The sequence below is a fragment of the Draconibacterium sp. IB214405 genome (assembly GCF_033963885.1).
In the GTDB taxonomy this organism is placed as follows: Bacteria; Bacteroidota; Bacteroidia; order Bacteroidales; family Prolixibacteraceae; genus Draconibacterium.
This window is the reverse complement of record NZ_JAXBMA010000005.1, coordinates 230,687-288,357: the sequence shown is the minus strand read 5'-3', so window position 1 is coordinate 288,357 and position 57,671 is coordinate 230,687. Positions and strand designations below refer to the sequence as shown.

Here is a 57,671-nt window from a genome sequence, read left to right as displayed (position 1 = left end):
TAAAAACAATGGTGATTCGGAATGTATTTATCTGCGCGAAAAAAATGTGATCCACAAAATTCCTGTTATCGAGATTTTGTATGTTGAAAGTTTCGGCGATTACATGAAATTGCATACCACCGATCGGGAAATTAACAGCCGTTGCACCATGGCGGCGCTGGAAAAAGCATTGCCTGAAAAGGCTTTTGTTCGGGTGCATCGTTCGTTTCTGATTGCGATAAATAAGGTGACCAGCTTTAGCCCTGTAATGGTGGCAATTGGCGATAAAGAGTTTCCGATAGGTACACGATACCGCGAGAAAACCTTTGATAAACTGGATTTTAATTCATTCTTGAACAAATAAAACAATGCAAAAACCATGAAGACTTCATTAACGCTATTAATTATTGCATTTGCATTTTCACTAAGTGCCCAGGTTACACAGTGGCGGGGGCCAAACCGCGATGGTCAGTTCACCGAAACGGGTTTATTAAAAGAATGGCCCGCTGACGGCCCGGAATTGGTGATGCAGATTGAAAAAATTGGAAAAGGATATTCCTCGGCAATTCCTGAAGGGGATATGATTTATACAACAGGAATGATCGATACGCTGGATTATTTGACTGCGATTAATCCTGACGGTTCGTTTAAATATCAGGTGCCTTACGGCCGCTCGTGGAACAATTCGTTTCCCGATACGCGAAGCACGCCTGTAATCGATAACGACCGTATTTATGTAGAAAGCGGAACCGGACGTGTGGCCTGTTTAAACAAAGAAACGGGTGAAGAAATCTGGGCCGTTGAAGTGGATAAGGATTTTGAAACCGAATACCATGTTTGGGGAAACTCCGAAACTCCGTTGGTGGTCGACAACCTGGTAATTTGTACGCCTGCCGGAAGTAAAACAAGTGTTGTTGCTTTTGATAAAATGACCGGTGATCTGGTGTGGCAAAGCCAATCGGTTGGAGGCGCAAGAGCCTATGCATCGGCAACTGTTTACGAGTTTAACGGACATCGTTATATTTTGGCCATTACCGGAATGGAAATTCTGGCTTTGGTACCCGAAACGGGGGAAATTGCCTGGCACTATAAATATTTCGATCCGGCAAAGTGGAGCTGGCAACCAAACGGACTGATCTGGACAAATACTCCTGTTTTTAAAGACAACAATATTTTTATAACAATGGGATATGATTACCCGGCTGTTATGTTGGAAATGGATTCAACAGGAACATCGGTTAGCGAAAAATTTGTCGATCATACCTTTGATAATCACCACCATGGCGTAATTCTTACCGATGGATACTTGTATGGTTCCAACTGGTTCGACAATAAACGTGGACGCTGGGTGTGTATGAATTGGGAAACCGGAGAGATTAAATATGTGGCCGACTGGGACACAAAAGGCTCTATGGTAATGGCCGATGGTCTGTTGTATTGCTACAACGAACGTGGTAATGTAGGCCTGGTAAAACCTGATCCTGATGGTTTCGAAGTGATTAGCCAGTTTAAGATTACCGAGGGAGCCGGACCGCATTGGGCGCATCCGTACATCGCCAACGGCAAGTTGTATATCCGTCATGGCGAGGTGTTAATGGTGTATGCTATTAAAGCTTAACCCGGCGTTAACTCAAGTTTGCAGCAAAACCGTTATCTTTCTACTTTTTACCTGAATTAATGACGAAAAGAACCATAAATATCATCCTAATCTCGATCGGAACCATTGGATTTGTTTCCATTTTTTGGTGGTTAAATGCCGATCCTACCAAAGATTTTACTGTTAATCTTGAAGGCGCTGATAATCGCGGAAAAGGTGTGCCACCGCAGGAAGTGACCATTGGAGAGTATTTCGAGGAACTGGCTTCCGAGTACGAGGTGCTGGAAGAGACATGGACCAACTTTCGTGGGGCCGATCACGATAACATTTCGAAGTCGCCGGTAAAGCTGGTAGAAAGTTTTGGTGCGGATGGACCGAAAATTCTTTGGTCGAAAAAATTAGGTGAAGGACACTCAGGAGCTGCTATTTACAAAGGTTTGGCTTATGTGCTCGATTACGATGAAGAGGAGCGCGCCGATATTTTGCGCTGTTTTTCGGTGGTTTCCGGTGAAGAGCAGTGGCGTCGTGGTTACGATGTGGCTATTAAACGAAATCACGGAATGTCGCGAACTATTCCGGCAGTTACCGATAAATACATTGTAACGATTGGTCCCAAATGCCATGTTATGTGTCTCGATCGCGAAACCGGAGATTTTCGTTGGGGACTCGATGTGGTGAAAGAGTATCAGAATGAAATTCCGTTTTGGTATACCGGTCAGTGTCCGTTAATCGACAATGGAGTGGCTGTAATTGCGACCGGAGGAAGTAAAATGATGGTTGCTGTTGATTGCGAAACCGGCGAAAAATTATGGGAAACGCCAAATCCGAATGGCTGGAAAATGTCGCACTCATCAATAATGCCTTATACTTTTGGCGGACGAAAAATGTATGTATACAGTGCCATTGGTGGTTTGGTAGGAGTGGCTGCCGACGGACCAGATGCCGGGCAGATTTTGTGGGAAACATCGAAGTGGAACCACTCGGTTGTTGCTCCGTCGCCGGTTTGTATGCCCGACGGGAAGATTTTTATGACCGCAGGTTACGGAGCAGGAAGTATGATGTTGCAATTAACTGAAACGAATGGTACTTTCTCTGTTGAGCCACTTTATGAATATGCTCCGAAAGATGGATTGGCTTGCGAGCAGCAAACGCCACTTTTCTGGAATGGTTATTTGTTTGGTATTGTTCCGAAAGATGGTGGTGCTAACCGAAATCAGCTGATTTGTGTACGTCCTGATGACTCACGAAAAGTGGTGTGGACGAGTGGTAAAGAAACCCGTTTTGGACTCGGACCCTATTTTATTGCCGACAATAAAATGTTCATCCTGAGTGACGACGGAACACTGACTATTGCACGCCCAAACACCGAAAAATACATTCAGTTGGAACAGGTTAACGTAATTGAAGAAGGGCACGATGCCTGGGCACCTTTTGCGCTGGCCGATGGTTATTTGTTGCTACGCGACGCAGAAACGATGATCTGCATCGACTTGAATGTGAACGGATAGATAAGCATTAATGCAAATATATTGTCATGAAACGAGCATGTAAAATTATTATACCCAAGAGTATAGTTAAAATACAGCGAGTTCCATACTATACCTTTGAAAACAAACAATTTTAATAGTATGAAGAACAAAGGAATCGTAATATTTCTGATTGTACTGGCGGTGGTAATCGTTGGCATAATGGTGGTTGACTGGTACTCGAAGCGTCCGGATAACATGGACGCCAATAAATTTGAGTTCAGTGTGGATGAGTTTCGGAATGTCCCGGAAGAGCTGGTGAAGTACAAAGAGACCCGCAATTTTAACCTGGGCTTTGTATTGGCAGAGGCGCTTGAAGTGGCCAACGACAAAATATATGCGGTTGGCGATCAGGAATTGAAGATCGTTGATTTTTCAGGAACGCTGCTGGGCGAGGTTGGTTTTCTTGACGAACCTCATGGAATTGATGTGGTTGGCGATAACATTTATGTGGTGTTCGAGAAATTTGTGTGGATCGTTGATGAAACCGGTACAACCATTCATAAGTGGGAAATTGAGGGCGCTGATACCTATTTAACCGCAATTGCAGTTGATGGCGAGGATATTATGGTTGCTGATGCCGGTAACCGACGCGTGATACGTTTTAATCATCAAGGCGAAATTGTGAACGAGTTTGAAGGAAAAACTGATGATGATTTAGCGCACGGATTTATTATTCCGAGCCCGTATTTCGATCTGGATATAACTACTTACGGCGATTTGTGGGTGGCCAATCCGGGCATGCACACCATGGAAAATTACACGAAGGAAGGACGCTTGCGAGAGTACTGGAAAGCTTCAGGAAATCAAACTGAGAATTTTAGCGGATGTTGCAATCCTGCTCACTTCTGCTTTTTGCCCGATGGCAGTTTTGTTACCAGCGAAAAAGGTTTGGTTCGCGTGAAAATCTACAAAGCTTCTGGTGAATTCTCGGGAGTTGTAGCTCCTCCGGCAAAATTCGATGAAAAAATTGAAGGACAGGCTCCCGATGTTGCTGTCGATGAGCAAGGAAATATTTATGCGCTTGATTTCGACCGAAATGTTTTGCGTGTGTTTGAGCCAAAAGTTTCTGAATAGAGAATATTAAAGAGATGAAACGAAAAGAATTTATAAGAACAACAGGCCGGCTTTTGCTTCTCGGAGGAATTACCGCTTCTGCAGGCTATTTGTTCGTGAATAAAAAGGTGTCTGCCGCTTGTTCGGTTTCCCCAACTTGTGATAATTGTGGCAAATTTCAGAAATGTGATTTACCACAGGCGAAGGAGGTAAAATATGGAAAATAACAGCAAATCACAAAGCCGCCGGAAGTTTATCCGGAATGGAGTGCGTGCCTCATTGTTATTATCGTTGGGCGCGGTAAGTGTTTCGGCGCTTCGTAAGGTAAGTGGCGATGATTATGTGTGGCAAATCGATCCGTTTAAATGTACGCAGTGCGGGCGCTGTGCAACCGAGTGTGTGTTGAACCCTTCGGCCGTAAAATGTCTCCATGCTTTTGATTTGTGTGGTTACTGCGACTTGTGCGGCGGATACTTGAAACCCGATGCCAATGCGCAAAGTACAGCTGCCGAAAATCAGTTGTGCCCAACGGCGGCTATCGAACGTCGATTTATCGAGGAACCCTATTTCGAATATCATATTGATGAGGATTTGTGCATTGGTTGTGGAAAATGTGTTGCCGGATGTACCTCGTTTGGAAACGGTTCGATGCATCTGCAGATCATGCACCACATTTGTGTGAATTGTAACGAATGTTCCATCGCCAGGGTTTGCCCGTCGGACGCCATAAGCTGGGTAAAAGCCAGTGAAGCCTACAACGTAAAAGGCGATTTTACAAACAATTCTGAAGCCTGATATTTATAATGAGAAATCAACTTAACCAAAATAAAAACCAAAATAGCTACGGACTTCTGACTCCGGGCTTCCGACATAATTTTAAGTACCTACTTTTTACTTTTGCCTTTTTCCTTTTCACTTTTAACTTGTCGGCCCAGAAACAACGTTTTCCAAAGCCGGAATTCGAAACAGGTTACACGCAACCAACGCCGGTAACACCAGAACCACGGGCGCTTGCAATGGAATATTTCGATGTATTTGTATTGTTGTTGGTGTTATCTGCCGCAACTTATTTTGCATTAAAAAGCCGTTCGCGGCAAGGAATTTTGTGGCTGTCGATTTTCACGCTCGTTTATTTCGGATTTTACCGAAACGGCTGTATTTGCAGCATTGGAGCCATACAAAATGTTACGCTCACCTTTTTCGATTCGGCCTATGCCATTTCGCTAACAGCCTTGCTGTTTTTTATACTGCCGCTGTTGTTTACCTTGTTTTTTGGGCGAACGTTCTGCGCCGGTGCCTGTCCTTTAGGTGCCATTCAGGATTTGGTGGTTGTAAAACCGATAAGTCTGCCAAAATGGTTGAATAAAACGCTCGGATTGATTCCATATTTATACCTGTCGCTGGCAGTGCTTTTTGCTGCTACAGGTACCGATTTTATCATTTGCCGATACGATCCTTTCGTCGGTATTTTCCGGATGGATGCCAAATTCCTTATGATAGTTTTGGGTATCGCTTTCCTGTTGATGGGAATGTTTGTTGCCCGTCCGTATTGCCGCTTTTTGTGCCCTTATGGAGTGCTGTTGAGTTGGATGTCGCGTTTTTCAAAATGGCATTTAACCATTACACCGTCAAAATGTATTCAATGTAAATTGTGTACACATTCGTGTCCTTTTGATGCGATTGATTTCCCAACCAACGAAAAGGAAGTGGTAAAATCCGGGTTGGGGCCAAATCGTTTTATAACCTATGCCTTGATAATTCCGTTGTGGATTGCACTGGGTGTATTTGTTGGCGCAAAATCGCATACTTTCTTATCAAAAGCAAACCAGGATGTTTATCTGGCAGAATTGCTGATTTCACATCCAGAATTAAGAAATGATCCCGATAATATTGATGTGCAGACTTTCCTTGCATCAGGAAAATCGATGGAGCAACTCGTAAGCGACGCCACCGTAATCCGTGAGAAATTTTATATCGGAAGTATGATTGCCGGAGGATTTATGGGATTGGTAATTGGAATGACCTTGCTGAATACAGTGGTGTTCCGTAAACGCCAGGATTATGAACCGCACAAAGGAAATTGCTACAGTTGCGCAAGGTGTGTGGACTATTGCCCGGTAGAAAAGTAATATTGAATAAAAAAGAAGAACCAAAATAATGAACAACCAGGATAAACTAAAACTATCGCAGAACATCGCTTTAATTGCAGGTATTTTTTGCGCGGCTGTTGCGCTGCTGCTTTTATTGAATTTTTGGCAGATCACAAAAACCGACCCCATTGAAAGTAAAGCTTTGGAAGCTTTGGTTCAACGGTTAAAAGACGATCGGAATAATGAGGAACTGAAAGAAGAGATCCGAAACTTCGATTTGCTGGCCCGAAAGGCGTATTTTAACAGTCAGTGGCAGGTTGAAACCGGTGCTTATATGTTGCTGTTCGGTGCTATTGTTTTAGCATTCGCATTGCGGGTTTACTATTCTTCAAAAAGTAAAATTGAAGAACCGGAGAAGGTATTGGAAAACGAAATTGCCAGTCGGATAATTGCCCAAAAGGGGATTATTATTGTTGGGGCGGCAGTCATGGTTTTGGCGCTTCTGGCTTCCTTCCTGTCGGTGAACCAGCTAAAATCATACGACGTTACCGCTTTGGTAGCCGAAAATGAATCTTCAGCAGAAGATGCTGTTGAAGTAATAAATGTTGCTCCGGCACCAACCGCTGCTATCCAGGCTTCAGAAGAACCAGCTGTCGAAGAGACTACTACATCGGCAAATGAGGTGAAAGAAACCGCAACGGAAACGCAAGCCAATGATGCTGTTGAAAAAGAATCAGCATCGGAAGATGTTGCTAAAACACCGGCTGTAGAACCAAAACCGGTCGCTGCACCAACAGGATTGACGCTTGCTGAAATTCAGAAAAACTTTAATGCGCTCCGTGGACCTTTGTCGCAGGGAGTGATCATGCATAAAAATATTCCTACCGAGTGGGACGGCGCTGCCGGAACAAATGTGCTCTGGAAAGTTGAAGTGCCAAAACATGGATTCAACTCTCCGATAATCTGGGGCGATAAATTGTTTGTAGCAGGTGCTAATCCGACCAGCCGCGAAGTGTATTGTTACAATCGCAACGATGGTAAATTGCTGTGGACAGGAGTCGCCGATAATATTCAGGGGGCGCCTGCAACACCACCGCGTGTTACCGACGATACAGGTTTGTCGGCATCAACACTTACAACTGATGGAAACGCTGTTTTTGCCATTTTTGCCACTGGCGATGTAATTGCTTTCGATATGAGCGGCAAACGTTTGTGGGCACGAAACCTGGGTGTTCCAGATAACCATTATGGCCATTCATCGTCGCTGGTAACCTGGAACGGAAAGCTTATTATTCAATACGATACAAACCGAAGCGGGAAAATTATGGCATTGGACAATAAATCAGGTGAAACGGTTTGGGAAACTCAACGTCAGGCTAAAATCTCATGGGCAAGCCCGGTTTTGGCAGAAGTGGATGGTAAATATCAGGCCATTTTAATTGCTGATCCGATAGTAGCCGGATACGATGTGGAAACAGGGGAAGAGCTTTGGGCGGTTGAATGTATGATGGGTGAAGTTGGGGCATCGGTTGGTTACGCCGACGGAATTGTTGTGGCAGCCAACGAATATGCACGAATGGTAGCCATCGATATCCGTACGCATGAAATTCTTTGGGAAGATGATTATTATTTGCCGGAAGCCTCCAGTCTTTTGGCTCACGACGGCCTGTTATTTGCTGCAACCAGCTATGGCGTTTTTGTCTGCTACGACCTTAAAGAGGGTGAATTGCTTTGGGAAGATGATTTTGGTTCGCCGGTTTACTCATCGCCGGTTTATGCTGATGGGAAAGTTTATCTGATGGACAACGACGGAGTAATGCGCATATACGAATTTTCGAGAGAGTTGAAAAAGGTTGGTGAAAACGCGTTGGGAGAACTTTCTGGTCAAACGCCGGCTTTTGCCGATGGAAGGATTTACATACGTGGGGAGAACGATTTGTATTGTATTGGCAAGTAGATTTTTGAGGACGAATAAATGACAGAAGAAAATAAATATATCGATCAGCTCATTCAGGAAAAGGGTGTAACGAAAAAGAGCCTGATTCCGATTCTTCAGGCCATTCAGAAAGAATACAATTATTTGCCTGAGGAAGTACTGAGGTTGGTGGCTGAAAAAACAGAGATCAGTCTGGCTGAGATTATTGGCGTGGCCAGTTTTTACTCGCAGTTTCGTTTGCAGCCGGTTGGCGAGCACATGATAAAAGTGTGTGTGGGAACTGCTTGCCACGTAAAAGGTGCCGGTCAGGTTTACGATGCTTTTCGTCGTGAACTGAAGCTGGCAGAAGGAAAGGATACCGAAGAATCAGGCAAATATACCCTGGAACAGGTGGCCTGTTTAGGATGTTGTACACTGGCGCCTGTTGTTCAGATCGACGAAACTACTTATGGTCATGTAGCTTCTGATCAGGTTGGTCAGTTGATCGCCGATTTTGAAAGTCTTAAAGGAACAAGAAATTCGAAAAAGGCACGAAAAGCTGATGGTTCAGAGATTCAGGGCGAGATTCGTATTGGACTTGGATCGTGCTGTGTGGCCAGTGGAAGTAAGGAGATTCAGGAGGAAGTGGAGCACGTTGTAAACGAAAGTGGGCTGCGAGTGAACCTGAAACATGTGGGCTGTGTGGGCATGTGTCACCAGGTGCCTTTGGTGGAGGTAGTTCCAAACGAAGGCGAGCCAACACTTTATGCCAAAGTAAAACCCGAGGACGTTAAAAATATTGTAGAAAGTCATTTTGAGGCGCCGGGCTTGTTTGCCCGTCTGAAAAATAAATTGATACATACCGTTGAGGAGATTCAAACCGACCGTAACTGGGACGGTATTGAGCGTTACGAAATTAGTATGCGCGAGAAGCCCGTTGCTTCATTTTTAGGGAAACAGGTTCCGATTGCCACTGAATATCGGGGAATTATCAATCCGCTGGATATCGATGAATACCTGAGTCGCGGTGGTTTTTCTGCCCTGAATAAAGTGCTCACAAAAATGGAGCCCAAAGAAGTGATCCGCGAAGTGAAAGATAGCGGCGTCAGAGGTCGTGGTGGAGCCGGATTTCCAACAGGTATAAAATGGGAGTTGGTAGAAAAACAGGACAATCCTGAAAAATATATTATTTGTAACGGCGATGAGGGCGATCCGGGAGCTTTTATGGACCGGATGTTGCTCGAGTCGTATCCGTATCGGGTAATTGAGGGGATGATCATTGCGGCCTATGCAACCGGCATTCATCAGGGGTATTTTTATATCCGTGCCGAATATCCGCTGGCGGTAAAACGAATTCGCGAGGCTCTAACAATTTGTAAGGCTAAAAACTACCTCGGCGAAAATATTTTGGGAAGTGGCTTTAATCTCGATTTGCAGATTTACGAAGGTGCCGGAGCTTTTGTTTGTGGTGAAGAAAGTGCGCTTATTGCGTCGATTGAAGGCAACCGGGGTTTCCCGAGAATGCGTCCGCCATTTCCGGCAGAGAGTGGTTTGTGGGGAAAACCAACACTGGTAAACAATACAGAAACACTAGCACAGATTTCCTATATCCTGCGAGAGGGAGCTGAAGGATTTTCAAAAATCGGATTGGGCAAAAGTACCGGAACAAAAGTATTTGCCCTGGCAGGGAAAGTGGCGCGTGGTGGGCTGATTGAAGTGCCAATGGGAACAACCATAAAACAAGTAATTGAAGAAATCGGTGGTGGAATTGCCAATGGCCGAAAATTTAAAGCGGTGCAGATTGGTGGTCCTTCAGGTGGTTGTATTCCGGCTGAACATTCTGACACACCAATTGATTTTGAATCGCTGGGAGAAATGGGGGCGATGATGGGATCGGGTGGCCTTGTGGTTCTCGACGACACCGATTGTATGGTTGATATTGCCCGTTATTTCCTTTCGTTCACGCAGGAAGAATCGTGTGGAAAATGTACCTTCTGTCGCGTTGGTACAAAACGAATGCTCGACATTCTCGATGGTATTGTTAGCGGGAAAGGCAAAAAAGGAGATATCGAAGAGTTGGAGCATCTGGCTGAATGGACAAAAAAAGGAAGCCTTTGCGGACTTGGAAGGTCGGCACCAAATCCGGTGTTAAGTACCTTGAGGCATTTCAGGGAAGAATACGAGGCGCACATCAGCGGAACTTGCCCGACCGGCAAATGTGCTGAACTGATTACTTACTCGGTAAACGACGAGTGTATCGGTTGTACCAAGTGTGTACAAAAGTGTCCGGTTGATGCTATTCCTTTTACACCGCATGAAAAACATACTATTGATACAGAATTGTGTATAAAATGTGATGCTTGCAGGGCGGCTTGTCCGGTTGATGCCATTGATGTAAAATAATCCAGTATCCAGAAAATGATTAAACTAAAAATAAATAACAAAGTAGTTGAGGTTGAACAAGGGACTTCGGTGATGAAAGCTGCACAACAACAGGGGATTGATATTCCGAACATGTGTTGGCACGACGAGCTGGAGCACTTTACGTCCTGCATGCTTTGTATGGTAAAAGACCACAAAAACGGTAGACTCTATCCGTCGTGTTCGGTAAAGGCAGTGGAAGGAATGGAGGTGATTACTGATGATGAAGAAGTTGCAGAATCACGAAAAACTGCACTGGAGTTGCTTTTAAGCGAGCATGTTGGCGATTGCGAGGGGCCATGTCAGGTGGCATGTCCGGCGCACATGGATATTCCGCACATGAACAGGTTGATAGCTGCCGGAAAATTTGATGAGGCGTTGAAGGTTGTAAAAAAGGACATTGCTCTGCCTGCAGTTTTGGGGCGCATTTGTCCGGCTCCTTGCGAAGGTGCCTGTCATCGGAAAACGGTTGACGAGCCGATTTCGATTTGTTTATTGAAACGGATTGTGGGTGATAACGGTCTTGAGCCAACAGTTCAGGAGGTTACGAAAACAGGAAAAAAAGTAGCTGTAATTGGTGCCGGTCCGGCTGGTTTGGCGGCTGCATATTACATGCAACTAAAAGGAATCGATGTAACACTCTTTGATAAAAATGAAAAAGCCGGCGGTCTGCTTCGCACCGAACTAATTGAAGAAGTTTTGCCATTGGATGTTTTGGATAAGGAAATTGAAGCAATAATAAAAACCGGTGTCGAATTTTGCGGAGGTCAGTCGATTGGAGCAGCAGAATTTGATCAATTGAAAAAGGAAAGCGATGCTATCGTTCTGGCGTCGGGTGTAATTTCTGATGATTCTGAAAAGTATGGTTTGAAAGCCAATCCAAAAGGAATCGACGCAGATAAAACAACTTATCAAACTTCCGACGAGAAAGTTTTTGCCATTGGAAATGTTTTGCGTTCATCCAGACTGGCAGTTCGCTCGGTTGGTCAGGGAAAAGAAGTCGCATTTTCTGTGATGCAATTTCTGTCCGGTCAGGAGATTAAAGGTGAGCCACGTTTATTTAATTCGCGCTTTGGAAAGATGGTAGCCGACGAGTTTGCCGAATACCTGAAAGAATCGGTAGAAGGTAAACGCAAAATTCCAGAACTTGGAAAGAATGCCGGTTTTACTAACGAAGAAGCCATTGCCGAAGCAAAAAGGTGTTTGCATTGCGACTGCCGTGCCATTGATAATTGTAAACTGCGTGAATATTCCGATCAGTATCAGGTGGATCAGAAACGCTTTAAAACCAGTGAACGCAGGAAGATAACGAAACAGATCAATCATGATCTGGTCGTGTACGAATCACAAAAATGTATCAAGTGCGGAATTTGTGTGCGCCTGACGGGAAAATACCAGGAGAAGTTTGGTTTTACATTTATTGGCAGAGGTTTTGATGTGGAGATAGGCGTTCCGTTTAACGAAGACCTGAAGTTGGGATTGACAGAAACAGCACATAAAGTTGCTGAAAGTTGTCCAACCGGAGCTATCTCGTTGAAAGGCTGAACACCCCCGATGATTAAAAATATTTACTATGATAAAGAAACTGGTTTCACTATCTATTATTTTCATTTTGGCAGTGCAGCTTCATGCTCAGCCATCCGATTCATGGCCTGTATTTCGTGGAGAACAACATCTTACAGGTGTTTCAAAAACAACACTGCCTGATTCGCCAAAGCTTTTATGGACTTTCGAAACAGGCGATAATATCAAGTCGGCACCGGTAGTAGCTAATAATAAAGTAGTGATCGGTTCTACTGATGGTTTTGTGTACTGTGTGGATACTTCTGGAAAGTTATTGTGGAAATTCGATACAGAAAATTCAATTGAAGCGCCTGCTCTTATTCTTGACAATACGGTTTACGTTGGAAATTTGGATGGGATGCTGTTTGCGCTAAATCTTGATAACGGCAAAAAACTATGGGATTACGAATGTGAAAATCAGATAATCGGCTCGGCAAACTGGTGGACAGAAGGTGGGACAACTTATATTTTTATGGGCAGTTATGATTATTACCTTCATTGTGTTGATGCAAAAACCGGAGAGCTGAAATGGAAATACGAGTCGGATAATTTTATCAACGGAGCTGCGGCCTGTGCTAATGGTAATGCCATATTTGGTGGCTGCGACGGATATCTTCACGTGGTTGATGTTACAACCGGGAAGCTGGTAGAAAAGATTGATGTGGCGACATATGTAGCCGGATCGGTTACTATTGAAAACGACAAAGCTTATGTAGGCGATTACGATGGCCGCTTCTTTCAGGTTGATATTAAAAACGACAAAACAACCTGGGTTTGGGAAGATGATAAAACGCACTTGCAGTTTATCGCTTCTCCGGCATTGTTGGGCGAAAAAGTGTTAACGGCCAACCACAACAAGTTTTTGTATTGTTTCAATAAAAATACAGGTGAGAAATTGTGGGAATATAACACCGGAAGGCAGGTAGAAGCTTCTCCGGTAATTGTTAAAAATAAGGTAGTTGTGGCGAATATGCGTGGCGATTTAGCCATTGTGAACCTTTCGGATGGGAAGCCTGTTTGGACTTATGAAATAGGAAGCCAGATCATCAGTAATCCTGCGGTGGCCAATGGTCAGCTCTTTGTGGGAGCTTACGATGGAAACATTTATTGTTTTGGCGAGTAATTGCCTTTTTATTCTTCCGGCTTCTAATTAATTTAGAGCATGAATATAATTCAAATCATACCCGGATCAGGTGGCAGCTTTTATTGCGGTAATTGCCTGCGCGACAGTAAATATGTGGATGCTTTGCGAAAACTGGATCACCAGGTGGTAAAAATCCCCATGTATTTGCCGCTTTTTTCCGATGAACACGACATTTCTGATATCCCGATTTTTTATGGGGCAATCAGTACTTATCTCAAGCAGGTTTATCCGATTTTTAGGAAAGCACCGGCTTGGTTCGATAAGCTGCTGAATTCAAAGCCAATGATGAAAATGGCAGCCTCAATGGCTGGATCTACCCGCGCAAAAGGGCTGGAAGACATGACCATCTCGATGTTGCTGGGCGAACAGGGCGAGCAAAAAGAAGAGCTGGAAAAAATGGTGGATTGGATTGCTGAACACTGCAAGCCCGATGTTATTCATATTTCTAATGCGCTTCTACTTGGTCTGGCCAAACGACTGAAAGAAAAAGTTGGCGTTCCGGTGGTTTGTTCGCTTCAGGATGAGGATGTTTGGGTTGATGCAATGCAACCACAGTTTCAGCAGCCAATTTGGAATTTAATGCATGAACGTGCCGAAGATGTGGATGCGCTGGTTGCTGTCAGCAATTATTTTGCAGATGAGATGAAAAAGCGCATGCGCCTGGAAGACAAAAAGGTGCACACATTTTACCTGGGGGTTGATGTAGAAGATTATCCATACATTCCTGTTAAAGAGAAACCTAAAAATGTTGGTTATATTTCGAGAATGTGCCACAAAGATGGTTTCGATATCGTTGTGGATGCTTTTATCGAATTGAAAAATAAAGCTGGTTTCGAGGAGGTGAAACTGATAGCTACCGGAGGTTTGACCGGTGATGATAAAAAGTTTTTTAAAGAACAAAAACATAAGCTGAAAGAGGCTGGCTTATTGCATCAGTTTGAAGTGGTGGAAGAGTTTGAAGGAGCTGCCCGCCATGAATTCTTTAAACAGGTTGCCATGATTTCTGTGCCGGTTCGTATCGGCGAGGCATTTGGCATGTATTTGTTGGAAGCCATGGCGTCCGGAGTTCCTGTGGTGCAACCTGCTTTGGGAGCTTTCCCCGAGATTGTTGATGTGTCAGGAGGCGGTATGATTTATTCGCCAAATACACCTGAAAAATTAAGTGAAAGTTGGGCGGAACTATTGAATGATTCTGAAAAGTTAGAAAAACTGAGCCTGGCCGGTTATGAAGGAACAAGCAAGAAATTTAATATACATAATCATGCAGCGGAGATTGTTGAGCTGTATGAGAATTTGAAGAAATAAACTTAGCGTCTTTGCGCCTTAGCGGTAAAACGAAATATAATGCTATTACAACTAAAACAAATTTCAAAAGGTTACGGAGAAGCCGGAACACACAGTTTTCGTCCGGTACTAAAAGAGCTTAATCTTGAACTGGAGAAAGGTCAAAAAGTGGCAATCATCGGACCAAGTGGATCAGGAAAAACGACTTTGCTGAATTTAGTAGGAGCGTTGGATACTCCTGATTCCGGTGAGGTGATGTTTAATGGTAACAATATTACCGGATACAACGCAACACAATTGGCAGATTTTCGAAATAAAAATCTTGGTTTTGTTTTTCAAATGCATCATTTAATGCCACAGTTGAGTATGTGGGAGAATGTGTTGCTGCCACTTTTACCGCAAGGAAAGGTTACAAAGGAACAAAAAGACTGGGCAGAATACCTGATCAAAAAAGTGGATATTTCAGAGCAACGTAATCAAAAGCCTTCAGAAATGTCGGGTGGTGAGTGCCAGCGTACTGCTGTGGTTCGTGCACTAATCAATAAACCGGAACTGATTCTTGCTGATGAGCCAACCGGGGCGCTTGACGAGGCGAATGCCAATGCACTTTCTGAGCTGCTTGTTCAACTCAGCGAAGAGGGAGGTGTGACCTTGGTAACTGTAACGCACTCAGCAGAGTTAGCCCAAAAAATGGATTCAAAATTCGTACTGCGAAACGGTAAACTGGAAAAAGAATAATCTCCCTTTTTTGAGGGGAGTACGGCAAAGCCGGGAGGGGTGATTATGACCAAATTTCAATACATAATAAAATCTTTTCTTCATTATTTTAAAGCCAACTTGTTGGTTGCAATTGGTGTGGCTATCAGCACGATGGTTTTAACCGGCTCACTGGTTATTGGCGATTCGGTGAGGCACAGTTTAACCCAGGCAACCTTTTATCGTTTGGGCGAGACAACACATTTGGTAGCTGTGAAAGAGCGTTATTTTCGTCAGGAAATGGCTTCGGAAATGGAAGCTGCAAATCCTGATCTAAAAGCTACTTCGGTGCTTTTGTTGGAGGGAATGGCTGTAGTAGACGGAGGTCAGGAACGTGCAAATAAAGTTCAGGTGGTTGGCGTTGATGCTGATTTTGAGGAGATAGCAAATACATCGTTTTTTGCCGAATTACAAAATAATGAGATCGCCATAAGCGAAAATCTGGCAGAGCGTTTGCAAAAAGGCGCCGGTGATAATATCCTGGTTCGTATAAAAAAAGCCAGTTTAATTCCGATGAACGCACCGTTTGTATCGGCAGAAGAAACAAGTGTTGCCTTGCGTGCAACCATAAAAAAAGTGGTTAGCAAGGAAGAGCTGGGACGCTTTAGTTTGAAAAACTCGCAGACAGCACCCTACAATATTTTTATGTCGATTGAACGACTCAATCGGTTAATGGAATTTGAGGGAAAAGCGAACCAGATTCTGGTAGTAACAGAGCAAGAAACGGCAGTGGTTTCAGACGTGGTGAATACCTGTTTAACACCTGCCGATGCCGGATTAACATTGAAAAAGCTGGATGATAAGCGTGAAGTGGAAATTTCTACCGAGCGTGTTTTTATGGAGCCAAAAATTTCTGATCTGCTCGGAAGTTTGCCCGGAGCTGATATGATCCTGACCTACTTTGTTAATGCGATCGACCATAACCAATCTTCGGTTCACTATTCATTTGTGTCGTCGGTAAATGACCCAAAACTGGCTCAAAACGAAATAATCATAAATCGTTGGGCGGCCGATGATTTTAATGCGAATTTAGGAGACACCATTCGTTTACAATATTTTGAGATTGGCCCTTTACGCCAATTGGTAAATAAAGAGGCGGAGTTTGTTTTAAAGGAAATTGTATCGATGGATTCGCCATTGGCAGATCCAACGCGAGTGCCGCATTTGCCTGGATTATCCGATGCTGGTCATTGTCGGGAGTGGGAAGCCGGTGTACCCATAAATTTGGATGCCATCCGCGAAAAAGACGAAAAATACTGGGACGATTATAAAGGCACACCGAAAGCATTTATTTCAACAGAAAGTGCTTTGCAGTTGTGGTCAAACCGTTTTGGTGACTACACTGCTGTGCGCTATCCGGCCGGATCGTTTGATGAGAATGAATATAAAAAGGAATATGCTGCCGCTATTTCACCTGCCGATTTGGGAATGATCGTTGAACCAATTCGTGAACAGGGAGTACATGCAGCTCAAAACGGTACAGATTTTAGCGGACTTTTCATCGGATTGAGCTTTTTTATTCTGGTTGCTTCAATAATTTTAACCGCTTTACTTTTCCGCCTGAATCTTGAAAGTCGTTCAACCCAAATCGGACTGCTGGTTGCTCTTGGATTTCAGCAAAAACATATCCGAAGTTTCTACCTGTCCGAAGGTTTTGTGGTCTCGTTGTTTGGAGGAATTGTCGGGCTGGTCATTTCTTACTTTTATACCACGCTGGTTTTCCGCATATTAAATTCGTTGTGGTTCGATATTGTTCGTACCAATGTGCTCGAAATTAAGTTGTTGCCATCAACACTGGTCTTCGGATTGGTTATCAGCTTGATCGTTTCATTGGCTGCCATTGCCATTTCATTGCGTCGCTTTCAAAAACAAAAAGCTGTAGAATTACAGAAGCAGATCGCAGTTAAAGAAAGCCACTTGAAAACACGTTTGCTGAATGGCGTTTTGTGGGGAGCATTAGCATTGTCGGTAGTAGTTTTTGTTATGCAATTGTTTGCGAAACAGGCCGATGCTTCTATGTTTTTTATGTCGGGTGGATTAATGTTGCTTGGATTGTTACTGCTTTTCAGAAAGTTGCTCACGAAACGCGAAGCAAAAGAGTCACGTGAATTTCAGTTTAGTCAGTTGTCAGCAATAAATCTTACCCGAAATATCAGCCGATCGACTACCATAGTTACGCATTTTGCGTTGGGAACATTTATCGTTATCTCAACCGGTTCGTATAAAATGGATCTGATTGCCGGAGCCAATAAAAAAACAAGTGGCACCGGAGGCTTCTTGTATTTCGCCGAAACCACCATGCCCGTTCTATTCGATATTAATAACGAGGACAAGAAGGCGGAAGAAGGAATTTACGAAGATTTTAATGTGGTGCAGTTCCGCAAAGTGGATGGCGACGATGCCAGTTGTCTGAACCTGAACCGCATTGCGCAGCCTGCAATTTTGGGTGTTGATGCAGAGAACCTGGCGGGGCGTTTTGATTTTGCCGCAAAAATGAAAGGTTTGGATACTGATCCGTGGTTGAGTCTGGAAACGGATTTTGATGACGGAACAATTCCTGCCATTGCCGACCAGACTGTTATTCAGTGGGGGCTCGGCATGAAAGTGGGTGACGTGATAATGTATCAGAACGAATTGGGCGATACATTAAAGTTAAAACTGATCGCCGGAACAAAACCATCTGTTTTTCAAGGTTATGTAATAATATCGAATAAACATTTTCTGAAAAATTACCCCAGCAGTTCAGGCTCGAATATATTTCTGGTTGGCGGTGATGCTGCAAACGAAGCTGCTATTGGTGATGAGTTGCAATCGGTATTTCGCGATTATGGCTGGGAAATGGAAAGTGCGGCAAAACGCCTGGTAGAATTTTATTCTGTTACAAACACTTATTTATCTATATTTCTGGCGCTTGGAGCTTTAGGATTGATTCTTGGAACAATAGGACTTGCTGTAATTCTGGCCCGGACTATCTTGGAACGCCGACGTGAAATAGCTTTGATGCAAGCCATTGGATTCACCAAAAGCTCCGTTTTTAAATTGTTGAGAAACGAATATCTGCTGCTGTTGGTGTCAGGAGTTTTGCTTGGTTTTATTACTGCAGTTCTCGCAACGTTGCCGGCATTTTTATCTACAAATACCGATGCATCATTTTCTACTGTAGCAATTGTTGTAGCGCTGATTCTTGTAAACGGAGTGGTTTGGATCGTTGGTCTAAGCTGGTCTTCGTTGAAAAGGAAGGTGGTGGTATCCGGGTTGCAGGTTGAATAATATTCTCACTTCTTCAAATGAAATACAAAATGTCAAGAATAATCTTACTAAACCTACTTATTTTCTGTTTTACATTTCAGCTCGTGGCGCAGTCTCCAACTAAGTTCAGGATGGTTGCTTTTTATAGTGGAAAGAATGATCCTGCTCACATAAGTTTTGTGCATGAAGCTGACCGGTGGCTGACCGAATTGGCGAAAGATTCATGTTTTGAATATTCATCTACAAACGATTGGACGGAGTTGAATACGGACAATCTTTCTGACGTTGATGTGGTTATTTTTCTAGATACGCGTCCTGATTCTTTGCCGAATCGAATGGCATTTCAGAACTATATGGAAAATGGGGGAGCCTGGTTGGGATTTCATTTTTGTGCTTTTGCACTTGATGGTTCTACGTATCCACAAAACTGGGACTGGTACCATGAAACCTTTTTAGGATCGGGGCAATACAAAGGAAATACCTGGCGGCCAACCACGGCAATGCTGAAGGTGGAGAATCATTCTCATTCGGTTACAAATGGTCTTCCGAATAACTTTGAAGCTTCGCCCAACGAATGGTATAGCTGGGAAAATGATCTGCGAGATAATCCGGACATTGATATTCTTGTTTCCATCGATTCGTCTAGTTTTCCTCTTGGGACAGGTCCTAAAAAACATGAAATATGGCACGACGGCGATTATCCTGTTGTTTGGAGCAACCGGCGTTTCAAAATGCTATATATTAATATGGGGCACAACGATATTGATTATGAAAGTGGGACAAATAAGGAGTTGTCTTTCACCTTTAACAATGCGATACAAAACAAACTGGTAATCGACGCCTTGTTTTGGTTGATGTCGCATGATTCATCTTCGATGCGGTGACGAGATAGTTGCATCTGCTTTTATTTTAACAATATCTGTTTTAACTTTACCAGTTCGTCATAAAGTTCAGAAAACAATGGAAGAGCAGAAGCAAAAGTTTATGGAGGCGGCGATTGCGCTTGCAAAAAAGGGGATGGATGGTAATCACGGTGGCCCGTTTGGTGCCGTGGTGGTAAAAGACAATCAAATTATCGCAAAAGGATACAATCAGGTAACTTCATCGAACGACCCAACCGCACATGCAGAAGTGGTGGCGATACGGGAAGCGTGTAAGGTTTTGAATACATTTCAGCTGGAAGGGTGTACGATTTATACTTCTTGTGAACCCTGCCCGATGTGTTTGGGTGCCATTTACTGGGCTCGTCCTGATAAAGTTGTTTTTGGAGCTACTAAGCAGGATGCGGCAAACGCACAGTTTGATGATCAGTTTATTTACGATGAATTGGAGAAGGAACTGGATCGGCGCCACATCCAGTTTGAAAACATGATGCGCAAAGAAGCCCGCGAAGTTTTTGAAGCGTGGAATAAAAAGGAGGATAAGAAAGAGTATTAGTGAAGTCCCAATTCCGCTGACTTATTAAAAGCTACTCAGCGATAATTTTCTTATTTTTATTCCATGACCGGCGAAAAAAATCAGGATCAGAACAAACGAATAGAAGAGCTTGAACAGGAGCTTTCGAAACTAAAACTTGAACTGGAGAATTCTAAATTCCAGGAAAAGCAGGAGCGGGATAAACGTTTGTTTTATCAACTGATTGCTGAGTTTGCTTTTGCCTGGGAATTGTGGTTCGAACCCAATGGAGATATAAAATACTGCTCGCCCTCGTGTTCCGATCTTACAGGTTTTACTGCCAATCAGATCATCGCATCGTCCGGAATTGCAGATTTATTAGTTTACGATACTGACAAAGAGAAATACGACAACTTTTTAACCGGAGCTTTAAATCAGACGCTCGTTAACCAAACCCTCGAATTTCGTGTGCTTACGCGTACCAAACAACTTCGTTGGTTTATGATGAACGTGCGCGGAGTGTATGATAAATTTGGGAAGTATCTTGGAATTCGGGCGTCGGTACTGGATATTAGTCGATTGAAACAGGCCATGGGACATATTTCAGAACTGGAGCGATCAAAAGAATTCGATAGCCGAAATAAACAGCGGCTGCAAACGGAGCTGGAAATGAAAGACCGTGAACTCGTTTCATTTTTATTGCAGTTGTCGCAGAAAAACGAATTACTGACAAAGGCCGTGCATCTGCTTCAATCGGAGGAGAGTCTGCAGGCTAAAAAAGCTTCATCGCTCATAAAAAAATTAAAAGATCTGTTGCAAGCCAATGCCGTTCAGCCGGTTGACTGGTCGATGGTGGAGAACCAGGTGGAGAAAATACATCCCGGTTTTCTTGATCGTCTGCAAAAGCGACATCCTAAAGTTTCGGTCAACGATAAAAAATTGTGTTCTTACATTCGTTTGGGCTTGTCGAGCAAAGAAATTGCAGGCCTTCTGAACATTACTTCTAAAAGCGTGGAAATCTCGCGCGTGCGTTTGAGAAAGAAACTCGGGATAAACGCAAAAATCCGCCTTGTAAACTATCTTGAACAATTGTAGTATTAGGTATTTGTATATTTAGTGCTTGTTTTGTGTAGGGTAATTACTGTATTAGAGTATCTATTAATATTAGCTTTTATAAAGTAGTGTTAGGTTGTTTGTTATTATTGCTGTGTAATTGTTAGGTTGTTTTTGTCGATATGTTATTGTTTTTGCAATACCTTTGGTTTCAAAATAGTCCGCAATGACACAAAACACAGAAAACAGTTACCGAAATCTATATGATGAAGAAATTGGACAACTGGTTCATCAGGGATGTTCTTCTTCCGACTGGAGTTTAATAAAAGTATCACACGATTTTATTCCCGATTGTATTGAGAACTGCAAGTTTACAGGGCGTGTGCGGTTAAACACTTTTGCCGGATCGGTAAAACTGGTTGGAGGCATTACTTTTAAAACCGGTATTTACAATGCCTGGTTGCACAATTGTGAAATTGGGAAGAATGCTCTGATTCACAATGTTCGCAGTTACATCGCAAACTATCGGATTGAAGAAAATGTGGTTATTCATAACATCACAACGCTCGCTGTTGATGGTGAGACGTCGTTTGGTAACGGAGTGGTTGTTGAGGCCATAAACGAAGGCGGGGGCCGCGAGATTCCTATTTACGATTATCTCTCGACGCATGTTGCTTACATGATGTCATTGTACCGGCATCGGCCGGAAGTCGTTCGCTCGTTAAAAAATATGGTTGCTGATTACAGTAAATATGTAAGCAGCGAAATGGGTGTTATTGGAGCCGACTCGAAAATCCTGAATTGTAACACCATTTTGAATGTTAAAACCGGACCTGCAACTATAATTGATGGGGCTAAGAAATTACATAACGGAAGTATTAACAGCAACTACGAAGCACCGGTTACAATTGGCGAAGGAGTGATCATGGATGACTTTATTGTTAGTTCAGGATCGAAAATCACTGACGCCACCTTGGTTTCGAAATGTTTTATTGGTCAGGGCTGTGTTCTAGATAAACATTATTCGGCAGAAAACTCTTTATTCTTTGCCAATTTTCAGGGATTCCACGGTGAAGCTTGTTCTATTTTTGCCGGACCTTACACGGTTACCCATCATAAGTCTACCTTGCTGATTGCCGGCATGTTTTCCTTTTTAAATGCCGGAAGCGGATCGAATCAAAGTAATCATCTGTATAAACTGGGGCCAATTCACCAGGGAATTATGGAGCGTGGAGCAAAAACTACCAGCGACTCTTATGTACTGTGGCCTTCGCGTATTGGTGCATTTTCGCTGGTAATGGGACGCCACTACAAACATTGCGATACTACCGATTTTCCGTTTTCGTACCTGATCGAAAGTAAAGACGAAAGTATTCTTGTGCCGGCTATCAACCTGAAAAGTATTGGAACGATTCGTGATACACAAAAGTGGCCGAAGCGCGATAAACGCACTGATTCAAACCTGCTCGATCTTATTAATTTTAATTTGCTGAGTCCTTATACCATTGACAAGATGGTAAAAGGTCGGGAGAAATTGCTGAATCTTCGAGAGTCTTCCGATCAAAATAACGAGACTTATACTTACGATCGGATGAAAATCGAGAAGCATGCACTCGACAGGGGAATTCAGCTGTACGAAATGGCTATCTGGAAGTTCTTGGGAAACTCGTTAATTACACGCTTGAACGGAAATGAATATAAAACTGCTGCGGATATTCAAACAGCTCTTCAACCTGATATGAAATTTGGGAAAGGTTATTGGGTCGATCTGGCCGGAATGATTTGTCCATATGAGGCGCTCGATCAGTTGCTATTGTCAGTCGAAAATGGTTCGGTGCAATCGCTTGAGGAGGTTAACTCTGCATTGGCGACGATGCACAAAAATTACTACAACTTTGAATGGACCTGGGCGGTCGACGTATTGGAAAGTTTTTATGAAAAAAGTATTTCGGAATTTGATGCATCGGATGTGATAACCATTGTGAAGAAATGGAAAGAAAGTGTGCTCGGTATTGATCGCTTTTTGTACGAAGATGCCCGGAAAGAATTTTCGATGAGTAAAATGACCGGTTTTGGTGTTGACGGGCAAGATGGGGCACGCGAACTTGACTTTGCTGAAGTGCGTGGCGAGTTTGAAGATAATGATACGGTGAAAGAAATTAAAGAGCACATGGAGAAAAAGGAACGACTCGGCAGCCGGGTTATAGAACAGATGATGCAAGTGCGGGGAACCAGACAAGCAATTAAAAACAATATTTAAAACCCAGGCAAAAAATTATGTGTGGAATTGTAGGATATATTGGGGATAAAAAAGCTTACCCAATACTGATAAGCGGATTGAAACGACTGGAATACCGGGGGTATGATTCGGCCGGAGTCGCGTTATTAAACGGCTCACTCGAAAACTACAAGAAAAAAGGAAAAGTTTCAGATCTTGAAAATTTTGTAAAGGGAAAGAGCGATGATGGTTGCATTGGAATAGGGCACACCCGTTGGGCAACTCATGGCGAGCCAAGCGATAAAAATGCGCATCCGCATGTTTCCATGAATGGTCATTTTTCTATTGTGCACAATGGCATTATCGAAAATTATACAAAACTAAAAAGTGACCTCGAAAATCACGGTTATAGTTTTGCAAGTGATACCGATACAGAGGTGCTGGCCAACCTGATCGAGTTTTTTTATTTGCAGGATGATGAAATGACTTCGGAGGCTTCTGTGCAACTGGCTTTGTCGAAGGTGGTTGGAGCCTACGGAATCGCGGTTTTGTGCAAAGAAGAAAGTGAGAAGATTGTAGTGGCAAGAAAGGGTAGTCCGCTTGTTGTTGGACTTGGAAATGGTGAGTATTTTATTGCCAGCGATGCATCGCCAATCGCAGAATACACTAACCAGGTGATCTATCTGAACGACGAAGACATTGCCATTCTGCAAAAGGATGGGTTTACCTTGAAGAACGTACAGAATAATCCGGTTTCGTTGAAGATTAGCAGTCTGGACCTGGAAATTGGTGAGCTCGATAAAGGTGATTATGAGTACTTCATGTTGAAAGAAATTCATGAGCAGCCAAAAACCATTGAAGAAACTTTTCGCGGACGTTTGCAAAATGATTATTCAGAGATTGTATTGGGTGGACTGATGAATGTTTTTCCAAAACTGGAAGCTGCCCGCCGTATTGTAATTATTGGTTGCGGAACATCGTGGCATGCCGGATTGATTGCCGAATACTTGTTCGAAGAGTACGCGCAGGTTTCGGTGGAAGTGGAATATGCATCAGAGTTTCGTTACCGAAAACCGGTTTTGTCGCCGGATGATGTGGTTATTCTCATCAGTCAGAGCGGTGAGACTGCCGACACTTTGGCAGCTTTGGAACTGGCAAAATCAAAAGGTGCAACGGTGCTTGGGATATGTAATGTGGTAGGATCAACCTTGTCGCGCGAAACCGAAGCCGGTGTTTATACCCATGCCGGTGTTGAAATTGGCGTGGCCTCAACAAAAGCATTTACAGCGCAGGTTACTGTATTAACGATGATTGCCCTGAAATTGGCAAAACGCAAAGGAACCATCAGCGATGAGGAATACAAAATGCTGGTAAAAGAGCTTGCTGAAATTCCCGAAAAAGGCCGTGCAATTCTTGAAGTCGGAGAGAAAATTAAAAACATAGCAGAGAAATACCAGGAGGCTGTAAACGCATTGTACCTGGGGCGCGGTTATTTGTTCCCGGTAGCACTCGAAGGTGCTTTAAAGCTAAAAGAGATCTCGTACATTCATGCTGAAGGATATGCTGCCGGCGAAATGAAACACGGGCCAATTGCGCTGGTGGATAATAATTTGCCGGTGGTTGTTGTGGCGCCTCAGGATGATTATTACGAAAAAGTGGTGAGCAATATTCAGGAGGTAAAAGCCCGCAAAGGGAATGTGATTGCCGTTGTAACTGAAGGAGACAAAGGATTAAAACAGATGGTAAACGACATCATCGAAATACCAAAATCGCACCCCGCAGTGGCGCCTTTACTGGCAGTAATTCCACTGCAATTGCTTGCCTATCATATTGCTTTGCTGAAAGGTTGTAATGTCGATCAGCCTCGTAATTTAGCCAAATCGGTTACAGTAGAGTAGGGTTGTGGGATGATAACACTTACCCCAAACAATGGGTTGTAAGATTTTCTGTATCAATAATTACAACGAAACTTTGGGAGTCTAAATATACTGAATATCAACAGTATTTATTTGATAGAATTAGGACTTTAAAAGAAGATATTCTTACCCCTATGGGATATCGTAGTATATCAAAGTTATTGAATAGTGAAGGTTACAAAACACCTTTCGGAACACCTTTTACGAATTCAAAAGTATTCAGTATTTATCAAAAAGGTTTAGTACGATTGGAAAGAATCAACAGGGAAGATATTGTTGAAGTTGGTGATGTATTTATTGAACCAGTTTGATTTTTGATTATTTGTAAACTTACATATCGAGACTTCTTATTTTCTGATTTTACTACATTTTTTCATCAATTCCTTTACGTTTTTTTTATTCTTCACTATTTATAAGTAGATGTTGGAAATTCCACCAACACGTTCCTATGAGAGTAGGTAAAAGGTAAATAATACCATACATCAGATTCTAAAAGTAGAGATTCAATCTCTACTTATTATCTATCGTATGTTTAATCACTAACATCAACTGACTTAATATGAATAGAATAGGAGTACTTATAAGAAAATGGAATTATGGTTTCAATGGGAAGAAACATAATCCTTCACGTAAAAATCTGAATAAACAGATATTGACTTTACACAGAAAGTTAAAAAAGAAGGATAACATATATACTGAATATTCTATTGAGAAAGACCCAGATACCAGTAGATACCATGTACACCTTATCATTCACTACAACTATGAGAACAACCTGAATAATAGATTATCCAACTTCATCGGTGGTACAGAATGGAGAATACGTACAAATACCAAAGGGTCATTCAATGAATGTAACGGTAAATATGGATTTGTACATACTGACAATCTAAGAGATGAATTGAAGTATAGAGAATACATAAACAAATATGAATTGTCAACAACACTTGTATAAATGAAAATAGGAGAAATTATAAATGAATACACTAAAAGAACGAATCAGTAAAAAAGAGTTGATGAAAATGTATGGTGTTGATAGAACCACCATCGAATCGTGGGTAAAGGAAAGAGGACTCCCAATGATTGAAATTTCATCTCATAAAAAATACGTCAGACGAGAAGATTTAATCGAGTTTGAGAACAAGATGATAAAGAACAAAATAGGACTAAAATAGAATGAATAAATTAAGAAAAAAGGTAGTATCAAAGGTTATCTTACAGTTAGATAAACACATACTGAAATTACTTTCAGAGGATGAAGTTGATGAAGATAAACTTACCACATTTTCAGAGGTTCGTTCAGAATATGTTCTTGAATTACAATCAATTATTAAATCGGAAAATACCAGTGAAATGTTTGATAGGAAAAAGTACAATAATTATGAATCCCGATAGAATCACAAAAATTCAAAATATCATTTCTGAATTGGATGTTTTAATTTCAGAATTAAAAGAAAAAGGTGATGAAGTAGGTATTCAACGTTGTTCAGAAGTAAAGTCGGGTTACATTGAGGATTTGAAGAAAATGAATATCACAGATTATTAATAGTTCAATTCTACCAATCTATCAGAACTTAAAAATGATATTTCAACCTATTGGAAATTCAACTATTTCAATGTGTCAAAATTCATACTTCCAAACTCATCATTGAGTTCAAAATACTCCATTAATCCAACCACAGGTTCATCCTCAGGATTAATGGGAGTTTTCTCACTCATTCTTTGATACCATAAATCTCGGTTTTCTTCTTGTAATTTTTGTGGAGTAGAATTCATCCTTCAACGTGTTGAGGTTTATAATTACGTTTAACTTTATCGATGGTGGAGAAACTACACCTACAACGGAAAGAAATCTCTTTGTGGGTGTATCCGTTCTCTAAATCCTTGATAATCATTTTTGATTTCGGTTTGGAGAGGAATTTTTCGATGGATTCTTTCGTGTTAACCATCCTTCCACGATATTTTCCTTCGAGTTTTCCTTTTTCAATCCCTTCTCTCTGACGTTCAAGAATCATCTTTCGTTCAAAATCCGACATCGTCGAAAGAATTGAAATCATGAGTTCTGAGAACATATCTGTTTTACCCTCATCATTTATATTCTGAAAGTTGGGATTTCTACAAACGATTTTGATACCCTTATCGGTTAACTCCTTCCATACATTCAAAACTGATAGAGTATTTCTACCCAGACGGTCAATCGAGTGAACGGTCAATGATGTCAATTGATTATTATCCATTAGTTTTTTAATCTGAGAACCTTTGGGACGTTCCCAAATATCGATTGAACCCGAACAATAATCTGTGAACACATAATCGAATCCATTTAAATTATCCATCTGACGAGAAATATTTTGGTCAGTTGTTGAAACACGTGAGTAGAATACCTTCATTTTGATACTGTTTATAAGTGTAATGATTTTACTCTAAAGTAGTAAAAAATATTGAGACAAACGACAGTTTATCAGTCTCTTGTGTATACCGGTCGAATGATACTCTAAAGGAGTATCAGAAAAAAATAAACATCATTGATGAACCACTAAAATTGGTTACTTTTTATGAATCATATTCGGGTTTCAACTATTCATAATATTTCCTATCTTTCTAAAAATATTTGACCACCTTTATCTAATGTTATGAACCGAATAATTTTACCCGTACTCTTTCTTATTTCACTGAATAGTTTTTCACAGACTTATGAATCTAAAAATAGAATTGTACCATATTTTATTGATTACTGGGTTCATGATTATTATGGAAACGGTATTGAGGTAAATATGGGTACTGGTAAAGAATATGGTTCTCCACCATGGTACTCTCAACGAAACAACTTGGTGGGAAATGTTAAAAGAACAGAATTGAAAGAGTTTAACGGAGAAATTAAGTTTGGAGAATTTGAAAGAGGAAAGATAAGTAAATCTACCATAAGTCATTTCGTTGACGAAAACAAGATGACTGAAAAGTCGGTATTTGATAATGAAAATAATCTTATGAATAGAACCACATATACACATAATGACCAAGGGAATCAAATAGAGAGTTATGTTTATAATTCAGAAAACAAATTGACTTATAAGTACACGTTTGATTACAATGAAATAGGTAATCAGATTGAAAAGAATTGTTACGATTCATCCGGTCGTATACTAAGGAAATTAAAACTAAAATTTGATGATGATGGAACCCTTATTGAGAGTAAGGATTATAATTCTGATGGTAAATTGTTTAGTAAATCATCGTATGAGTTAGATGAAAATGATAATTACATTGAGTTGAATCTTGATAATAAAGAAATATCGGAATTGTCTAAGAGGTATAAAAATTGGTATAATTCGATGGGTGATGTCATTGTTAAAATAGATTATTCAGACATTCCAGATAGAAGGGTTGAATATATATATGATCGGAACAGAAATCTCATCTCCCAAAAGTCATTTCACGTAAATCCTCTTAAAACATTTTTAATTGAGGATAAACGTTTTGAATATGAGTATGACGAAGTTGGAAATTGGATTAAAAAATACAGTTATTCAAACGATGTTCAAAATGGTTATTCTGAGAGAACTATAATCTATTATTAAAGTAGATTCCTCAATCGTAGATAAAATAGGTTCTTTGTAACTGTGAAAAAACTTTTTCATCAAATCCCAGGATAGTTCACTTTCATATCGATGTCGACTTTTTTCAGTATGGAAAACCACAAAAAATAGTAAGTTTGATTTTAAACCAGAAAAATCAAAACTGATGAAACGAATACTTTTGTTACTCCCAATTTTAATTCTATTTGTTAACTGTAAAAAAGAATATACTCTTTCAACTTCTATTACACCTGAAGATGGTGGAACTGTAAATCCATCTGGTGGTTCATATGAAGAGGGAACTTCTGTTCAACTTATAGGGACACCATCCGAAGGTTTTCAATTTGTTGAATTCAAAGGGGATTACTTTGATAATGTGAATCCAACTACTATTATCATGAATTCTGATAAACATGTAATAGTTGTTTTCGAAGATGTCGATGAAGACAATGATGGTGTTTATGACGATAAGGATTTGTGTCCCAATACTCCACAAGGAGAAGAAGTTGATGAAAATGGGTGTTCAATTACACAAAAGGATACTGATAATGATGGGGTAAGTGACGATAGTGATATTTGTTCAGACACACCCTATGGAGAGACTGTTGATGACAATGGTTGTTCAGATTCTCAAAAGGATACGGACGGGGATGGAGTAATGGACAACATCGACTCCTGTCCTAATACTCCACTGGGAGAAGAGGTAGATGAAAATGGTTGTCCCGATTCACAGAAGGATACGGATGGTGATGGAGTGATGGATAATATAGACCAAGATAATTCAACAAGAAGTGGAGTTCCTGTTGATGAAAATGGTGTAATGTTAAATCCTATTTATTTAGATGATAATGGAGTTACTATTAAATCAGAAGAATGGGGTGAAGTTGGTGATGTAGGTGATATAAATGGAGTGGAATATACTGTTATTAGTGAAGAACAACTAAGAACAATGATTAATGAAGATGAATATTCAACTAATATTTGTACTTCTAAAATTACTGAAATGTCCTATATGTTCTATGATTCACCATTTAACCAAGATATTTCTTCTTGGGACGTAAGTAATGTGACCAATATGAGAGGAATGTTTGAACAGTCACCATTTAACCAGGATATTTCTTCTTGGGATGTGGGTAAGGTGACTAACATGTGGGGAATGTTTAGTTGGTCACCATTTAACCAAGATATTTCCTCTTGGGATGTGAGTAATGTGACTCATATGACAAGTATGTTTCAGGAATCATTATTTAATCAAGATATTTCCTCTTGGGATGTGAGTAATGTGACTGATATGAGAGTGATGTTTAATAACTCACCATTTAACCAAGATATTTCCTCTTGGGATGTGAGTAGTGTGAATGAAATATCAGGAATGTTTCAACAGTCACCATTTAACCAAGATATTTCCTCTTGGGATATTACTAACGTGGTTGATATGTCAATGATGTTCAGTAATTCATCGTTTAACCAAGATATATCTAAATGGGATGTAAGTAATGTGATTAACATGAATGGTATGTTTAGTTGGTCACCCTTTAATCAAGATATCTCTTCTTGGGAAGTAAGTAATGTGACTCAAATGTCAGAAATGTTCCGTTTTTCTGAATTCAATCAAAATATTTCTTCTTGGGATGTGAGTAAAGTATGGAATTGTAGTTTGTTTTCAGAAGGAACATCTCAGTGGATTCAACCAAAACCATACTTTACCAATTGTGATTGTGGTTGTGATTAGTTTATAATTCCAAATGGTAGTGAAATATTGATTTCATTAGGTTTTTTGTAACTGTGAAAAAAACTTTTTCCTCAAATCCTAAAATAGGTGGTTCTTATATCGGGAGTGACTTTTCCAGTGTGGAAAAACGACAAAAAGTATTAAGTTTGGATACAAACCAGAGAAAAACCAAAACTGATGAAAAACCTCTTTATTTGTTTCCCTTTTCTATTATTCCTGATTTCATGTTCAAAACAACCAATCGAATACACCTTAGAGGTTAATGTGACACCACAAAATAGTGGAACAGTAACTCCTTCAAGTGGTATTTATGAGGATGGTACTACTGTTTCTATTCAAGGTACACCATTTGAAGGGTTTATATTCAAAGAATGGACTGGAAGTGTAAGTGGAAGTACAAATCCGATTACAGTTTCAATGAATTCTGATAAAATAATTGTAGGTGTATTTGAGAAAAAACAGTATCCGTTAACTATAACAATTGAAGGTGAAGGGACTGTTACAGAAGAACTCATACAAACCAAATCTACAATTTATCCTCATGGGAGTGAGGTTGAACTTACCGGAGTACCAAGTGATGGTTGGAAATTTGTTGAATGGAGTGGAGATGTTACAAGTAATGAGAACCCAATCACGATTAATATTGAAAATGAGATTTCGGTACATGTTAAGTTTGAAAAAGAATGTATGGAATCATACTCACTAATCGATTTAAAACAACCGTCTTATTTTACCAATATTCTATTTCATCCCCCTAATATCCTCGAAATTCTATCAACTTATGATGTGAAGGGATATGATTACGGAATGGATAAAATAAGTATTGATTATAATCGAGATGGTTATTTGGATTTTATTGGTTTTTTCAATGATTATGGGACATACAATAGACATCCTTTAAAGTTCTTTGTTAGTGATTGTTATGGTAATTTGACAATTGACGAAACTAATTCGGATAAGTTTTTGGGGATGATACATGGACGAAAAATATTAAATGGTGATTATAATAATGACGGGTATCCAGATATCTTTTTCTTGGGACATGGATATGATTCAGATCCATTCCCAGGTGAATATCCTTTATTGTTATTAAGTGATTCAAATGGTAGTTTTAACGAAATGAGATTTACAGACTATGTTGGGTTCTTTCATAGTGGATGTTCTGGAGACTTCGATAATGATGGAGATTTAGATGTTGTAGTTTGTGACCCTCAATCTCAAAATAGTCTCGTATGTATAAATTCTGGAAATGGAGACTTTGAGGTAAACAGAAATATAATTTCTGATTACAAAAATAATGGTTGTTATACATCGGAATTATTTGATATCAATAATGACGGTAATTTGGATTTGTTTCTGTCTGGTTCTGATTTTGATGAAAATAATCCCCCATCGGTAATTGTATACGGGAATGGTAAGAGTTTCAACAATAATATAGTTGAAATTCTTCCAACTGTAACCGGTTATGGAATTTGTGTAGATATTGATTTTTATGATATAAATTCAGATGGGAGTACTGAAATTATAATGAATAGGACTGGAGATCCTGTTAATGGTAATGGATTTTATACAGGATGGTATATTCAAGTTCTGGAGAGAATTAATGGTGAATTTGTGGATTCTACTGAAAAATTCATTAATGATTACTATTCTGAGTCAGAAAATTGGAATACGTGGATGTATATAGATGATTTTGAAAAGACTGGTCAAATAGAAATGAGAAGTTCTGGACACCCAGATATCAATCATCATAATTATGTAAGTTGGAAATTAACGGATGGTAAATTTCTCAGAGTAAATTAGGTTTCTTGTAACCAGAGAAAAACTTTTTCCTCAAATCCCTAAATAGATGGTTTTTATATCGACCTTGACTTTTTCCCTTTGGGGAATTAAAAGAAATCTGATATCTCATGATGGTGAAGATTTTCAGGTATTAATCCACTTTCAAATAAATCTTTCAATTCTTTAGGAAGGAAAATTGGTTTGACGGTAAGACGTCATTTCTGGAATTACTATATTTGAAATAATGTAAGACTATTAAACTTACCCCTATGAGTAATAATAAAATTGGGATACTTCTTAGAGTTAGTTCAAAAGTTCAAGAAACTGATGGAACGTCACTGGATGTTCAAAAAGATTTGGGTATTAAATTATCTAATCAATTAGGATTTGAACCTGTAATATTTAATGAAGGTTCACAGAGTTCTTTCAAAGTCGAAATCAATCAAAGAATTAAATTGGTTGAGATGTTAGATGAAATACAAAAGAAAAATGGTATTCGTAGAATTTGGGTTTTCAATACCGATAGACTTGGGAGGTATTCAAATAGTTGGTATTCGATATTAAAAGTATTCTTAGATTATTCTGTTGAATTATATGTTGGTGAATCACAAAAACCATACGACTTTAATAATCCAAACGATAATTTTTCAATTGGAATACTTTCATTGGTTTCCCAATATGATAATGAATTAAGACGATTAAGGAGTGTCATGGGGAAGAGGAATTCATTACGGAATGGGAATACATTTGTTGGTGGAACAATTCCTTTTGGATATTCACTTAAAGGTAGAATGTTAGTTCCAAATGTGGGTGAATCGAAAGTCGTAAAGAAAATGTTTGAGATGTATAAGGATGGAAAATCCACAGTACAAATCAAAGTGTATTTAGATACTAAAACAGAATATAGACCAAAACGAAGTAAAGATGGATGGAACTTGGGTACAATTCAAAAGATGTTGGGAAATACTTTATATAAAGGGTTTCAAATATGGGATTGGAAAGAGTATATAGGTGGAGAACAAAAGATTGTTGAATCAATTAAGGTTAAAACCCCACAACTTATTTCAAATGAATTATGGGATAGTGTTCAACTGAAACTTCAACAAAATATGAAAAATAGAAACGTTGAAAAAGTTAACACATCATTGTTTGATGGATTATTATTCTGTAAAAGTTGTAAGGTGAAACTTTCAAATGTTCAGAAGAAAAGTAATCCTAATCCATTATATAGTTGTAGAAGTGTAGAGTATAAATGGAAGAATCCTAATAAATGGGGTAAAAAACATTCGGAATGTACCTTAAAGAAGAGTTTACGAATTGAAGAAACAGATAATAGATTATTACATCATATTATCACTCTATTGAAGGAATCAAAAAAAGTAAGAGAGGATTTTAAGGTTAAAAACCTATCTCCAAAGTTTGAAAAAGTTGAGAACATAAAAAAGGAACGAAATAACAGAACCAAAGTTTTAAATGAGAAGAAGAGATATTTGACTAAACTGGAAGATAATTTAGTTGATATCGAATTTCAGATTATTACGAGTCAAATAGAATCAAACAAAGGGAAGAAATTGATTAAAAAGATTTCAGATTTGATTTCAGAAGTGGATGAAGATATAAGAAGATTAGAACGAGAGTTAAAGATTTACACTAATTCTACCCAGTGGATTGATTGGTTGAATAGAATGTATTTGGAAATAGATAGTGTTGAAAATCTACCATTAGAAAAACAGAAAACGTTTATCAATGAATATATAGAACGAATTGATGTTGAATATTTACCCAAATTACAATCACATAAATTCTATTTTGAATTTAAGTATCCAATTATTGAAGATGAGATTATAATTGATGGAGTTATTAATGGGAAAAGAAATTATAAAATCAAAGATGGTTCAACTAAATCTTCCGTTAGTCTTCCATATCAACTCAGTCGGAATCTAATAAAAAAGGAAAGAAAGAATGAATTGATTAAAATTATAACTGAATTAAGAATTGAACAATCATTATCATTAAGTGAGACTTGTGAAGAATTGAATAAAAAACAGATTTTAACTCCTACAAATAAGTTATGGGATAAACCTAAGTTATCTTCCTTTATTAAAAATATGAAAGTTGATGTGGGAAAGTAGGTAGGGGTAAGGTTTACCATCCCACAAAATTAAACCATTACCGTGGAGTAGTTCGGTTATCCCTTTAAACAGTTCACATAACGAGCTTTTGAAGTTGCTTGTCGATAAAATTAGAAGCATTCAATCATTTGCGTAACTTTACTATCAGATTATTTATTGACTTTTAAACCTGTTTTATAAATGAACGGCAAAATAGCAATACCCAAAAAGTTCTATTTTATCTTGTTTGCATCGGTTATTGCTATTTGCCTGTTCTCGTTCACCATCGGCCGCGAGCTCTACGCCGATAAAACAGAAAGTATTTTTTCGTTTGGGCTCATTCACTTTTCCGGCTATCTGTTCTTTTTGCTCATGCCGGTTGAGCTGGCTTTTATCTACTATTTGCCTTTTTACTCCGGATTTGATTTGATTGCAGCAGCGCTGGTAACCGCCATTGGTGCTCAGTGTATCGATTATATAATTGGCCGCTTGTTGCGCCCCAATAAAATAATAGAACTGATGGGGCAGAAACGGATAGCCAAAGCAGAAGGTAAAATAGAAAAGTTTGGTATGCTCACTATTTTTGTATTTAACTTGTTACCACTTTCGTCACCTGTAATTGCTCTGGCCGCCGGAATGCTTCGGTATAATTTTCGCCGGTTTTTACTTACAAGTACATGTGGGCTTTTATTAAAATACCTCGTTATTTTCTGGATTTTTTCTTAATTCTCGACCCGAATAACCTGATGTTCGATTCTGTTTCATAAAAATTGTCAAATTATTGGCAATGGTGCATAAAAGGATTTTGTCCTTATAAATTTAAGTTAACTTTGCCGCCGGATTTTTAAAAACAAAAAATTATGAAGGCATTTGTATTCCCTGGTCAGGGAGCTCAATTCCCGGGAATGGGAAAGGATTTATATGAAAATTCTGCTGAAGCAAAAGCATTATTCGAAAAAGCAAATGATATTTTAGGTTTCAATATTACCGATATTATGTTTGAAGGTGAAGTTGAAGATCTGAAACAAACAAAAGTAACTCAACCTGCGATTTTCTTACACTCGGTATTATTGGCAAAAACCTTAAAGGACTTTGCTCCTGATATGGTTGCCGGTCACTCTTTGGGTGAGTTTTCGGCATTGGTTGCCAACGGAACACTAAACTTTGAAGATGGTTTGAAACTGGTTGCACAACGTGCAATGGCTATGCAAAAAGCATGCGAAGTTGAGCCATCAACAATGGCTGCAATCGTTGGTTTGGAAGACGACGTTGTTGAGGCTGTTTGTGCCGAAATTGACGACGTAGTGGTTCCTGCAAACTACAACTGTCCTGGACAGTTGGTAATTTCAGGTTCTGAAGCCGGAATTGACAAGGCTTGTGCATTGTTAACTGAAAAAGGTGCAAAACGTGCGTTGAAACTGGTAGTAGGTGGTGCTTTCCACTCACCGTTTATGGAGCCAGCACGCGAAGAGTTGGCTGCAGCTATTGAGGCAACTACTTTTAATCAGCCAACTTGTCCGGTTTACCAGAACGTGGATGCAAAACCGGTTTCTGATCCAGCAGTGATTAAAGAAAACCTTATCGCTCAGCTTACTGCTCCTGTAAAATGGACACAGATCGTACAAAATATGATCGCCGATGGTGCTAGTTCTTTCACTGAAGTTGGTCCGGGTAAAGTGTTACAAGGATTGGTGAAAAAAGTGGATCGCAAAATGGAAACTGTTGGTGTTAACAGTTACGAAGGATAGATTACATTCATTACAAAATAAAAAATCCCGGACTTAACTGGTCCGGGATTTTTTTATGCTTTAATACTCAGATTAATTCATGTGTTTTTGCAGCATTCGGTAGATCGTCGATTTACCGATTCCTAATTTTGATGCTACCAGACGAACATTCTGATTGTATTTATTCAAAAAGAATTTTACGATTTCGTTGTTGTATTCTTCCAGTGTTTTTTCCTGGGCAAGCAGGTTTTGTACACTTTCGTCAACGTTCATATTCAGGTGACTTGGTTTTATCACATCGCGGCTGCACATTACACAAGCCAATTCCATAATTGCTTTCAGCTCACGTATATTTCCCGGATAATGATAATTCGACAACATCTGTTTTGCTTCAGATGATAATGTTTTCTGTTCCATATCGTTATCGCGGCAAAATTCATCGACAAAAAACTTTGCCAGTAAAATTTTGTCGTTGCCACGTTGGCGCAATGGCGGAATTTCAATTGGCAGACCCAGTAAACGATAATAAAGGTCTTGTCTGAATTTATCCTCAGCCGACAAAGTAGCAAGGTTTTTATGTGTTGCGGTTATAATCCTGACGTCCAGCTGAATATTATCGTGACCACCCAATCTTACCAGTTCGCGTTCCTGTAAAACACGCAGTAACTTCGCTTGCAGGTTTAGGTTTAAATCAGCAATTTCATCAAGGAAGAGTGTTCCGCCGTTGGCCATTTCAAATTTTCCGATCTTTTGAAAATCTGCTCCTGTAAATGCTCCTTTTTCATGCCCGAAAAGTTCGCTTTCAATTAAACCGTCGGGAATAGCCGAAACGTTTACCGCCACAAACGGTTTTGCACTGCGTTTCGAATTATAATGGATGCCCTTTGCCACGAGTTCCTTACCGGTACCGGTCTCTCCCGAAATTGAAACCGAAATATTGGTCTGGGTAGCTTTGTTCATCAGCTCGAAAACATGTTCAATTTCGCGGCTGTTTCCTTTTATCAAACTCTTGAAATTGTATTTCTCTTTAACCGCCTCCTTCAGGTTGGTGTTTTCGGTTTTAAGCTGATCAGTTTTATAAATATTCTTGATAATATGACTAAGTTTTTCCCTGGTGTCGGGGGCTTTCATAATATAATCGTAAGCCCCGTTTTTCATAAGCTCAATAGCTGTGGAAATGTTGTCTTGCGCCGAAATTACAATGACATGTGTATTAGGGATTTTGTCCTGAATTTTAGCTAAGACCTCTTTTCCTGTCATGTCAGGAAGCGTATAGTCGAGCGTTACAACGTCGGGTTTTTCACCCATTGCGTTTATGAAGTCGGTTCCGTTGTGGAATACTTTAACTTGTAAATTATCATCGAGAAGTTGTTTTTTTAAGACCCTTGCATAAAGTACATTATCTTCAACGATAAATACTTTGTATTGGGTTTTGATTTTTTGGTTGGCCATTTTCTTGTATTTAGAAGGATTAAAAATAGTGAAATGTAAGAATTACACAAAAAATATGTCCAAATTTTGGAATTAAAAGCAGTTATTCCCAAAAATAAATGAATTGTCACGATTCTCTCGATTCTAACGTTCAATATATTGACCTTTCGTTTATCATCGGTTTAATGTTATTATGAATTACAAACGGCGAAAAATAATCGCGCATACACCCCGGTAGTTTTAAAATGTATTGTTACATTTAGACAAATGAATCTCAAAAAATAACATCTATGAATTTTTCCGCCTTTCATAAACTTACATATGGCCTTTATGTTATTGCGACCGAAATCGATGGTAAAAAGTATGGTTACATTGCCAATACTGCCTTTCAGATAACGGCTAATCCTTCAAAAATTGCAATTAGCTGCCATAAAAACAACCACTCGGCGCAGAAGATAATCGACAGTAAAAAATTCTCAATTTCCGTGCTGAAAAAAGAGGTTGATACCTCGTTGATAGGAAAGTTTGGTTTTATGTCGGGAGCTGATATTGATAAGTTTCAGGGGGTTGAAACCATTGTGGCAAAAACCGGAGCACCAATTGTTGTTGACTCATCGGTTGCCTGGTTTGATTGTGAAGTATTGGATTACAGCGATGTGGGATCGCACCTTTTAATTATTGCAGAAGTTGTTGATGGTGATAAACTGTCGGACGAAGAGCCGCTTACATACGCTTATTACCATGCAAAATATAAAATGCTTTCTCCGAAAAATGCACCGACCTACATCGATAAAGACAAATTGGAGGATGAACCGGAGCCGGTTATATACGAAGAAGTAGAGGAAGAAAAACACGAGCACACCAAAAGTGCCGACGGAATTTATTCCTGCAATATTTGTGGATTTCAGTATGATCCGGATGAGGGAGATCCATCGATGGGAATTCCCCCGGGAACGCCTTTTGAAGATGTGCCGGATGATTGGAAATGTCCTCTTTGTAACGCTTCAAAAGACGATTTTACGAAAGTTTAGTTTTTGCTAAAGTGTCCGGTGTGTACCGTCGCAAAATGGTTTATTGTTCGAGTGCTTGCACTGGCAGAGCCAAACTTCCTTTTTCTCTTCAATGTTGAAAGGTAGTGGCGTAAATTCCGATCCCTGGTGAGAACCGTCGCAGAAAGGTTGGTTTTTACTTTTTCCGCAAGCGCACCAATAATAGGTGCCGGGTTCAAGAGTAAGTGCTTTTGGTGCTTTTGCAGCTATTACAGGTTTTTTCATAATTTTTAATTTTAGCGTTCATTAAATATACAAATATGTTACGTAATATTTTGTTTAGTTGCCTTTTAATTTTTCTGATTGTTGCTACCGGAAGTGCACAGGAAAAGCAGCTTTTTTATGTTGGAACTTTTACTTCTGAAGGAAGTGAAGGAATAAATTATTGCAGTTTGAACACCGAAACCGGAGCGATAGAATTGCTGACAACTTTTAAGGGGATTGATAATCCGTCTTTTTTACGATTAAGCCCTGATAAGCAATTTTTGTACACGGTATCGCGAACTACTCCTGAGGTTGAACCGTCGGGTGGTTATGTAGTTGCCTACAAACTCGATGAGTGGGGTGGACTCCACTTTTTAAATAAACAGGTTTCACACGGAAGCGGTCCTTGCCATATTGATGTTTCACCCGATAGAAAATATGTGGCAATAGCAACTTATGGTGGCGGAACAACTTCTGTGTACCCGGTTAAGGAAGATGGAAGTATTGACAAAGCTTTGACAACGATTCGGAATACCGGTAAAAGTGTGCATCCAAACCAGACGCAACCACATGCCCATTCGATTAAATTCGCAGCAACAGAACCGAGCATCTTTAGTGCCGATTTGGGTACCGACCAGTTAAACATTTTTCATTTCGAGGATGGCAACCTGGGGCGTTACGAGCAGGAATTTGTAAAATTGCCAGCCGGTTCCGGACCAAGACATTTTGTTTTTCATCCAACCGAAAAAGTAATTTATGTGATAAACGAGTTGAATTCAACTGTTTCGTGTATTCGGAAAGTAGATGACAGCTGGTCGATATTCCAAAACATATCAACACTGCCTAAAGATTTTGACGGTGAAAGTTACTGCGCCGATATCCATTTTTCGAAAGACGGACAGTATTTATACGGTTCCAACAGGGGGCACAATTCAATTGCTGTTTTTAAAGTGAATCCCGACCAGAAACTAACATTTTTAGGAACGGTTCCGGTGGAAGGCGACTGGCCGCGAAATTTTGGAATAACACCCGATGGTAAATGGATGTTAGTGGCCAATCAGCGTAGTCATAACATTACCGTGTTTAAAATGAATGCGGAAACAGGAATGCCTGAATTTAGCGGGAAACAAATTCAATTGCCTGCACCGGTTTGTATTGAGTTTCTTTAGTTTTAACTCAGTTTTGTACTGATCAGTTTTATAAATTCTTCGCGTGTAGCAACTTTTTCGAAAGCACCTGTAAAATCAGAGGTTGTTGTAATGGAATGTTGTTTTTGTACGCCGCGCATTTGCATACAAAGGTGTTGTGCTTCGATAACAACGGCAACTCCCAGCGGTTTTAAGGTGTCCTGAATACAGTCTTTTATTTGTGTTGTTAAACGTTCCTGCACCTGTAATCGGCGGGCAAATACATCAACAACGCGGGCAATTTTACTTAATCCTGTAATGGTTCCATTAGGAATATAAGCAACATGCGCTTTCCCGATAAACGGAAGCATGTGGTGTTCGCACATCGAATAAATCTCAATATCCTTAACGATAACCATCTGCCGGTAGTCCTCTTTAAACATTGCCGATTGAAGAATCTCAACCGGATCCATCTGGTAACCCTGCAGTAAAAACTGCATGGCTTTGGCAACGCGCTCCGGTGTTTTGTCGAGGCCTTCGCGCGAAGGATCTTCACCAACAATCTCTAAAATTTCTTTGTAATGGTTTGAAAGTTGTTCAGTAGCTTTCTCGTTATACCGGTCGGTTCTTTGGTATCCGTTTGAGTCGTTATTCTTTAATGAACACATTTTTGTTAAAATTTTAATCGTTACAAAGATTAACTTTTTTTTATAAAAACAGTATGAATGAATAAGTGGATTTGAAAAGCACCGAGAAGAGAACTTGCTACATAAGCAAGTATGAAATACAGAATTAGTATTACAGTGGACATCGTATAAGAATTATAGGAAACGGAAAATTCAAACATAAAGTGTATGGAGATTTTGATTGTAGCAGCTACTACAATGGAAATAAAATTGATTGTTGATGAGCTGGAGAAAGTAGAGGAAGAGAGTCACTTTGTAAAATCCTATCGATTAGCAGGATTAAACATCGATATCTTGATATCGGGTATTGGAAGCTCGTTTACCACATTTCACTTAACCAACGCTCTTCGCGAGAAAAAGTATGATAGGGTAATTAATATCGGATTGGCCGGAAGTTTAATACAGGAGTTAAAGATTGGCGAGGTGGTTAATGTAGTTAGCGAAGAATTTGCCGACCTGGGAATTGAAAAACAGCATGAATTTCTTACACTCTTCGAATCGGGATATATTGGTGTAAATGATTTTCCGTTTCAGAATGGACTGCTAAAAGCAAGCGATTCTGCCGATTGGATCAATCTGAAAAAGGTAAAAGGGGTAACAACGAATAAAAGTTTCGGACGCGATACGAGTATTGCTGAAATGCGCGAAAAATTTACGGCTCATGTGGAGTCGATGGAAGGAGCAGCGGTATTTTATGTTTGTAACTGGATGGGCGTAAGTTGTTACCAGATTCGCTCCATATCGAATTATGTTGAACCCCGTGATTCGGCAAAATGGAATATTCCGTTGGCACTTGTAAACCTAAAAGAAGCATTGATTGGCATATTAAAATTTATACAGGTTCCCGTATCCTGAAAATCATAAAGCTTCAAATTCATATAATTTATATAGCGGTTTCTTTTTTACTAAAGTTGCATTTGATGAAGTAACATTATGTTTTGAAGGCTTTTTGTCCCAAAACACAAGCGGCACGTATGGATTCGGCGCGAATTGTCTGATAGAAACATCAGTAAAGCAACCAAATTGGCTTCTGTTGCATCTGTTTTTATAGAATTCTTTGGCAATTCAAAAAAGTTAAATTTATTTTGCGCAGCGTACAATAAAAAGCACCGTGGTTAGTTTACTATAACAAAAGCCACAATTTCAGAAAACAGAGTTTTTTGCTGTACCAAACGAAACCGCGTTAACATGATAGTTGTAACAGGAGCAGCCGGATTTATCGGTAGTTATTTAGTAGGAAAACTTAATGAAGCAGGGTATAAAGACCTGGTATTGGTAGACAAATTTGATGATCCGTGGAAGGATTTAAATTTGTTGAAAAAAGAGTACCGGCAGTTTATCGATCGCGACGAGTTTTTCAAATGGCTGATTAAAAATGCACAGGAAGTGGATTTTATTTTTCACTTGGGTGCACGAACCGATACCGTAGGGCAGGAGCCAGAACTCTATCAGCAACTCAATTTAATTTATTCGCAACGTCTGTGGAACATCTGTTCCGAAATTCAGGTGCCGTTGTTATACGCATCGTCTGCTGCCACCTATGGTAACGGAGAAGAAGGTTTTTCAGACGAACATAAAAAGATTCAGGATTTACGCCCGCTTAACCTATATGGTTGGTCGAAGCACGATTTTGATGTGTGGGCATTAAAACAGTTTCGTACGCCGCCTTTTTGGGCAGGTATGAAATTTTTTAACGTTTACGGGCCAAACGAATACCATAAAGGACGAATGGCATCGGTGGTTTTGCATGCTTACAAAACCATAAAAGAAACCGGACACATGCAATTGTTCCGCTCGCACCATAAAGCCTATAAAGATGGCGAGCAAAGCCGCGATTTTATTTACGTGGAAGACATTGCCGATGTGATGATGTTTTTTATGGAAAACCAGGATAACTCAGGCATTTACAATGTTGGTACCGGAAAAGCGCGTTCTTTCCTCGATCTGACGACTGCTGTTTTTAACAGTATGAAATTAAATCCTGATATTTCGTTTATTGATACACCAGTTGATTTACGCGGAAGGTACCAGTATTTTACAGAGGCCGAAATGCAAAAACTGCGCGATGTAGGTTACAAAAAACCGTTTGTTGAACTGGAAGCAGGAGTGGAAGAATACGTCAGCAGGTTTTTGATGGAGGAAGCTTGTTTTTAGGTTTGGTTTCATTTTTACCCGATAAATCTTATTTTTACCTCAAACAATGATCGATGAAAAAGTTACTTCTTCACCTCGTTTTTGTTGTTATCGTTATTGCTGATTTGGTTGGAGAGTATTTGCATGATCCGCAAATCGACCACATTGCAAAACCTCTTATTCTGATCTGGATTGCCGGGTATTTTCTTATCCATTCAAAAAATATCGATAAAAAGGTAGTAAAACTGGCACTGACTGGATTTTTATTCTCGTGGATTGGCGACTTGCTGATGATGTTTGCCGCCGAATTTACGTTTTTTGTGTTGGGTATTGCGTCATTTTTAATTGCCCAGATTGTATACATATTTTTATTTCTGCGCACCATCGATCTCTCCGGTAAGATGCCCTTTTTAAAGAAAAAGCCGATGTGGCTGATTCCATACATGGCTTTCGGATTGATCGTCTATATTATACTTTTTCCGCACCTCGACAACATGCTTCGAATTGCCATTTTTGTGTATATGGTAGCCATTTTATCAATGTCGGCAATGGCCCTGAACCGTTTTGGAAACGGGCATCCCATTAGTTTCAGCCTGGTCTTTGCCGGCTCGGTACTTTTTGTTGTATCCGATTCGATGATTGCTGTAAATCGTTTTCTTGTTGAAATTCCTTATGAAGGTTTGCTAATAATGACAAGCTACATTGCTGCTCAGTATTTAATAATGTTAGGACTATTAAAACAATACGAATAAAAAATCCCGACTATTCAGCCGGGACTGTCAATCAATATCTTTGTCGCTTTTTAAGCAAAAATTTTACTGTTCGAGGCTATAATTTTGTCGATAAATATTAAAACCGAAACGGCAATCGTAATTCCGGCAATGCTTAACGGTAATGTTCCTAATTTACTGAAGAACGAATCGTAGCCTTCGGTTAATCCTTGTCCTGCCTCTGGTAATAATTGACCTATTTGGCTGTCGGCCTGCATACCGGTGTTGCTTACAACGAAAATGGCAGCCAGTAACACCACAAAAAGTATCGAAATAATCCAGAAACCTTTTCCAAGTATCTTTTGCGATTTAATTTGTTCGAGTGCACTATCTTCCTCAAAAATCTTGTTCATTACCTGCACTGTAAAATCAGAACCCGGTTTTTCCAGTTCCATATTCTGCAGAAATGCTTTTAATTTTATGTCTTCCAGCTCGTTCATAATATAGTGTATAATTCATCCTTCATTAATTCATTTAAAATAGTATAGAGCTTTTTACGGGCTCTGAAAAGCTTCACTTTTGTATTGCTCTCCGATAGTTTTGTCACTTTGCTGATCTCCTCGATCGACTGTTCCTCGAAATAATACAAAAGTATCAGTGTATATTCATCTTCCGGAAGTTTATCCATGGCGGCTTTAATGGCCTGTGCTCTGTTTTCTTCCGGAATTCCATCCAGGTTCATTTCTTCGGCTTCGTCGGCAATTTGCACATCGTCGGTCGATGCAAAATGCATTTTTCGTTTCCTGACTTCCGAAATACAATTGTTATACGTAATTCTGTAAAGCCAGGTCGAAAACTTTGCATTTCCTTTAAAAGTGTGCAACGATTTGTAAGCTTTTATAAAACTTTCCTGTGCCATTTCCTCGGCGTCTTCACGATTTTTAAGAACTTTCATTGCAATGGAAAAGACAATATCCTGGTATCGTTCAACGATATACGAAAAGTAATTGGTCTGTCCGGCCTTTACTTTTTCTATGTAATAGATGTCATCTTTTTGCTCCATTCGCTCTTTTGACGTAATAATGAATTACAGGTTACAAGTTACAAAGAAAAAGTTTCTCGCAGATGGCGCAGGTTACACAGATAAAGCCTTTTCACCACAATAGGCACAATAGAAATCATTAGTTTTTTGAGAGGGAATTTATTGTTTCACGCGGATTACGCTGCTATCGCAAATTCAATTAATAATAAAGGAGGCGTATATAAATAGATGATTTCTACTCTGTCTTCCTATAGTATTAAAATCCGCGTTTATCTGCGAAACCTGAGAGAAAATTCTCATCAGCAAGAAAAAAATCAGAAAAGTTGTAACCGCCAAAACAATGTCGCGTCAAAAGAGCGAAAACAAAATAAAAAACAAATTAAAAATTAATATTATGGAAGGATTATTTGTACCAATCGGTTTTTTTCTGGCAATCTTCGCCATCTTATACGTATACTGGACAACACGTACAAAAGAGCGCCTGGCCTTAGTTGAAAAAGGACTTGATGCCGGAATATTTAAAGGAGAATGTTCGCAGTTATCACTTGTTAAGTGGGGAATCTTTTTAATTGCAGTAGGATTAGGCGTAGTTGCCGGATTTATTCTATCAAGAGCAATTGACGAAGTAGTTGCTTTCTTTACCGCAATCCTGGTTCTCGGAGGAGTTGGTTTAATTGTAGCTTATGTAGTTACTTCGAAACTTTTGAAAAAGAAAGAATAACGATAAGAGCAGATAAGTAAAAAAGCGGATGAGTTGATTGCTCATCCGCTTTTTTTTATTCCGAATAAAAGCGAATAACTTTCCGAATGGCTTCCTGGCACACCGGGCAAAAACCTTCGGCTTCGTTGGTGTTCATTCGGCAGTCGATATGCGGGCTGTAAATTCCTTTAGCCATGTAACCACCTCCTTCGTACACGCCAACAGTATTATTGTATTTGGCTTTTCGTGGAGTTGGAACCGGCGTGTCCGCGTCGATCATATTTTTCCATTTCTTATCAAAATCAACCAAAGTAGTAATGTTGGGTTCCCAGGGTTCAATTTCAAGGTTGTAGAAATCTTCGTACGCCACCGCCGAGTTGTAATATTCGTCGCCCAGTCCACCAAATCCATGGCCGAATTCGTGAACGATAATTTTTGGTGTCAGTTCATTGTCGGCCGTGCAAACGGTAACAAAATTGTAAAAACCGCCGCCACCGTAACGTTCGGTATTTACCAGCACATAAATCTGATCGTAAGGAACGCTGGCCGCAGCATCGTAAACCGTTTTCATATCGGCAGTGGTAAGGTAGCGCGGCAAATCGAAGGTGTAATAGCTGGTATTAAAATAAGTGTTTTTGTATATGTGTTCGCCCGGAACGTCGGTGCCTGAATCTGCTGAAGGAGCAAAAACAGCATGCACATTAAAGTTGGCTTTCTCCGATTTAAAAGGTTCGGTGTCGAATAAATACCCCGAAACTTTTGCAGCATCAGCATAAAAATCTTCCATTTCGGCAGCGGTGTAACCTTCAGCCAGAATAACAATATCTACTTTTTTTGCCGGATCGCCGTTGTTAACAATGTCTTTGGTTTCAAAATCGGGTTTATCTTCTTTCAAAATAAAATAATCTTTCGGATCAATATCGGTGGTATAAATCGTTTTAAAGGTTCCGTCCCACTGGCGGGCATCAATTTCTAAACGAACATTGTGCTTTGGATAGGGAATAAGTGCTGCCTGATAAAACGTTTTATTGTTTGTTTTGGCGTCGGCAGTGGTTTGCCACTCCTGGAAAAGCGTGCTAAAACCTTTGCTGTAAATCAGGCTGTCCGATTTTACATCGAAAACGCGGTAACGGTAACTTCCGTAGTTAAACACGTCGATGAGGTTTGTTTTCGATCCACCCCAAAACGGTTCCTGTTTCATCTGTTGCGGATAAACAACAACTTCTTTGCTGTTGCCACCCAAAAGAAAGTCGAAACGTAATGTTTTATTTTTGAAATAGGCGTTAAAATCGGTTTGTGCAATCGTAAAAATCGGGAGTATGAAAAGAATAAAAGAAAACTTCAACTTCATTTTATGTTCGTTTATTATTTTTGATGGAAATAAGCATTAGCAAAAAATCAAACTATGACGAATGCAACAACTTTTCTTTAAACAAATTCTATACTCCCTTATTCGATGATTAGTTGAAAAGAAATTCTTTTGTAACTATTTGACATTTAGGTGAGTTATGGTGCTTTGTAGAGAGGTGATTCGTAAATGATTGTTTTGTTAAGGATTAACGAATTAAACATTTTTAAGAATGAATATTATTTACAGCTACCTGCTGGAACATCTTCGTAGTTTAGGGCTTACTGAATTTCTGGTAAAGCCAACAGCGGCTTTTACATGTATATTACTTATTGTTTTTGTAGCCTGGTTCGCCCATTTTGTAACCCGTAAAATATTTTTAAAGATCGTTCAGCGAATTGCGGCGCGCACAAAAACCGAGTGGGATGATATTCTGGTGAGAAACAAAGTTTTTATGGGCCTGGCGCACCTGGTTCCTGCTTTTATTTTGTTTTATACGGCTGATTTCTCCTATCCAAATATTCATACCGAGGTTAGCGAGCTCGATCCGGAAGTATATAAAACTTTATCACAGGATTATTATTGGGGGCTGGCAACCGTTTTGTTAAAAATGTCGCGACTGTATTTTACGGTCATAATAGTTTATGTAACCAATGCCATTTTAAATGCCGGGCTCGAAATTTACAATACCACAGAATACGCACATCACCGCTCGATAAAAGGTTACGTGCAACTGGTAAAGATTTTTGTATTCTTTATGGCCGGTATTCTGGTAATCTCCGTTTTGCTTGAAAAGGATCCGACGGTGTTGCTGGCCGGGCTTGGTGCAATGGCGGCTGTACTGTTGTTGGTGTTTCGCGATACGATTCTTGGTTTTGTGGCGTCGATACAGTTGTCGGCAAACGATATGGTAAAAATTGGCGACTGGATTCAGATGGACAGTCATCGTGCCGACGGAACCGTAATCGATATCACGCTGAACACCGTAAAAGTTCAGAACTGGGATAAAACCATAACAACCATTCCTACTTACGCCCTGGTGTCAGAGTCGTTTTATAACTGGAAAGGAATGGAAGAATCGGGAGGCCGTCGTATTAAACGCTCGGTAGCCATCGATACAAATACCATTAAATTCTGCGACGCCGCCATGTTGGAACGGTTCGAAAAGTTCGACCTTATACGTGGTTATGTCAGAGAAAAGGAGCAGGAGTTAAAAGAATACAACAAAGGTAAAAACCTGACCGATGAAGATTTTATCAGTGGTCGTCATCAGACCAATGTTGGTATTTTCCGAAAGTATTTGGAAGTGTATTTACGCCAGCATCCGAAAATAAAACAAGACCTTACTTTTTTGGTGCGTCAGTTGGCACCGGTAGGTAAGGGTTTGCCCATCGAAATTTATGTGTTCAGCAACGATCAGGCGTGGGCGAATTACGAAGCTATTCAGGCCGATATTTTTGATCATATTTTTGCTGTAATTCCCGAATTTGAGTTACGCGTATTCCAGGAACCAACAGGAGCAGATCTGGAAAAATTAATAAAACGATCTTGAAAAAATCAACAATAGATTGTTATCTTTCAAAAAATCTGTAACTTACATATTGTAAGCATTTATATGTTTTTTAGCATCTCAGATTAGAAATTGTGATTTTTGCCTACATTTGTTCTATAATTTGAAACTAACTCAGAAGATTTGAAACATGAAGTCGAATGAATATTTAGAAGAAAAACCGGCCGAGATAGATGAGCTGGATGAAAAGATATTAAAGCTCATTACAAAAAATGCCCGAATTCCCTTTTTAGAAGTTGCCCGCGAATGTGGTGTTTCAGGAGCAGCTATTCATCAACGTGTTCAGCGCCTGCTGAATATTGGTGTTGTTCATGGAAGTGAATTTGTGGTGAGCCCTCAGAAATTAGGTTACAACACTTGTGCTTATATGGGTATTTACCTCGATAAGGCCAAGTACCACACTCAGGTAGCCGAAGCATTGAGAAATATTCCTGAAATAATTGAGTGTCACTACACTACAGGCGCTTATGCTATTTTTGTGAAGATTCAAACCAAAACGAATAAACATTTGAAACGTTTGATCGATGAACAACTGCAGGATATTGAAGGAATTGCGCGAACGGAAACGTTCATATCGCTTGAAATGGATTTTAAACGACAAGTTCCTATAAAATAAAAAAGGCCGGTTTTTACCGGCCTTTTTTATGCGTTGTATTTTCTTATTCTTCTGAGTAGACAAAATTATATGATTCGTCGTGCTGGCTGATATCCAAACCGACTTTCTCTCCGTGTGGAGAAATACGTAAAGGAACAATCATATCTGTGATTTTATACATTAACATGGATCCGCCAAATGTGAAAACGCCAACAATTACCAGGGCCAACAGATGATAAAGGAAAGTAGTTATTTCCCCGTGAATCAGACCCACTTCGTTGGCAAAAACAGCTGTAAACAACATACCTGTTATACCTCCCATTCCGTGCGCAGGAAATACATCAAGCGTATCATCCAGTTTCGATTTTGTACGAAGCGTAATGGCGTAGTTACTGATAATTGCTGCAATTACACCAATAAAAATACTCGATCCTACATTTACAAAACCGGCAGCCGGAGTAATGGCAACCAATCCTACAACCAGTCCGATTGCAGCACCAACAGCCGATGGTTTTTTACCTTGTGCCGCATCAAAAAAGATCCAGGTTAACATGGCTGCTGCCGATGCCGTATTTGTATTTACCAAAGCTGCAGCTGCAACAGAGTCGGCTGCCAGTGCCGATCCGGCATTAAAACCAAACCAGCCAAACCAAAGCATACCTGCCCCCAAAAGGATGTATGGAATATTTGCTGGTTTAAACTCTTTGTTGGCATCTTTTCTTCTTCCTAAAAACATGGCGCCTGCCAGAGCTGCAAAACCTGCCGACATGTGAACAACAGTACCACCGGCAAAATCAAGAACTCCCCAGTTGCGCAGGAATCCGTTCGGATGCCAGGTCCAGTGGGCCAGAGGCGCATAAATGAAAAGGATAAACAATACCATAAAAAGCATGTAGGCTCTAAAACGCACTCTTCCTGCAAATGATCCGGTAATGAGTGCCGGAGTGATTATGGCAAATTTTAACTGGAACATCGCAAATACGGCAAACGGAAATGTTGGCGCAAAATCGGGGTGTGTTCCGCCTCCAACTCCTCTGAACATAAAGAAGGTGAGCGGATTGCCAAACAGACCATATCCTTCGCCTCCAATACTGTCACCAAAGGCAATACTAAAACCAACAACAACCCAAAGTACACTTACAATACCCATGGCAACAAAACTTTGCAACATGGTAGAAATAATGTTTCTCGATTGAATCATACCTCCGTAAAAGAACGCTAAACCGGGAGTCATTAACAATACCAAACCTGTGGCTGTTAACATCCAGGCGGTGTCGCCGGCATCGAGGTTTGAGACATCAATCGTTTCAATTCCGGTAGGAATTATTACACCGAGTAAGGCTACAAGTACCAAAAGAGCTAACAAAAACCACCAACTGGTTGAATTTTTCATGTTTTATAATTTTTAAGGTTACGAACATTTAAGTCTGTCCAACACAGTATGGACTCAACATAACAATCGCTGTTGAGTAATTTTTGTGCTGAAATAAAGCTGTTTTTAACTGTCTGTGGATTTTTATTGCTGTCTGTTTTTATAAAAATCCAGCATAAATCTATTAAACTACATTTAAGAAGCCTTGGAATATGTCAAATTGAAAGAAATTAGGATGATAAATTAACAAACTGATAATAATTTTGAGTTTTTCGTCGGTCAAGAAATGAAATTTTAATTTTTGTTACTAATTTGTGAGGGAGTTCAGTTTACTTTGAATTTATGTTAGATTTTTGGTACTTTTGTAGAAAATTGTTAAAAGATGACTTTGAGGAATAATTTAGACGATTGGGATTTGAAAATTCTCGATATTATTACAAAAAACGCAAGAATACCTTTTAAGGATGTTGCCAAAGAAGTTGGAATATCACGTGCTGCTGTACACCAACGTGTTAACAGAATGGTCGACCTGGAGGTGATTGTTGGTTCGGGGTATCATATAAATCCCAAAAAGGTCGATTTTAAAACGTGTACTTACATTGGAATTTTCCTTGAAAAAGGAGGATTATTCAGCGAAGTTGTAAAGGGACTCGAGCAAATCCCGGAAATAGTTGAATGCCACTATACAACTGGTGCATATGCTATTTTTGTTAAGGTTTATGCCAAGGATAACGAGCACCTGAAAAATATACTAAGCGGAAGTATCCAGAAAATTCAAGGTGTAGCCAGTACCGAAACGTTTATTTCTCTCGAAGAATCATTTAAGCGAACTATTCCTGTTCAGGCTTAATTACGTTGCCTTACTGCTTCGTAAACCATTAAAGCTGCTGAAACCGATACATTAAGCGACTCGATCTTTCCTAAGATTGGGATTTTTAATTGTTGATCAGCCAGCTTTAAAATTTGTGGCGAAATCCCGGTATCTTCTGATCCCATCACTATTGCCAGTGGCATTTTCATGTCGGCATCAGTAAAGAGTGTTTCTGCTTTTTCGGTGGCTGCAACAATTTGTATACCCGATTCCTGCAGAAACCGAACCGTGTGGTAAAGGTTGTTTGTTTTACAAATGGGAATGTTATGAATGGCTCCGGCAGATGTTTTTACGGCATCGGCTCCAATACGTGCCATTCCTTTCTCAGGGATTACAATAGCCTGAACACCGGCACATTCAGCCGAGCGAGCGATCGCTCCAAAATTTCGTACATCGGTAATCTGATCGAGAACAAGTAGGAGAGGAGTTTCGCCTTTTTCGTAAATACCAGGAATTACATTTTCAATATTATCAAATTCAATCGGTGAAACAAACGCAAGAACACCCTGGTGATTTTTCCGTGTTATACGGTTGATCTTTTCAATGGGAACGTATTGAATGGCAATATCATTCTCTTTGGCAAGCGAAGTAAGCTCGGTTGTCAACTCGTTGTGAAGTCCTTTTTTTACCAGTATTTTATCAATGGTTTTTCCTTTTTTAATGGCTTCAATTACTGCTCTTGTACCAAATAAAAAATCTTCACTGTTTATTCCTTTATTTCTCCTTCTATCCATTACCATGTTTTTTTAGCCTTCCAGTTTTCTAATTCTTCGTGTTCTTCCTCCCAGGCCATCATTGTTTCTTCCAGTTTTGTTTTTAGTTGCTCGTATTGCTCAAAAACCGAATGATCATCGATGTTCTCAGGAGCCGAAAGAACCTTGTCCATTTCTTCAATTTCTGTCTCCAGTTTTTCTATCTGTTCCTCTGTTTGCTGTACTTTTTTCTCCAGCCTCGAAATTGTACGATTAATTTCTTTTTTCTGATCGAACGAGAGCTCATCCTTTTGACTATCCGAAGTTACAACATTCGTGGCTTTTGCCACTTGTTTTTTAACTTCAAGTTCTTTCATAGACTCCATTTTTTTGCGATACAGAAAATCAAAAATACCACCAAGATGTTGTTTGGCTTTTTTATTTCTGAATTCGTAAATGCAATCAACCAGCCCGTCAAGGAAATCACGGTCGTGCGAAACCACAAGTACTGTCCCTGTGAAATTTAGCAGCGCATTTTTCAAAATTTCTTTCGATCGCATATCCAGGTGGTTGGTGGGCTCATCCAGAATCAGAAAGTTTACCGGTTCCAGCATGAGGCGAATCATGGCCAGACGCGATTTTTCACCACCACTCAATACTTTTACTTTTTTATCGATGTCTTCGCCACGAAATAGAAATGCGGCCAGAATATCACGGATTTTAGTGCGGATATCGCCAACAGCAATTTCATCGATAGTTTCAAAAACCGTAAGTTCGCCATTTAATAATTGTGCCTGGTTTTGCGCAAAATAGCCGATTTTTACATTGTGACCCAGTTTCATCTGCCCGTTATGCGCAAGCTCGTTCATTATAATCCGGGCTAGGGTTGTTTTTCCTTCCCCGTTTCGGCCTACAAAAGCTATTTTCTCACCATTCTCAACAGTAAGGTCAATATCGTCGAGTACATGCAGACTATCGTAAAACTTACTGATATGTTTTGCTTCAACCACCACACGACCGGAACGAGGTGCCGGTGGAAAATTTATTTTCAGAGCGGCATTGTCTTCTTCTTCAATCTCAATCCGATCCAGTTTTTCCAGCTGTTTTACCCGCGATTGTACCTGAACTGCTTTCGATGACTTGTATCTGAAACGTTCAATAAAACGCTCCGTATCTTCAATCATCTTTTGTTGATTGTTATATGCAGCCAGTTGTATCTCACGTTGCTCAACTTTCCAGTCAACAAACTTCGAGTAGTTCATTTTCTGGTCGGTAATTTTCCCCAGCGATATTTCTATTGTACGGTTACACACTGCATCAAGAAATGCCTTATCGTGCGAAACCAAAACAACTGCACCACTGTAGGTTTTTAAAAAATCTTCGAGCCACTGAATTGATTCAATATCGAGGTGGTTGGTCGGCTCATCGAGTAAAAAAACATCGGGCTTTTTTAACAGGAGTTTGGCAAGCTCAACACGCATACGCCATCCGCCACTAAATTCCGATGTCATCCGACCAAAATCAGTCCGTTCAAAACCGAGTCCTAAAAGTGTTTGTTCCAATTCAGCCTCGTAGTTATCGCCACCCAAAAGCTGGTAGCGCTCGTTCAGTTCGTGTACATGATCCAGCTTTTTCAGGTAACCCTCCGAGTGGTAGTCTTCACTATTGGCAATTTCGTTGTTGAGTTCCGAAATTTGTTTTTCTATATCCAGAAGTTTCTCGAACGCCAGCTTAACCTCCTCCTTTAATGTCTGCGTATCCGAAACGTTCATCTCCTGAGGGAGGTAACCAATACTTGTATCTTTTGGAATGGTAACTTCTCCGCTGGTAGGATTATTCTTGCCTGTAAGTATTTTTAGTAAAGTACTTTTACCGGCTCCGTTTTTTCCGATTAAACCAATTCGGTCTTTCGGATTGATCAGAAAACTGATTTCCTTAAAAAGTTCGAAACCGCCAAAGCTGAGATTTATTTTGTCTATCGAGATCATTCTATATAAAAATTGCCCAAAGATAATTATTTCGGACAGACGACATTTCTTAAAATTCAGGCAAAAAAAATACCCTCTCGGGTAAAAAGGAAGGGGAAAGCTCTATGGACGCTTTTTGAAGATGATTGATAATTTACAAACCCCTAAACACAAAACCAATCATAAATACAGAAGTCGCTTTCCCCTTTTAAGTTTTACTTATTGAAAATAAAACCAACCATTAAATCAATAGCAAATATAAGGAAATGATTAAATAACAAAAGAGGTATGGAACATAAAATCACTTTTGTGTATACAAAAAGGCAGTGTTTTCCCATAATGGGAAAATCTAACTTCATTTGGGAAATGACCATTAAAGCAATAATAATGCAATATTGATTAATGAATTATATTTGCGGAAAATTTGATTACAGTGGGAAGAAAGAAAAGAAATAAACCGTTTTACGAGAATGTGTTAATTGAGGATATCGGTGCCGAAGGAAAAGCAGTTGCAAGAGTTGGCGATGTGGTAGTATTTACAAAATTGGCAATTCCTGGTGATGTGGTAGATTTACAGGTTACAAAAAAGAGGAAGCGCTACCAGGAGGCCATTATAAAGGAATATAAAACCTATAGCGACGACAGGGCTGAAGCTTTTTGTAAACACTTTGGAGTTTGCGGGGGATGTAAGTGGCAAATTCTTCCTTACGAAAAACAATTGTTTTATAAACAAAAACAGGTTCAGGATCAACTTTCGCGAATCGGAAAGGTTGAAATGCCTGAAATGCTGCCAATTAAAGGCTCGGAAAAGAATACCTTTTACCGAAACAAAATGGAGTTTACTTTTTCGAATAAACGCTGGTTGAGTTTTGAGGAGATCGAAAAAGATGACGAAATTAAAGATCCCAATGCATTAGGTTTTCATGTTCCCGGCTTATTCGATAAGGTTGTAAACATTGAAAAGTGTTGGTTACAGGGCGATCCGTCAAACCCGATCCGAAACTTTATTTATAACTATGCGATAAAAAATAACCTCTCATTTTTTGATATTCGTGAGCAGGAAGGCTTATTAAGGACCCTTATTATTCGCACAAGTACAACTGGCGAATTGATGGTGATTCTCAGCTTCTTTTACGAAGATGAATCGGTGCGAGAGGCCTTGTTAAATGCAGTAAAAGAGGAGTTTCCGGAGATTACTTCGCTGTTGTATGTTATCAACTCTAAAGGGAATGATACTATCACCGACCAGGAAATTAAAGTATTTTCCGGTAGAGATTATATTCTGGAGGAGATGGAGGGACTGTCTTTTAAAATAGGTCCTAAAAGTTTCTATCAGACAAACTCAGAGCAGGCTTACGAACTGTATAAAGTTACCCGTGATTTTGCGGAGTTATCAGGCGATGAGGTGGTGTACGACTTATATACCGGGACGGGTACAATTGCAAACTTTGTGGCACGAAAAGCACGAAAAGTAGTTGGAATTGAATATGTTCCCGAAGCAATTGAGGATGCAAAAGTAAATTCAGCGCTGAACGAAATCGATAACACTGCGTTTTTTGCCGGAGATATGAGAGATGTGCTTAACGAAGCATTTATCGACGAACATGGCAAGCCGGAAGTGGTAATTACCGATCCGCCAAGAGCAGGTATGCATGCTGATGTTATTCAAACAATTTTAACCATGGAGCCAAATAAAATTGTTTATGTTAGTTGCAATCCTGCCACCCAGGCACGGGACCTCGCACTGCTCGATTCGTTGTACCAAATTGAGAAAATTCAACCCGTAGATATGTTCCCTCACACACATCACGTCGAAAATGTGGTAATGCTCAGAAAAAGACTTGGTTAATTACGTAAAATGGTATAACTTGGTAACTCGAAATGCAATTGAAAGTTGCAAAAATAAGGGTCGTATTAAGAAGCAATTGCTCTCTTAATATTTGTATGTATAATGTTAAACAAGTTTTCTGAAAATCCTAAATTCAAATAATTATGAAAAGAGTATTACTTATTCTTATTGCATTTGTTCCGATGTTAGCTCTGGCACAACAGAAGTGCGTCTACTTTGAAAAAATGGTCAAGCTCGAAACCGAAAAGACCGATTTAAATACCACTCAAAGTGATTTTGGTCCCGGATTCGTAGGTGATGAACTTTGGTATTCAGCATTTACCGATGAGGAGATTGAAAAGTTAAATAGTGGTTCAGATAAGAAAATTTATTATAATCTGTATTCCACCCCAACCGATTCAAAAGGTAATGTAAAGACAGGTAAAACTGTTAAGTTGGAGTCGGCAAGTGAGGGTTATCATGCCGGACCGGTTTCGTATTGCGAAGCTACCGGCGAACTATTTGTAACCCTAAGTAATTTTGAAAATCCTGAAGTAAGAAACAAGGTTTATCAAAAAGCTGACATTCGTTTAAAAATTATTATTGCTAAAAAAGTTAACGGCGAATGGCAAAAAACGGGTGAACTCCCTTTTAATGATCCAACATATTCGGTAGGTCATCCAAGCATCACCGCTTCGGGCGATACATTGTTTTTTGTTTCTGATATTCCTGATAAAGGTTTTGGAGGTACTGATATTTATATGTCGGTTCGCTCAAACGGAAGCTGGGGCGAAATGCAAAATATGGGTGAGACCATAAATACCGATCAAAATGAAATGTTCCCGTTTATCCACAAAGGTAAATTCCTTATCTTTTCGTCAAATGGAAGAGGTTCGGGTGATGATCTGGATATCTATAATGTTGGGATGTTTGGAGGCAATATAACAGGTGTTGCTGAGCTAACAGAATTGAATTCTGATGGCGACGATTTTGGTTTTGTAATACATCCGGACGAAGAAATTGGTTACTACTGCTCGAACAAAGAAGGTGGTATGGGCAGCGACGATATTTATAAAGTTCTTCTTGAAAAACTGGGTTCTTATGATCTTGAGCTTGTTGTAATGGATAAAAAGACAATGGAGCCGGTACAAGATGCGAAAATTACTTTCGGAGGAGTTGCTAAAGCTATTGTTGGACTATTGTTCAAGCAGGAACTGGAAAAAGATAAAAGCTATAACGTTGCAACAACTATGGATGGTTACATGAACGATTCGAAAACCATTTCAACAGTTGGTAAACCATTTGGAGTAATTAAGGATACCTTGTGGATTGAAAAAGTTAAGGTTGGGCAGAAGTTCGTAATGGAGAATATATACTACGATTTTGATAAATGGGATATTTTACCCGAATCGGAAGTTGAGCTGGATAAACTGGTAAAAGTTATGAATGATAATCCTGACTGGAAAGTTGAGTTAGGATCACACACCGACTGTCGCGGTAGCGATGAATATAATAAAGTTCTTAGTCAGAAACGTTCAGATTCAGCTGTAGGATATATCGTTAGCAAAGGAATAAGTGCAGACCGAATAACTGCAATGGGTTACGGTGAAACACAGTTGGTAAATGAATGCGACGATGGAGTAGCATGTTCGGAGGCTGACCATCGTAAAAACCGTAGAACTGAGTTTAAGATACTTGAAATGAACGGAAATTAATAACTATTAATACCAATCATCGAAAAGCTGTTCTTGTATAGAGCAGCTTTTTTTATTGACTGCTATTAAAATAAGAAAGCCTGAAAATCATACGATTTACAGGCTTTTGATGTTTTTTTGTTTTTGATTCTGTCGGGATGACAGGATTTGAACCTGCGACCCCTGGTCCCCCAGAAAGGTGGCTGAAAATGTTGTAATGATAAATAAATAAGATTGTTATGAATTTGGTGTAAATGCTATTTTGACTGAATTTTGACTGACTTCATTAAAAACAGCCCTTCGGATACTCTAAAGTTACAAAAAAGATTTGTGATGAGGTGTTAATAAAATCGAAGCCTTACTTTTTAGTCTCTAAAACAAAAATACATATTTTCGTAATGCGTTCCCCGCGCTTGGCGATGTCATAAAGTTAAATATGAGAAAACCGACATCGCAACAAAAATTAACCTCCAACCGTAGGCTTGTTGCTAGCGAAGCAAAGCAGAAACTAGATCCTGCTATCAAGTGCCTTAAAGAATCCATTCGTCATACGAACGAAGTAA

Annotated in this window: 51 protein-coding genes (2 of these 51 running past the window's edge); 41 read left to right on the top strand and 10 right to left on the bottom strand. The window is 39.7% G+C overall.

The window, feature by feature from the left end:
* The 23 genes from SLH46_RS18660 to SLH46_RS18550 form a co-directional block, all read left to right on the top strand.
* On the top strand, nt 1-343 hold the 3' end of the coding sequence (locus tag SLH46_RS18660; RefSeq protein ID WP_320282736.1) for a LytR/AlgR family response regulator transcription factor. It extends 383 nt beyond the left edge of the window; 343 of the gene's 726 nt are visible here — the last part of the coding sequence; its start codon lies off the left edge, out of view; the stop codon is at nt 341-343.
* 15 nt (nt 344-358) lie between these two features.
* Entirely contained in the window at nt 359-1,597 is a 1,239-nt protein-coding gene (locus SLH46_RS18655) for a PQQ-binding-like beta-propeller repeat protein (protein WP_320282735.1), read from the top strand.
* Nucleotides 1,598-1,656: 59 nt separating this feature from the next.
* Complete coding sequence (locus SLH46_RS18650) at nt 1,657-3,084, top strand: outer membrane protein assembly factor BamB family protein (protein WP_320282734.1); 1,428 nt, start codon at nt 1,657-1,659, stop codon at nt 3,082-3,084.
* 120 nt (nt 3,085-3,204) lie between these two features.
* Complete coding sequence (locus SLH46_RS18645) at nt 3,205-4,179, top strand: hypothetical protein (protein ID WP_320282733.1); 975 nt, start codon at nt 3,205-3,207, stop codon at nt 4,177-4,179.
* Nucleotides 4,180-4,193: 14 nt separating this feature from the next.
* On the top strand, nt 4,194-4,385 hold the full coding sequence (locus SLH46_RS18640) for a hypothetical protein (RefSeq protein WP_320282732.1): 192 nt from the start codon (nt 4,194-4,196) through the stop codon (nt 4,383-4,385).
* A complete protein-coding gene (locus SLH46_RS18635; protein ID WP_320282731.1) occupies nt 4,375-4,953 on the top strand; it encodes a 4Fe-4S binding protein in 579 nt (192 codons plus the stop codon). The genes SLH46_RS18640 and SLH46_RS18635 overlap by 11 nt, the downstream gene beginning before the upstream one ends.
* Before the next feature lie 8 nt (nt 4,954-4,961).
* Nucleotides 4,962-6,287, top strand: coding sequence for a 4Fe-4S binding protein (locus SLH46_RS18630; protein ID WP_320282730.1), 1,326 nt, complete (start codon nt 4,962-4,964; stop codon nt 6,285-6,287).
* A 28-nt stretch (nt 6,288-6,315) separates the two neighbouring features.
* Complete coding sequence (locus SLH46_RS18625; protein ID WP_320282729.1) at nt 6,316-8,205, top strand: outer membrane protein assembly factor BamB family protein; 1,890 nt, start codon at nt 6,316-6,318, stop codon at nt 8,203-8,205.
* A gap of 18 nt (nt 8,206-8,223) precedes the next feature.
* Nucleotides 8,224-10,566: an NAD(P)H-dependent oxidoreductase subunit E gene (locus SLH46_RS18620; protein ID WP_320282728.1), complete on the top strand. Its 2,343-nt coding sequence runs from the start codon at nt 8,224-8,226 to the stop codon at nt 10,564-10,566.
* Nucleotides 10,567-10,581: 15 nt separating this feature from the next.
* Complete coding sequence (locus SLH46_RS18615; RefSeq protein WP_320282727.1) at nt 10,582-12,129, top strand: FAD-dependent oxidoreductase; 1,548 nt, start codon at nt 10,582-10,584, stop codon at nt 12,127-12,129.
* 28 nt (nt 12,130-12,157) lie between these two features.
* The gene (locus SLH46_RS18610; protein ID WP_320282726.1) at nt 12,158-13,270 is read left to right on the top strand and encodes a PQQ-binding-like beta-propeller repeat protein; all 1,113 of its coding nucleotides are present in this window, start codon (nt 12,158-12,160) and stop codon (nt 13,268-13,270) included.
* Between the two features lie 39 nt (nt 13,271-13,309).
* The gene (locus SLH46_RS18605; protein WP_320282725.1) at nt 13,310-14,596 is read left to right on the top strand and encodes a glycosyltransferase family 4 protein; all 1,287 of its coding nucleotides are present in this window, start codon (nt 13,310-13,312) and stop codon (nt 14,594-14,596) included.
* A 39-nt stretch (nt 14,597-14,635) separates the two neighbouring features.
* Nucleotides 14,636-15,313 carry an ABC transporter ATP-binding protein gene (locus tag SLH46_RS18600; RefSeq protein WP_320282724.1) on the top strand — a complete coding sequence of 226 codons (678 nt, stop codon included), beginning with the start codon at nt 14,636-14,638 and terminating at the stop codon, nt 15,311-15,313.
* A 45-nt stretch (nt 15,314-15,358) separates the two neighbouring features.
* Nucleotides 15,359-18,601 carry an ABC transporter permease gene (locus SLH46_RS18595; protein WP_320282723.1) on the top strand — a complete coding sequence of 1,081 codons (3,243 nt, stop codon included), beginning with the start codon at nt 15,359-15,361 and terminating at the stop codon, nt 18,599-18,601.
* Between the two features lie 29 nt (nt 18,602-18,630).
* Entirely contained in the window at nt 18,631-19,464 is an 834-nt protein-coding gene (locus tag SLH46_RS18590; RefSeq protein WP_320282722.1) for a ThuA domain-containing protein, read from the top strand.
* Between the two features lie 76 nt (nt 19,465-19,540).
* Nucleotides 19,541-20,017, top strand: a complete 477-nt coding sequence (locus SLH46_RS18585; protein ID WP_320282721.1) for a nucleoside deaminase — start codon at nt 19,541-19,543, stop codon at nt 20,015-20,017.
* 63 nt (nt 20,018-20,080) lie between these two features.
* On the top strand, nt 20,081-21,070 hold the full coding sequence (locus SLH46_RS18580; protein ID WP_320282720.1) for a PAS domain-containing protein: 990 nt from the start codon (nt 20,081-20,083) through the stop codon (nt 21,068-21,070).
* 184 nt (nt 21,071-21,254) lie between these two features.
* Complete coding sequence (locus tag SLH46_RS18575; RefSeq protein ID WP_320282719.1) at nt 21,255-23,288, top strand: DUF4954 family protein; 2,034 nt, start codon at nt 21,255-21,257, stop codon at nt 23,286-23,288.
* A gap of 17 nt (nt 23,289-23,305) precedes the next feature.
* Complete coding sequence (gene glmS / locus SLH46_RS18570; RefSeq protein WP_320282718.1) at nt 23,306-25,144, top strand: glutamine--fructose-6-phosphate transaminase (isomerizing); 1,839 nt, start codon at nt 23,306-23,308, stop codon at nt 25,142-25,144.
* A gap of 577 nt (nt 25,145-25,721) precedes the next feature.
* Complete coding sequence (locus tag SLH46_RS18565) at nt 25,722-26,117, top strand: hypothetical protein (protein ID WP_320282717.1); 396 nt, start codon at nt 25,722-25,724, stop codon at nt 26,115-26,117.
* A gap of 22 nt (nt 26,118-26,139) precedes the next feature.
* Nucleotides 26,140-26,337 carry a helix-turn-helix domain-containing protein gene (locus SLH46_RS18560; protein WP_320282716.1) on the top strand — a complete coding sequence of 66 codons (198 nt, stop codon included), beginning with the start codon at nt 26,140-26,142 and terminating at the stop codon, nt 26,335-26,337.
* 1 nt (nt 26,338) lies between these two features.
* Nucleotides 26,339-26,557: a hypothetical protein gene (locus tag SLH46_RS18555; RefSeq protein WP_320282715.1), complete on the top strand. Its 219-nt coding sequence runs from the start codon at nt 26,339-26,341 to the stop codon at nt 26,555-26,557.
* Nucleotides 26,544-26,708, top strand: a complete 165-nt coding sequence (locus SLH46_RS18550) for a hypothetical protein (protein ID WP_320282714.1) — start codon at nt 26,544-26,546, stop codon at nt 26,706-26,708. The genes SLH46_RS18555 and SLH46_RS18550 overlap by 14 nt, the downstream gene beginning before the upstream one ends.
* A gap of 226 nt (nt 26,709-26,934) precedes the next feature.
* On the opposite strand, the gene SLH46_RS18545 is transcribed toward SLH46_RS18550, so the two are convergent.
* The gene (locus SLH46_RS18545) at nt 26,935-27,552 is read right to left on the bottom strand and encodes a recombinase family protein (protein WP_320282713.1); all 618 of its coding nucleotides are present in this window, start codon (nt 27,550-27,552) and stop codon (nt 26,935-26,937) included.
* Between the two features lie 243 nt (nt 27,553-27,795).
* Between SLH46_RS18545 and SLH46_RS18540 the strand changes: the two genes are divergently transcribed.
* The 6 genes from SLH46_RS18540 (at nt 27,796) to fabD (ending at nt 36,110) form a co-directional block, all read left to right on the top strand.
* Nucleotides 27,796-28,740 carry a hypothetical protein gene (locus SLH46_RS18540; protein ID WP_320282712.1) on the top strand — a complete coding sequence of 315 codons (945 nt, stop codon included), beginning with the start codon at nt 27,796-27,798 and terminating at the stop codon, nt 28,738-28,740.
* Nucleotides 28,741-28,903: 163 nt separating this feature from the next.
* Nucleotides 28,904-30,469: a BspA family leucine-rich repeat surface protein gene (locus SLH46_RS18535; RefSeq protein ID WP_320282711.1), complete on the top strand. Its 1,566-nt coding sequence runs from the start codon at nt 28,904-28,906 to the stop codon at nt 30,467-30,469.
* A 177-nt stretch (nt 30,470-30,646) separates the two neighbouring features.
* The gene (locus tag SLH46_RS18530; RefSeq protein ID WP_320282710.1) at nt 30,647-32,272 is read left to right on the top strand and encodes a VCBS repeat-containing protein; all 1,626 of its coding nucleotides are present in this window, start codon (nt 30,647-30,649) and stop codon (nt 32,270-32,272) included.
* Between the two features lie 248 nt (nt 32,273-32,520).
* Nucleotides 32,521-34,383 carry a recombinase family protein gene (locus tag SLH46_RS18525; protein ID WP_320282709.1) on the top strand — a complete coding sequence of 621 codons (1,863 nt, stop codon included), beginning with the start codon at nt 32,521-32,523 and terminating at the stop codon, nt 34,381-34,383.
* A gap of 180 nt (nt 34,384-34,563) precedes the next feature.
* Nucleotides 34,564-35,088, top strand: a complete 525-nt coding sequence (locus SLH46_RS18520; RefSeq protein WP_320282708.1) for a DedA family protein — start codon at nt 34,564-34,566, stop codon at nt 35,086-35,088.
* Between the two features lie 134 nt (nt 35,089-35,222).
* The gene (gene fabD / locus SLH46_RS18515) at nt 35,223-36,110 is read left to right on the top strand and encodes an ACP S-malonyltransferase (protein ID WP_320282707.1); all 888 of its coding nucleotides are present in this window, start codon (nt 35,223-35,225) and stop codon (nt 36,108-36,110) included.
* Nucleotides 36,111-36,182: 72 nt separating this feature from the next.
* Here the strand turns inward: fabD and SLH46_RS18510 are convergent, their stop codons facing one another.
* A complete protein-coding gene (locus tag SLH46_RS18510; protein ID WP_320282706.1) occupies nt 36,183-37,541 on the bottom strand; it encodes a sigma-54-dependent transcriptional regulator in 1,359 nt (452 codons plus the stop codon).
* Between the two features lie 269 nt (nt 37,542-37,810).
* Between SLH46_RS18510 and SLH46_RS18505 the strand changes: the two genes are divergently transcribed.
* Nucleotides 37,811-38,551: a flavin reductase gene (locus tag SLH46_RS18505; protein ID WP_320282705.1), complete on the top strand. Its 741-nt coding sequence runs from the start codon at nt 37,811-37,813 to the stop codon at nt 38,549-38,551.
* Between the two features lie 6 nt (nt 38,552-38,557).
* Here SLH46_RS18505 and SLH46_RS18500 read toward each other — a convergent pair whose 3' ends face one another.
* Nucleotides 38,558-38,794 (bottom strand): CDGSH iron-sulfur domain-containing protein, encoded by a 237-nt coding sequence (locus SLH46_RS18500; RefSeq protein WP_320282704.1) that lies wholly within the window; start codon nt 38,792-38,794, stop codon nt 38,558-38,560.
* A 35-nt stretch (nt 38,795-38,829) separates the two neighbouring features.
* Here SLH46_RS18500 and SLH46_RS18495 point away from each other — a divergent pair, with 35 nt between their 5' ends.
* Nucleotides 38,830-39,942 carry a lactonase family protein gene (locus SLH46_RS18495; RefSeq protein ID WP_320282703.1) on the top strand — a complete coding sequence of 371 codons (1,113 nt, stop codon included), beginning with the start codon at nt 38,830-38,832 and terminating at the stop codon, nt 39,940-39,942.
* Nucleotides 39,943-39,944: 2 nt separating this feature from the next.
* Here the strand turns inward: SLH46_RS18495 and folE are convergent, their stop codons facing one another.
* Nucleotides 39,945-40,568, bottom strand: a complete 624-nt coding sequence (gene folE, locus SLH46_RS18490) for a GTP cyclohydrolase I FolE (protein WP_320282702.1) — start codon at nt 40,566-40,568, stop codon at nt 39,945-39,947.
* A 186-nt stretch (nt 40,569-40,754) separates the two neighbouring features.
* Between folE and mqnB the strand changes: the two genes are divergently transcribed.
* The 3 genes from mqnB (at nt 40,755) to SLH46_RS18475 (ending at nt 43,471) form a co-directional block, all read left to right on the top strand.
* Entirely contained in the window at nt 40,755-41,441 is a 687-nt protein-coding gene (gene mqnB, locus SLH46_RS18485; protein WP_320282701.1) for a futalosine hydrolase, read from the top strand.
* 333 nt (nt 41,442-41,774) lie between these two features.
* Nucleotides 41,775-42,740: an ADP-glyceromanno-heptose 6-epimerase gene (gene rfaD / locus SLH46_RS18480; RefSeq protein WP_320282700.1), complete on the top strand. Its 966-nt coding sequence runs from the start codon at nt 41,775-41,777 to the stop codon at nt 42,738-42,740.
* Nucleotides 42,741-42,793: 53 nt separating this feature from the next.
* On the top strand, nt 42,794-43,471 hold the full coding sequence (locus SLH46_RS18475; protein WP_320282699.1) for a lysoplasmalogenase: 678 nt from the start codon (nt 42,794-42,796) through the stop codon (nt 43,469-43,471).
* Between the two features lie 50 nt (nt 43,472-43,521).
* Here the strand turns inward: SLH46_RS18475 and SLH46_RS18470 are convergent, their stop codons facing one another.
* Entirely contained in the window at nt 43,522-43,929 is a 408-nt protein-coding gene (locus SLH46_RS18470) for a hypothetical protein (protein WP_320282698.1), read from the bottom strand.
* Entirely contained in the window at nt 43,926-44,492 is a 567-nt protein-coding gene (locus SLH46_RS18465) for an RNA polymerase sigma factor (RefSeq protein ID WP_320282697.1), read from the bottom strand. The genes SLH46_RS18470 and SLH46_RS18465 overlap by 4 nt, the downstream gene beginning before the upstream one ends.
* A 373-nt stretch (nt 44,493-44,865) precedes the next feature.
* Here SLH46_RS18465 and SLH46_RS18460 point away from each other — a divergent pair, with 373 nt between their 5' ends.
* On the top strand, nt 44,866-45,192 hold the full coding sequence (locus tag SLH46_RS18460; RefSeq protein ID WP_320282696.1) for a DUF6249 domain-containing protein: 327 nt from the start codon (nt 44,866-44,868) through the stop codon (nt 45,190-45,192).
* A 55-nt stretch (nt 45,193-45,247) separates the two neighbouring features.
* On the opposite strand, the gene SLH46_RS18455 is transcribed toward SLH46_RS18460, so the two are convergent.
* Nucleotides 45,248-46,522 (bottom strand): M64 family metallopeptidase, encoded by a 1,275-nt coding sequence (locus tag SLH46_RS18455; RefSeq protein ID WP_320282695.1) that lies wholly within the window; start codon nt 46,520-46,522, stop codon nt 45,248-45,250.
* Between the two features lie 229 nt (nt 46,523-46,751).
* Here SLH46_RS18455 and SLH46_RS18450 point away from each other — a divergent pair, with 229 nt between their 5' ends.
* Nucleotides 46,752-48,071 (top strand): mechanosensitive ion channel family protein, encoded by a 1,320-nt coding sequence (locus SLH46_RS18450; RefSeq protein ID WP_320282694.1) that lies wholly within the window; start codon nt 46,752-46,754, stop codon nt 48,069-48,071.
* Between the two features lie 148 nt (nt 48,072-48,219).
* Nucleotides 48,220-48,705, top strand: coding sequence for an Lrp/AsnC family transcriptional regulator (locus SLH46_RS18445; protein ID WP_320282693.1), 486 nt, complete (start codon nt 48,220-48,222; stop codon nt 48,703-48,705).
* Nucleotides 48,706-48,748: 43 nt separating this feature from the next.
* Here the strand turns inward: SLH46_RS18445 and SLH46_RS18440 are convergent, their stop codons facing one another.
* The gene (locus tag SLH46_RS18440) at nt 48,749-50,077 is read right to left on the bottom strand and encodes an ammonium transporter (RefSeq protein WP_320282692.1); all 1,329 of its coding nucleotides are present in this window, start codon (nt 50,075-50,077) and stop codon (nt 48,749-48,751) included.
* Between the two features lie 367 nt (nt 50,078-50,444).
* Here SLH46_RS18440 and SLH46_RS18435 point away from each other — a divergent pair, with 367 nt between their 5' ends.
* Nucleotides 50,445-50,906 (top strand): Lrp/AsnC family transcriptional regulator, encoded by a 462-nt coding sequence (locus tag SLH46_RS18435; protein WP_320282691.1) that lies wholly within the window; start codon nt 50,445-50,447, stop codon nt 50,904-50,906.
* Here SLH46_RS18435 and rlmB read toward each other — a convergent pair.
* Together rlmB and SLH46_RS18425 are read right to left on the bottom strand one after the other, a co-directional pair.
* A complete protein-coding gene (rlmB, locus tag SLH46_RS18430) occupies nt 50,903-51,661 on the bottom strand; it encodes a 23S rRNA (guanosine(2251)-2'-O)-methyltransferase RlmB (protein ID WP_320282690.1) in 759 nt (252 codons plus the stop codon). The two genes, SLH46_RS18435 and rlmB, sit on opposite strands and share 4 nt — an antisense overlap.
* Nucleotides 51,661-53,607, bottom strand: coding sequence for an ABC-F family ATP-binding cassette domain-containing protein (locus SLH46_RS18425; protein ID WP_320282689.1), 1,947 nt, complete (start codon nt 53,605-53,607; stop codon nt 51,661-51,663). The genes rlmB and SLH46_RS18425 overlap by 1 nt, the downstream gene beginning before the upstream one ends.
* A 412-nt stretch (nt 53,608-54,019) precedes the next feature.
* On the opposite strand from SLH46_RS18425, the gene rlmD reads away from it, so the two are divergent.
* From rlmD to SLH46_RS18410, 3 genes are all read left to right on the top strand, one after another.
* A complete protein-coding gene (gene rlmD, locus SLH46_RS18420) occupies nt 54,020-55,435 on the top strand; it encodes a 23S rRNA (uracil(1939)-C(5))-methyltransferase RlmD (RefSeq protein WP_320282688.1) in 1,416 nt (471 codons plus the stop codon).
* A gap of 143 nt (nt 55,436-55,578) precedes the next feature.
* Nucleotides 55,579-57,129 (top strand): OmpA family protein, encoded by a 1,551-nt coding sequence (locus SLH46_RS18415; RefSeq protein WP_320282687.1) that lies wholly within the window; start codon nt 55,579-55,581, stop codon nt 57,127-57,129.
* A 415-nt stretch (nt 57,130-57,544) separates the two neighbouring features.
* A protein-coding gene (locus SLH46_RS18410; RefSeq protein WP_320282686.1) for a hypothetical protein crosses the window boundary here: on the top strand, nt 57,545-57,671 show its beginning. The gene runs 389 nt beyond the window's last position; 127 of the gene's 516 nt are visible here — the first part of the coding sequence; the start codon lies at nt 57,545-57,547; its stop codon lies beyond the right edge, outside the window.

What these genes read in the sequence shown, in the direction of transcription:
- SLH46_RS18655 (WP_320282735.1), top strand. Translation starts at nt 359, where the DNA reads ATGAAGACTTCATTAACGCTATTAATTATTGCATTTGCATTTTCACTA.
- SLH46_RS18650 (WP_320282734.1), top strand. Translation starts at nt 1,657, where the DNA reads ATGACGAAAAGAACCATAAATATCATCCTAATCTCGATCGGAACCATT.
- SLH46_RS18645 (WP_320282733.1), top strand. Translation starts at nt 3,205, where the DNA reads ATGAAGAACAAAGGAATCGTAATATTTCTGATTGTACTGGCGGTGGTA.
- SLH46_RS18640 (WP_320282732.1), top strand. Translation starts at nt 4,194, where the DNA reads ATGAAACGAAAAGAATTTATAAGAACAACAGGCCGGCTTTTGCTTCTC.
- SLH46_RS18635 (WP_320282731.1), top strand. Translation starts at nt 4,375, where the DNA reads ATGGAAAATAACAGCAAATCACAAAGCCGCCGGAAGTTTATCCGGAAT.
- SLH46_RS18630 (WP_320282730.1), top strand. Translation starts at nt 4,962, where the DNA reads ATGAGAAATCAACTTAACCAAAATAAAAACCAAAATAGCTACGGACTT.
- SLH46_RS18625 (WP_320282729.1), top strand. Translation starts at nt 6,316, where the DNA reads ATGAACAACCAGGATAAACTAAAACTATCGCAGAACATCGCTTTAATT.
- SLH46_RS18620 (WP_320282728.1), top strand. Translation starts at nt 8,224, where the DNA reads ATGACAGAAGAAAATAAATATATCGATCAGCTCATTCAGGAAAAGGGT.
- SLH46_RS18615 (WP_320282727.1), top strand. Translation starts at nt 10,582, where the DNA reads ATGATTAAACTAAAAATAAATAACAAAGTAGTTGAGGTTGAACAAGGG.
- SLH46_RS18610 (WP_320282726.1), top strand. Translation starts at nt 12,158, where the DNA reads ATGATAAAGAAACTGGTTTCACTATCTATTATTTTCATTTTGGCAGTG.
- SLH46_RS18605 (WP_320282725.1), top strand. Translation starts at nt 13,310, where the DNA reads ATGAATATAATTCAAATCATACCCGGATCAGGTGGCAGCTTTTATTGC.
- SLH46_RS18600 (WP_320282724.1), top strand. Translation starts at nt 14,636, where the DNA reads ATGCTATTACAACTAAAACAAATTTCAAAAGGTTACGGAGAAGCCGGA.
- SLH46_RS18595 (WP_320282723.1), top strand. Translation starts at nt 15,359, where the DNA reads ATGACCAAATTTCAATACATAATAAAATCTTTTCTTCATTATTTTAAA.
- SLH46_RS18590 (WP_320282722.1), top strand. Translation starts at nt 18,631, where the DNA reads ATGTCAAGAATAATCTTACTAAACCTACTTATTTTCTGTTTTACATTT.
- SLH46_RS18585 (WP_320282721.1), top strand. Translation starts at nt 19,541, where the DNA reads ATGGAAGAGCAGAAGCAAAAGTTTATGGAGGCGGCGATTGCGCTTGCA.
- SLH46_RS18580 (WP_320282720.1), top strand. Translation starts at nt 20,081, where the DNA reads ATGACCGGCGAAAAAAATCAGGATCAGAACAAACGAATAGAAGAGCTT.
- SLH46_RS18575 (WP_320282719.1), top strand. Translation starts at nt 21,255, where the DNA reads ATGACACAAAACACAGAAAACAGTTACCGAAATCTATATGATGAAGAA.
- glmS (WP_320282718.1), top strand. Translation starts at nt 23,306, where the DNA reads ATGTGTGGAATTGTAGGATATATTGGGGATAAAAAAGCTTACCCAATA.
- SLH46_RS18565 (WP_320282717.1), top strand. Translation starts at nt 25,722, where the DNA reads ATGAATAGAATAGGAGTACTTATAAGAAAATGGAATTATGGTTTCAAT.
- SLH46_RS18560 (WP_320282716.1), top strand. Translation starts at nt 26,140, where the DNA reads ATGAATACACTAAAAGAACGAATCAGTAAAAAAGAGTTGATGAAAATG.
- SLH46_RS18555 (WP_320282715.1), top strand. Translation starts at nt 26,339, where the DNA reads ATGAATAAATTAAGAAAAAAGGTAGTATCAAAGGTTATCTTACAGTTA.
- SLH46_RS18550 (WP_320282714.1), top strand. Translation starts at nt 26,544, where the DNA reads ATGAATCCCGATAGAATCACAAAAATTCAAAATATCATTTCTGAATTG.
- SLH46_RS18545 (WP_320282713.1), bottom strand. Translation starts at nt 27,552, where the DNA reads ATGAAGGTATTCTACTCACGTGTTTCAACAACTGACCAAAATATTTCT.
- SLH46_RS18540 (WP_320282712.1), top strand. Translation starts at nt 27,796, where the DNA reads ATGAACCGAATAATTTTACCCGTACTCTTTCTTATTTCACTGAATAGT.
- SLH46_RS18535 (WP_320282711.1), top strand. Translation starts at nt 28,904, where the DNA reads ATGAAACGAATACTTTTGTTACTCCCAATTTTAATTCTATTTGTTAAC.
- SLH46_RS18530 (WP_320282710.1), top strand. Translation starts at nt 30,647, where the DNA reads ATGAAAAACCTCTTTATTTGTTTCCCTTTTCTATTATTCCTGATTTCA.
- SLH46_RS18525 (WP_320282709.1), top strand. Translation starts at nt 32,521, where the DNA reads ATGAGTAATAATAAAATTGGGATACTTCTTAGAGTTAGTTCAAAAGTT.
- SLH46_RS18520 (WP_320282708.1), top strand. Translation starts at nt 34,564, where the DNA reads ATGAACGGCAAAATAGCAATACCCAAAAAGTTCTATTTTATCTTGTTT.
- fabD (WP_320282707.1), top strand. Translation starts at nt 35,223, where the DNA reads ATGAAGGCATTTGTATTCCCTGGTCAGGGAGCTCAATTCCCGGGAATG.
- SLH46_RS18510 (WP_320282706.1), bottom strand. Translation starts at nt 37,541, where the DNA reads ATGGCCAACCAAAAAATCAAAACCCAATACAAAGTATTTATCGTTGAA.
- SLH46_RS18505 (WP_320282705.1), top strand. Translation starts at nt 37,811, where the DNA reads ATGAATTTTTCCGCCTTTCATAAACTTACATATGGCCTTTATGTTATT.
- SLH46_RS18500 (WP_320282704.1), bottom strand. Translation starts at nt 38,794, where the DNA reads ATGAAAAAACCTGTAATAGCTGCAAAAGCACCAAAAGCACTTACTCTT.
- SLH46_RS18495 (WP_320282703.1), top strand. Translation starts at nt 38,830, where the DNA reads ATGTTACGTAATATTTTGTTTAGTTGCCTTTTAATTTTTCTGATTGTT.
- folE (WP_320282702.1), bottom strand. Translation starts at nt 40,568, where the DNA reads ATGTGTTCATTAAAGAATAACGACTCAAACGGATACCAAAGAACCGAC.
- mqnB (WP_320282701.1), top strand. Translation starts at nt 40,755, where the DNA reads ATGGAGATTTTGATTGTAGCAGCTACTACAATGGAAATAAAATTGATT.
- rfaD (WP_320282700.1), top strand. Translation starts at nt 41,775, where the DNA reads ATGATAGTTGTAACAGGAGCAGCCGGATTTATCGGTAGTTATTTAGTA.
- SLH46_RS18475 (WP_320282699.1), top strand. Translation starts at nt 42,794, where the DNA reads ATGAAAAAGTTACTTCTTCACCTCGTTTTTGTTGTTATCGTTATTGCT.
- SLH46_RS18470 (WP_320282698.1), bottom strand. Translation starts at nt 43,929, where the DNA reads ATGAACGAGCTGGAAGACATAAAATTAAAAGCATTTCTGCAGAATATG.
- SLH46_RS18465 (WP_320282697.1), bottom strand. Translation starts at nt 44,492, where the DNA reads ATGGAGCAAAAAGATGACATCTATTACATAGAAAAAGTAAAGGCCGGA.
- SLH46_RS18460 (WP_320282696.1), top strand. Translation starts at nt 44,866, where the DNA reads ATGGAAGGATTATTTGTACCAATCGGTTTTTTTCTGGCAATCTTCGCC.
- SLH46_RS18455 (WP_320282695.1), bottom strand. Translation starts at nt 46,522, where the DNA reads ATGAAGTTGAAGTTTTCTTTTATTCTTTTCATACTCCCGATTTTTACG.
- SLH46_RS18450 (WP_320282694.1), top strand. Translation starts at nt 46,752, where the DNA reads ATGAATATTATTTACAGCTACCTGCTGGAACATCTTCGTAGTTTAGGG.
- SLH46_RS18445 (WP_320282693.1), top strand. Translation starts at nt 48,220, where the DNA reads ATGAAGTCGAATGAATATTTAGAAGAAAAACCGGCCGAGATAGATGAG.
- SLH46_RS18440 (WP_320282692.1), bottom strand. Translation starts at nt 50,077, where the DNA reads ATGAAAAATTCAACCAGTTGGTGGTTTTTGTTAGCTCTTTTGGTACTT.
- rlmB (WP_320282690.1), bottom strand. Translation starts at nt 51,661, where the DNA reads ATGGATAGAAGGAGAAATAAAGGAATAAACAGTGAAGATTTTTTATTT.
- SLH46_RS18425 (WP_320282689.1), bottom strand. Translation starts at nt 53,607, where the DNA reads ATGATCTCGATAGACAAAATAAATCTCAGCTTTGGCGGTTTCGAACTT.
- SLH46_RS18415 (WP_320282687.1), top strand. Translation starts at nt 55,579, where the DNA reads ATGAAAAGAGTATTACTTATTCTTATTGCATTTGTTCCGATGTTAGCT.